This window comes from Jannaschia maritima (genome assembly GCF_030973515.1).
Taxonomy (GTDB): Bacteria; Pseudomonadota; Alphaproteobacteria; order Rhodobacterales; family Rhodobacteraceae; genus Jannaschia; species Jannaschia maritima.
Genome location: NZ_JARGZA010000014.1, coordinates 1 through 55,188, shown reverse-complemented (window position 1 = coordinate 55,188; position 55,188 = coordinate 1). Strand labels below are relative to the sequence as shown.

The 55,188-nt window shown below is 69.4% G+C and carries 55 protein-coding genes, 1 tRNA gene, 2 pseudogenes and 1 riboswitch (1 of these 59 only partly in view); of the genes and pseudogenes, 31 read left to right on the top strand and 27 right to left on the bottom strand.

Annotated features, from left to right (window positions below; all coding sequences use genetic code 11):
* Positions 1–177 carry the 3' end of an acyl-CoA thioesterase gene (locus tag P0084_RS13775; protein ID WP_308917443.1) on the top strand. It extends 375 nt beyond the left edge of the window, so only the last 177 of its 552 coding nucleotides appear in the window; the start codon falls outside the window, past its left edge; it ends in the stop codon at positions 175–177.
* Here the strand turns inward: P0084_RS13775 and P0084_RS13770 are convergent.
* The gene (locus P0084_RS13770; RefSeq protein ID WP_308917442.1) at positions 174–509 is read right to left on the bottom strand and encodes a hypothetical protein; all 336 of its coding nucleotides are present in this window, start codon (positions 507–509) and stop codon (positions 174–176) included. The two genes, P0084_RS13775 and P0084_RS13770, sit on opposite strands and share 4 nt — an antisense overlap.
* Positions 510–1,464: 955 nt before the next feature.
* Here P0084_RS13770 and P0084_RS13765 point away from each other — a divergent pair.
* Positions 1,465–4,095: a hypothetical protein gene (locus P0084_RS13765; protein WP_308917441.1), complete on the top strand. Its 2,631-nt coding sequence runs from the start codon at positions 1,465–1,467 to the stop codon at positions 4,093–4,095.
* A gap of 432 nt (positions 4,096–4,527) precedes the next feature.
* On the opposite strand, the gene P0084_RS13760 is transcribed toward P0084_RS13765, so the two are convergent.
* Entirely contained in the window at positions 4,528–4,974 is a 447-nt protein-coding gene (locus tag P0084_RS13760; protein WP_308917440.1) for a hypothetical protein, read from the bottom strand.
* A complete protein-coding gene (locus tag P0084_RS13755) occupies positions 4,971–5,207 on the bottom strand; it encodes a hypothetical protein (RefSeq protein ID WP_308917439.1) in 237 nt (78 codons plus the stop codon). Before P0084_RS13755 ends, P0084_RS13760 begins: the two co-directional genes overlap by 4 nt.
* Before the next feature lie 212 nt (positions 5,208–5,419).
* Between P0084_RS13755 and P0084_RS13750 the strand changes: the two genes are divergently transcribed.
* On the top strand, positions 5,420–6,103 hold the full coding sequence (locus tag P0084_RS13750; RefSeq protein WP_308917438.1) for a hypothetical protein: 684 nt from the start codon (positions 5,420–5,422) through the stop codon (positions 6,101–6,103).
* Positions 6,104–6,146: 43 nt separating this feature from the next.
* Here the strand turns inward: P0084_RS13750 and P0084_RS13745 are convergent, their stop codons facing one another.
* The 11 genes from P0084_RS13745 to P0084_RS13695 form a co-directional block, all read right to left on the bottom strand.
* Entirely contained in the window at positions 6,147–6,497 is a 351-nt protein-coding gene (locus tag P0084_RS13745) for a pilus assembly protein N-terminal domain-containing protein (RefSeq protein ID WP_308917437.1), read from the bottom strand.
* Positions 6,494–8,623 (bottom strand): type III secretion system export apparatus subunit SctV, encoded by a 2,130-nt coding sequence (gene sctV, locus P0084_RS13740; protein ID WP_308917436.1) that lies wholly within the window; start codon positions 8,621–8,623, stop codon positions 6,494–6,496. Before sctV ends, P0084_RS13745 begins: the two co-directional genes overlap by 4 nt.
* Entirely contained in the window at positions 8,620–9,015 is a 396-nt protein-coding gene (locus tag P0084_RS13735) for a tetratricopeptide repeat protein (RefSeq protein ID WP_308917435.1), read from the bottom strand. Before P0084_RS13735 ends, sctV begins: the two co-directional genes overlap by 4 nt.
* 2 nt (positions 9,016–9,017) lie before the next feature.
* The gene (locus P0084_RS13730; RefSeq protein ID WP_308917434.1) at positions 9,018–9,368 is read right to left on the bottom strand and encodes a hypothetical protein; all 351 of its coding nucleotides are present in this window, start codon (positions 9,366–9,368) and stop codon (positions 9,018–9,020) included.
* A gap of 12 nt (positions 9,369–9,380) precedes the next feature.
* The gene (locus P0084_RS13725) at positions 9,381–10,337 is read right to left on the bottom strand and encodes an FHA domain-containing protein (RefSeq protein WP_308917433.1); all 957 of its coding nucleotides are present in this window, start codon (positions 10,335–10,337) and stop codon (positions 9,381–9,383) included.
* A gap of 64 nt (positions 10,338–10,401) precedes the next feature.
* Positions 10,402–10,611, bottom strand: a complete 210-nt coding sequence (locus P0084_RS13720; RefSeq protein WP_308917432.1) for a hypothetical protein — start codon at positions 10,609–10,611, stop codon at positions 10,402–10,404.
* Between the two features lie 48 nt (positions 10,612–10,659).
* Positions 10,660–12,519, bottom strand: a complete 1,860-nt coding sequence (locus tag P0084_RS13715) for a hypothetical protein (RefSeq protein ID WP_308917431.1) — start codon at positions 12,517–12,519, stop codon at positions 10,660–10,662.
* 61 nt (positions 12,520–12,580) lie between these two features.
* Positions 12,581–12,763, bottom strand: coding sequence for a hypothetical protein (locus tag P0084_RS13710; RefSeq protein ID WP_308917430.1), 183 nt, complete (start codon positions 12,761–12,763; stop codon positions 12,581–12,583).
* The gene (locus P0084_RS13705; RefSeq protein ID WP_308917429.1) at positions 12,760–13,329 is read right to left on the bottom strand and encodes a hypothetical protein; all 570 of its coding nucleotides are present in this window, start codon (positions 13,327–13,329) and stop codon (positions 12,760–12,762) included. Before P0084_RS13705 ends, P0084_RS13710 begins: the two co-directional genes overlap by 4 nt.
* A 49-nt stretch (positions 13,330–13,378) precedes the next feature.
* Complete coding sequence (locus tag P0084_RS13700) at positions 13,379–13,906, bottom strand: hypothetical protein (RefSeq protein ID WP_308917428.1); 528 nt, start codon at positions 13,904–13,906, stop codon at positions 13,379–13,381.
* A 122-nt stretch (positions 13,907–14,028) separates the two neighbouring features.
* Positions 14,029–14,268 (bottom strand): hypothetical protein, encoded by a 240-nt coding sequence (locus P0084_RS13695; protein ID WP_308917427.1) that lies wholly within the window; start codon positions 14,266–14,268, stop codon positions 14,029–14,031.
* 243 nt (positions 14,269–14,511) lie between these two features.
* Here P0084_RS13695 and P0084_RS13690 point away from each other — a divergent pair, with 243 nt between their 5' ends.
* From P0084_RS13690 to P0084_RS13620, 15 genes are all read left to right on the top strand, one after another.
* Entirely contained in the window at positions 14,512–15,183 is a 672-nt protein-coding gene (locus P0084_RS13690; RefSeq protein ID WP_308917426.1) for a response regulator transcription factor, read from the top strand.
* 225 nt (positions 15,184–15,408) lie between these two features.
* Positions 15,409–15,765 carry a hypothetical protein gene (locus P0084_RS13685; protein WP_308917425.1) on the top strand — a complete coding sequence of 119 codons (357 nt, stop codon included), beginning with the start codon at positions 15,409–15,411 and terminating at the stop codon, positions 15,763–15,765.
* A gap of 179 nt (positions 15,766–15,944) precedes the next feature.
* On the top strand, positions 15,945–17,081 hold the full coding sequence (locus tag P0084_RS13680) for a helix-turn-helix transcriptional regulator (protein ID WP_308917424.1): 1,137 nt from the start codon (positions 15,945–15,947) through the stop codon (positions 17,079–17,081).
* 1 nt (position 17,082) lies between these two features.
* The gene (locus P0084_RS13675; RefSeq protein WP_308917423.1) at positions 17,083–17,898 is read left to right on the top strand and encodes a hypothetical protein; all 816 of its coding nucleotides are present in this window, start codon (positions 17,083–17,085) and stop codon (positions 17,896–17,898) included.
* 86 nt (positions 17,899–17,984) lie between these two features.
* Positions 17,985–18,398 (top strand): nodulation protein NolB, encoded by a 414-nt coding sequence (locus P0084_RS13670; RefSeq protein ID WP_308917422.1) that lies wholly within the window; start codon positions 17,985–17,987, stop codon positions 18,396–18,398.
* Positions 18,399–18,426: 28 nt separating this feature from the next.
* On the top strand, positions 18,427–19,143 hold the full coding sequence (sctJ, locus tag P0084_RS13665; protein ID WP_308917421.1) for a type III secretion system inner membrane ring lipoprotein SctJ: 717 nt from the start codon (positions 18,427–18,429) through the stop codon (positions 19,141–19,143).
* The gene (locus P0084_RS13660; RefSeq protein ID WP_308917420.1) at positions 19,140–19,730 is read left to right on the top strand and encodes a hypothetical protein; all 591 of its coding nucleotides are present in this window, start codon (positions 19,140–19,142) and stop codon (positions 19,728–19,730) included. Before sctJ ends, P0084_RS13660 begins: the two co-directional genes overlap by 4 nt.
* Positions 19,717–20,340 carry a hypothetical protein gene (locus P0084_RS13655; RefSeq protein WP_308917419.1) on the top strand — a complete coding sequence of 208 codons (624 nt, stop codon included), beginning with the start codon at positions 19,717–19,719 and terminating at the stop codon, positions 20,338–20,340. Before P0084_RS13660 ends, P0084_RS13655 begins: the two co-directional genes overlap by 14 nt.
* Positions 20,337–21,617: a FliI/YscN family ATPase gene (locus P0084_RS13650; RefSeq protein WP_308917418.1), complete on the top strand. Its 1,281-nt coding sequence runs from the start codon at positions 20,337–20,339 to the stop codon at positions 21,615–21,617. The genes P0084_RS13655 and P0084_RS13650 overlap by 4 nt, the downstream gene beginning before the upstream one ends.
* On the top strand, positions 21,614–22,096 hold the full coding sequence (locus P0084_RS13645) for a hypothetical protein (protein WP_308917417.1): 483 nt from the start codon (positions 21,614–21,616) through the stop codon (positions 22,094–22,096). The genes P0084_RS13650 and P0084_RS13645 overlap by 4 nt, the downstream gene beginning before the upstream one ends.
* Positions 22,093–23,082, top strand: a complete 990-nt coding sequence (locus tag P0084_RS13640) for a FliM/FliN family flagellar motor switch protein (protein ID WP_308917416.1) — start codon at positions 22,093–22,095, stop codon at positions 23,080–23,082. The genes P0084_RS13645 and P0084_RS13640 overlap by 4 nt, the downstream gene beginning before the upstream one ends.
* Positions 23,072–23,725, top strand: a complete 654-nt coding sequence (sctR, locus tag P0084_RS13635; protein WP_308917415.1) for a type III secretion system export apparatus subunit SctR — start codon at positions 23,072–23,074, stop codon at positions 23,723–23,725. Before P0084_RS13640 ends, sctR begins: the two co-directional genes overlap by 11 nt.
* Before the next feature lie 11 nt (positions 23,726–23,736).
* The gene (locus P0084_RS13630; RefSeq protein ID WP_308917414.1) at positions 23,737–24,003 is read left to right on the top strand and encodes a flagellar biosynthetic protein FliQ; all 267 of its coding nucleotides are present in this window, start codon (positions 23,737–23,739) and stop codon (positions 24,001–24,003) included.
* Complete coding sequence (locus P0084_RS13625; protein WP_308917413.1) at positions 24,000–24,824, top strand: EscT/YscT/HrcT family type III secretion system export apparatus protein; 825 nt, start codon at positions 24,000–24,002, stop codon at positions 24,822–24,824. Before P0084_RS13630 ends, P0084_RS13625 begins: the two co-directional genes overlap by 4 nt.
* Entirely contained in the window at positions 24,821–25,897 is a 1,077-nt protein-coding gene (locus tag P0084_RS13620; RefSeq protein ID WP_308917412.1) for an EscU/YscU/HrcU family type III secretion system export apparatus switch protein, read from the top strand. The genes P0084_RS13625 and P0084_RS13620 overlap by 4 nt, the downstream gene beginning before the upstream one ends.
* 12 nt (positions 25,898–25,909) lie before the next feature.
* Here P0084_RS13620 and P0084_RS13615 read toward each other — a convergent pair whose 3' ends face one another.
* A complete protein-coding gene (locus P0084_RS13615; RefSeq protein WP_308917411.1) occupies positions 25,910–28,528 on the bottom strand; it encodes a hypothetical protein in 2,619 nt (872 codons plus the stop codon).
* Between the two features lie 674 nt (positions 28,529–29,202).
* Positions 29,203–30,127: pseudogene (locus P0084_RS13610) on the bottom strand (integrase core domain-containing protein).
* A gap of 125 nt (positions 30,128–30,252) precedes the next feature.
* Between P0084_RS13610 and P0084_RS18545 the strand changes: the two are divergent.
* Positions 30,253–30,459, top strand: a pseudogene (locus tag P0084_RS18545) (transposase); the annotation flags it as partial.
* Positions 30,460–30,570: 111 nt separating this feature from the next.
* Here the strand turns inward: P0084_RS18545 and P0084_RS13600 are convergent.
* Complete coding sequence (locus tag P0084_RS13600; protein ID WP_308917410.1) at positions 30,571–31,662, bottom strand: hypothetical protein; 1,092 nt, start codon at positions 31,660–31,662, stop codon at positions 30,571–30,573.
* A 153-nt stretch (positions 31,663–31,815) separates the two neighbouring features.
* The gene (locus P0084_RS13595; protein WP_308917409.1) at positions 31,816–34,188 is read right to left on the bottom strand and encodes a hypothetical protein; all 2,373 of its coding nucleotides are present in this window, start codon (positions 34,186–34,188) and stop codon (positions 31,816–31,818) included.
* 236 nt (positions 34,189–34,424) lie between these two features.
* Between P0084_RS13595 and P0084_RS13590 the strand changes: the two genes are divergently transcribed.
* Positions 34,425–34,712, top strand: a complete 288-nt coding sequence (locus P0084_RS13590) for a hypothetical protein (protein ID WP_308917408.1) — start codon at positions 34,425–34,427, stop codon at positions 34,710–34,712.
* A gap of 195 nt (positions 34,713–34,907) precedes the next feature.
* Here P0084_RS13590 and P0084_RS13585 read toward each other — a convergent pair.
* A tRNA-Lys gene (locus P0084_RS13585) sits at positions 34,908–34,984 on the bottom strand.
* Positions 34,985–35,077: 93 nt separating this feature from the next.
* On the opposite strand from P0084_RS13585, the gene dapF reads away from it, so the two are divergent.
* Together dapF and mtaB are read left to right on the top strand one after the other, a co-directional pair.
* Complete coding sequence (gene dapF / locus P0084_RS13580; RefSeq protein ID WP_308917407.1) at positions 35,078–35,884, top strand: diaminopimelate epimerase; 807 nt, start codon at positions 35,078–35,080, stop codon at positions 35,882–35,884.
* Positions 35,877–37,157 (top strand): tRNA (N(6)-L-threonylcarbamoyladenosine(37)-C(2))-methylthiotransferase MtaB, encoded by a 1,281-nt coding sequence (gene mtaB / locus P0084_RS13575; RefSeq protein WP_308917406.1) that lies wholly within the window; start codon positions 35,877–35,879, stop codon positions 37,155–37,157. The genes dapF and mtaB overlap by 8 nt, the downstream gene beginning before the upstream one ends.
* Here mtaB and P0084_RS13570 read toward each other — a convergent pair.
* Complete coding sequence (locus tag P0084_RS13570) at positions 37,102–38,031, bottom strand: DMT family transporter (RefSeq protein WP_308917405.1); 930 nt, start codon at positions 38,029–38,031, stop codon at positions 37,102–37,104. The genes mtaB and P0084_RS13570 overlap by 56 nt on opposite strands.
* Positions 38,032–38,149: 118 nt before the next feature.
* On the opposite strand from P0084_RS13570, the gene P0084_RS13565 reads away from it, so the two are divergent.
* The 5 genes from P0084_RS13565 to P0084_RS13545 all read left to right on the top strand — a co-directional run bounded on the left by P0084_RS13565 (position 38,150) and on the right by P0084_RS13545 (position 42,165).
* Positions 38,150–38,746, top strand: coding sequence for a glutathione S-transferase family protein (locus tag P0084_RS13565; RefSeq protein ID WP_308917404.1), 597 nt, complete (start codon positions 38,150–38,152; stop codon positions 38,744–38,746).
* Complete coding sequence (locus P0084_RS13560) at positions 38,743–39,171, top strand: GNAT family N-acetyltransferase (RefSeq protein WP_308917403.1); 429 nt, start codon at positions 38,743–38,745, stop codon at positions 39,169–39,171. The genes P0084_RS13565 and P0084_RS13560 overlap by 4 nt, the downstream gene beginning before the upstream one ends.
* A gap of 167 nt (positions 39,172–39,338) precedes the next feature.
* Positions 39,339–39,920: a ubiquinol-cytochrome c reductase iron-sulfur subunit gene (gene petA / locus P0084_RS13555; RefSeq protein ID WP_308917402.1), complete on the top strand. Its 582-nt coding sequence runs from the start codon at positions 39,339–39,341 to the stop codon at positions 39,918–39,920.
* 11 nt (positions 39,921–39,931) lie between these two features.
* Positions 39,932–41,320, top strand: a complete 1,389-nt coding sequence (locus tag P0084_RS13550) for a cytochrome b (RefSeq protein WP_308917401.1) — start codon at positions 39,932–39,934, stop codon at positions 41,318–41,320.
* An 8-nt stretch (positions 41,321–41,328) separates the two neighbouring features.
* Complete coding sequence (locus P0084_RS13545; protein ID WP_374213657.1) at positions 41,329–42,165, top strand: cytochrome c1; 837 nt, start codon at positions 41,329–41,331, stop codon at positions 42,163–42,165.
* A 179-nt stretch (positions 42,166–42,344) separates the two neighbouring features.
* Here the strand turns inward: P0084_RS13545 and P0084_RS13540 are convergent, their stop codons facing one another.
* The 3 genes from P0084_RS13540 to P0084_RS13530 are packed head-to-tail and all read right to left on the bottom strand — an operon-like array spanning position 42,345 to position 45,554.
* The gene (locus P0084_RS13540) at positions 42,345–43,052 is read right to left on the bottom strand and encodes a thiamine ABC transporter ATP-binding protein (RefSeq protein ID WP_308917400.1); all 708 of its coding nucleotides are present in this window, start codon (positions 43,050–43,052) and stop codon (positions 42,345–42,347) included.
* Positions 43,036–44,520: an ABC transporter permease family protein gene (locus P0084_RS13535; protein WP_308917399.1), complete on the bottom strand. Its 1,485-nt coding sequence runs from the start codon at positions 44,518–44,520 to the stop codon at positions 43,036–43,038. Before P0084_RS13535 ends, P0084_RS13540 begins: the two co-directional genes overlap by 17 nt.
* Positions 44,521–44,576: 56 nt before the next feature.
* Positions 44,577–45,554, bottom strand: a complete 978-nt coding sequence (locus P0084_RS13530) for a thiamine ABC transporter substrate-binding protein (protein WP_308917398.1) — start codon at positions 45,552–45,554, stop codon at positions 44,577–44,579.
* Positions 45,555–45,584: 30 nt separating this feature from the next.
* A riboswitch (TPP riboswitch) is annotated at positions 45,585–45,685 on the bottom strand.
* 46 nt (positions 45,686–45,731) lie between these two features.
* Here P0084_RS13530 and aroC point away from each other — a divergent pair.
* On the top strand, positions 45,732–46,835 hold the full coding sequence (gene aroC, locus P0084_RS13525) for a chorismate synthase (protein ID WP_308917397.1): 1,104 nt from the start codon (positions 45,732–45,734) through the stop codon (positions 46,833–46,835).
* Here the strand turns inward: aroC and P0084_RS13520 are convergent.
* The 4 genes from P0084_RS13520 to P0084_RS13505 all read right to left on the bottom strand — a co-directional run bounded on the left by P0084_RS13520 (position 46,832) and on the right by P0084_RS13505 (position 51,503).
* Positions 46,832–47,704, bottom strand: coding sequence for a DMT family transporter (locus P0084_RS13520; protein WP_308917396.1), 873 nt, complete (start codon positions 47,702–47,704; stop codon positions 46,832–46,834). The genes aroC and P0084_RS13520 overlap by 4 nt on opposite strands.
* A gap of 109 nt (positions 47,705–47,813) precedes the next feature.
* Entirely contained in the window at positions 47,814–48,104 is a 291-nt protein-coding gene (locus tag P0084_RS13515) for an HU family DNA-binding protein (RefSeq protein WP_308917395.1), read from the bottom strand.
* Positions 48,105–48,222: 118 nt separating this feature from the next.
* A complete protein-coding gene (locus P0084_RS13510) occupies positions 48,223–49,710 on the bottom strand; it encodes an AMP nucleosidase (RefSeq protein ID WP_308917394.1) in 1,488 nt (495 codons plus the stop codon).
* A complete protein-coding gene (locus P0084_RS13505; protein ID WP_308917393.1) occupies positions 49,707–51,503 on the bottom strand; it encodes an adenine deaminase in 1,797 nt (598 codons plus the stop codon). The genes P0084_RS13510 and P0084_RS13505 overlap by 4 nt, the downstream gene beginning before the upstream one ends.
* A 63-nt stretch (positions 51,504–51,566) precedes the next feature.
* Here P0084_RS13505 and P0084_RS13500 point away from each other — a divergent pair, with 63 nt between their 5' ends.
* The 3 genes from P0084_RS13500 to P0084_RS13490 form a co-directional block, all read left to right on the top strand.
* A complete protein-coding gene (locus P0084_RS13500; protein ID WP_308917392.1) occupies positions 51,567–52,529 on the top strand; it encodes a DNA topoisomerase IB in 963 nt (320 codons plus the stop codon).
* A gap of 82 nt (positions 52,530–52,611) precedes the next feature.
* A complete protein-coding gene (locus tag P0084_RS13495; RefSeq protein WP_308917391.1) occupies positions 52,612–54,507 on the top strand; it encodes a glycosyltransferase family 2 protein in 1,896 nt (631 codons plus the stop codon).
* A gap of 39 nt (positions 54,508–54,546) precedes the next feature.
* A partial coding sequence (locus tag P0084_RS13490; protein WP_308917390.1) for a DsbA family protein occupies positions 54,547–55,188 on the top strand: 642 nt, incomplete at its 3' end.

Here is a 55,188-nt window from a genome sequence, read left to right as displayed (position 1 = left end):
GTGCTGCGGACCGCGGTGACGGGGGACCGGCGCGCCGTTCCCACCGACCGCGTCCTGGCCGCCCTGGGCCGCACTGCGCCCGCGCCCGTCCTGCCCGACTGGGTCGCTGCCTGGGCGGAGGCCGACGCGCTGCGCCCCTGGCCGCCCGTGGCGACGCGGGACGCGTCCGAGCCCTAGATCGGACGGCGCTCCGGAAGCGGGGCGGCGGGGCGTCCGGCGACGGGCCCTGGTCCGTCTGGTCCGTCCACGGGCACGGCGCGCAGGGCGAGGCCCATCTCCGCCATCGTCGCCATGAGGTCGCGCAGGGTCATCCCGTCCGCGCCCGCCGTCAGCGCGGCCCGCGCCCGGCAGAGCCCGTCGCGCCGCGCGATCGCGCTGGACACGACCACCACCGCGGACGGCCCCTTCCCGAACGCCGCGGTCACGCAGGCCGCATCGGTGCCGCGGGGGCGGGGCGAGGCGGCATCGGCGGGCGCGGTGGTCGATGGATCGGGCGTCGGGGCGGGCATGGTCGTTCCGTAGCGGGCGCAGCCGCCGCCGTACACGGCCGGAATGGACGCTACGTTAACGGGCCCACGGGACCGCGGTCGGTAGGATGTGGGCGAGGGATGGAGGGAGGTGTATGACGTGCCACCGACTTTGTGTATTCAGGTTCAACGTTAACAACGAGTTAGCTGAAGTGTGGTCCTCCACTCTGTGGCTTCGTGCCATGATCTTGCTTTGTTCACGGTCCATCGTTCCATTCGGCCTGCACGTAATCTTGCCGAGTAGGCCGGCATCATACTCGTCGATCAGCCGCCATACTTCGGGACTGGATCGCCACCATATCCGCTCCGTACCCGGAAGGACGACGATGATCGTCGACCTTCCGTTCTCCCGCACCCGTTAGGCAGGTTCCGCTATTCGTTTGATCTTTCCGTAGTCCCATGTCTCGGGCAGATCTCCGGGCCGTTGAGTCTGCCATTGCCGATGCGCAGGCGAGGCCCCATGGGGGCCGTTGCGGGCTCGCCTGTGCCGACCGAGAGAGCGGCGAGGCTCTGCCGCATCGCTCCGACGCCCGCGTTCCCCAACGGCATCATTGGTCGGTCGCTCATGTCGACACGGACCGGGGAACCCTGCGCCGCAAGCAGGCAGTCCTATGACGGCGCTCAGGGCGGGTCGCCCCCCGGGGCGGGCGTCATAGTGCAGCCGCCGCTCCTCGGTCTCCGCCCGGGCGGGTGGGACCATGTCGGGCGCAAGGACCGAGGGGCCGTTCGACAGGATCGATGTGGCGAGGTACGGGGTTCGGCAGGGCGGCAGGGCAGGCTCGGGCGGCGAGGGAAGTCGGGAACGAGAAAGCCCCCAAGACGAGCCCGGGGGCGGATGATCTACGCGCACGGCGTCCCGTCAACGAGGCACGCGATCTCCCGAGGTTCCGATCAAGAACGCGTCGCTCGTCTTCGTCCTGACGAACCCAGGCCGCGCATGCCGGACCGAGCATCGCAGCACGGGTCCTCCAGCATCGATCCCGACGACGCCGGTAAGGCAGCCGAAAGATGCCGGGACAAGACCGAGGCGGCGCAGATCGAGGACCCCCAGATGACACAGCTCCCCACCCTCATTGGTTCCATTCCGTCTACAGGGGAGGATTCGAGCCGCCCCATCACGGAAGACGAAGCTCGCACGACAACCACTTCTCTCACGACAACCGCCGGGACGGTGACCTCGTATCAGATCGCGAATGGCTATACCGTCGACCCGGAGGCTAACGCGTCTGCGTCGCGCAACCCGTACGACGTCTCGGACATCCTCGCGCGGAACACTGCCGTTCTGAACGGCACTCCAGTCGAAGGATGGGGCGAACCTACTTCCTATGTGGAGATCGCGCAGGTCCGGGGGCGGTCGGGGGCGCGGCCCGCGCAGTCCTCCCCAATCGGCGTCCGTGGGGATGTCGAAGAAGTCGGTGATGGCGTCTTCTATCTAAAAGACGCGAATGGCAACGTGTTCCTCGATCCGTTCGACCATAACACCGGATCGCTCGGCATCTCCGTCGTCCGCCTTCAGTCCGGTGTGAACGCCGCCGTTGTGCCGGTCCAGCTTCCTCCGGTGGACAACCCACGCCAATACTACGAACCGCTCGTCAAGCAGAACGCGATCGTCGAGAAGGGGGATCCGATCTTCCGCCTGGTCGACCCCGACCTCGATGCGCGCATCGACAGTACACGCGAGGACCTCTCGGCCAGTCGCCAGGTGATCCAAGCCTCCTTCGCCGACGCGAGGAACCAAGCGGAGCAACTGGACGAACGGATCGCGGGCTCCGAGGAACTGGTCCGGCGTGACCCGGATCGACTCGACGAACAGCGAAAGGCCATCGCCGCGGTGCGAGACAGACTCACGCTGCGGGAACGCTCGAATGCCCTTCAGGTCGCCAACCAGTACGTCGAGATCGCCGACGCGGCCTATGCGGTCTGGAAAGCGGACGGCTTCCGCAGCTTTCGTGAGATCCTGTCGCTCCGTGGGCTAAACGAGGAGGAGATCGAACGCATCTACGAGGCAGGCTCGGCGAAGAACCTAGCGATACGGCTCGGCATCGTGGAGAAGCCGAACAACTTCGAAGGCGTTGTCCCGAAGGACACCCTTCCGGAGGAGTTCCAGTCGGACGATCCCTTCCTCGCAGACCTTTACTACCAGGAGTACATCGAGGACACGCTACAGCCCGACCTCGCGCCGATCGAGGCGCGCTTCACCGACGCCGTCGACCGCCTCGGCACGCTCCTGGCAGAAGATCTCGGCAACGAAGCTCTGATCCGCGCCGAGCTGGACTTCCTCAACCTGGAGAACGAGGCGACGCGGAACAGAACCGAACTGAGGGTCCTGACAGTCGAGAGGTCGCGCATCAGCGCCATCGAGACCACATTGTCGGGCGACGAGATAGACGTAGAGCAGATCCAGGCGCTCCTCGAAAGTGGCAGCGTGGGTGGGCTCACCTCCGAGGTCGCGGACGCGATCGCGCAATATCGCAGCCTCCAGGGGACCCTCGAGACCCTCGAGACGCAAAGGGACGAGAACATCATCCGCGCGCGCGTGTCGGGGCAACTCACCCGCAGCCTGCTGGAGCATATCGCGTACAACTTCTCCCAAGGTGCCGGGAAGCCGTTCCTGTCGAGAAGCGGCCGACCGGAACCGAATACCCCCACCGTCCAAGGCTTGCCGGACGTCAATGACTTTACCCCTGTCATCATACCGAAGGCGAACGTGCGAGACGACACGGAGAACGCGATCGAGGTAGTCGTGGATCAAGTCACCGCCGAACTCTACGAAGACCGGCTGGGCGAGACCTTCCAGTTCCGCACTGCGAGCGGCGAGATGGGAACGGCGAAGCTGGAGGAGGTTACGCAGGTCGCGCAAAACATCGGCTGGCGGCTGACATTCACGGAGCCGGTCGTCGTCCGCAACGGCGCAGCCGTCCCCCTTCAGCCGATCGAGCAGCAGAACCCCGTGACGGTGTTCGCCCTGGAAAATCTCAAGTCCCGCGATACGAAGGTCTCGGAAGTGGTGACATACCTCGGGGAGCCGGTTCAGCAGATCTCGGACTACGCGTTCCCCATCGTCCACCAACGCATCCAGGTGCGCGTTCCTGTCTATCTCAACGAGGGCGACGACAATCCGATCGGGTACATCGTCATCAACGCGATCGGAGAAACCGATGGCCGGTACGCCCGGTTCGTCGAGGACTCCGTGATTGCGACCTTCGAGGTCGAGGGCAACCAAAGCGCTGAAGTCCCCATAAGGGAGCAAACCCTTACATCGTTCGGCGGCTCGATCGGCGGCGAGCAGGCTCTGCCGGGCAGCGGGGGCTCCGTTGAGGTCGCGCTAGTCGCGACGAAGAACAACGACAGCGTCAGTTGGAGCCTCGGCGGGACGCTCGATCTGAAGGAGCTGTTCAAGAAGCTTCCGATCAGCATTCGTGCAGACATAGGAAAGGCGACCATCCCCGATAACCGTTCCCGCGATATCAAGCTGGAGATCGGTGCGGCGTTCGAAGGCGCGACGGATGCGCAAGGCAATCCAGTGTCGTTCGTGGTTCGGGTTGCCGAAGGTGTCGTGCTGAACTAGGCCCCAGGCTTGACCCGCACCGACTTCCCTCCGACGACGCCGGAGCGGTACTTCACTTCCTCGTTCACGCGATCGAGCCGGCCGGTGAAGCTGATCTATGCTCAATGCTCGCAGGGGGGGCCATATAGGGGGACACGTCCTCGTGGCTGTCGTCCATGATTTCGGCCAGGCAGGTTACTTTTCGCGCAGCAGGCCGGCGACGGTGTCTCACTGAGCTTGCTGTCAACCATCACCTCCTGGGCAGAGATGGTCTTGGAGCATGGCTGCGACCGCCGGACGATTTTTGGTCGGGGCATGGATGAGTGCGTCGCGTGGGCGGTAAACGCGGTGTCACCACCGATCGCTGGTGGCCGGGCGGTCGCGGACTTAGGTCCAAGTCCTACTGCCTCGCCGAGGCGGGGATCCGACGTGCGAGTCCGTGACAGGGGGCGCTCAGCGGATGGCGTTCGGGAACTCGAAGGTGGCGCCCGACAGGGAGATGCTGACCTCGTTCTCCTCGGGCGAGACGCGGAGCTCCGCGCCGCGCCAGGCAATGCCGCCGTACCAGGTGACGTTCTTCGTCGCCAGCCCCGTCGCGGTCTCGCCCAAGGCGTCCAGCCCGGTGGCGAGCAGCGCGCCTTTGCCTAAAGGGAACGTTGCCGCGTCGATCACGATCGCCCCTGCCTGCTTAACTCTGACGCCGGCGTTGATCGCGACGCTAACGATTGCGTCGATTGCAGGGTCCGTTACGGCCAGGTTGATGATCTCGAAGTTCGCGGATTGGGCGGCATCGAGTTCGGCATCTGCATAGGTCCTGGTGTTGTAGGAGACGGACGTGCCCGGCGCGATCGGGATCGACCCGCCGAGCCCGACCTCGACCTCCCTGTGGTTGAGGTTCACCGTCGCGACGAGGTCGGTGTTCGGGGTCCCGACGACATCTTCGCCCTGCCGATCGGCATATTGATGACGCCGCCGAAGACCAGCGCGTCGGGAGGCGTGTTCCTGAGGACCTCCCCCGCCGCGCCGAGCAGGCCGGACAGTTGATCGACGACCTTCTCCTTCAGTTCGCTCGCCAAGTGCAGGGCCGGATGGGCGGGCTCTTCCGCGCCGCCAAGCAGGTCCGCCGTCAGCACCTGGTTCCGGTTCCCTGTCCACGGCTAGATGCGAGAGCTGTCCGTCTTGTCGGCCTGCGTCATGGTCTCTCCTTTCGGCCATAGCGACCAAGCAGCACGAACCTGGCCGCAGCCTTTCGGGCTCAGGGCCCTGATAGGCCCGGTGCGCCGTCATCTTGCCGAAAGGCGGGAGTGGCGGGGTGACGGGGCCACAAACAGAGGAGGCATCCCCAATGCCAGAGATCGTCCTGCCCGCGGAGGCGGTGCCCCGCGCGCCACTCGTCGACCTCGTCCGCACGGACCCATCCTCGGACGACCTCTCGTTCGAGAAACTCGAGGCGCCTAACCCCGGCGGGGTCGATCCCAGAGGGTACCCCCGGCCGACGCGCTACGTGGTGCCCGAGCCGGAGGACTCCTGGACGCTGGGCGGGCTTCCCGAGATCGAGCCGCTCGGGCCCTACGTCGCTCCGCTTCCCAAGATTGCGCTCACGAATCTCGAGGACGCGTTCAAGGAAGCCACGGGATTGCTCGCCCCAATCATCGACGACGATGAGCTCGGCATCGCGGTCCCGAACGAGGTGCCCTCCTCGCCTTATGATGATGTAGGCGCGGATCGTCTCGACTTCGCTGAGGAGGCGACAGTCCCGGCCTACGAGGGGACCGTGGCACCCGAGACCGCGGCATCGAACGATACCGACGCGGGTGGAACGACGCGGGACGAGACGGGCGTTCATCTCGCGCGCGGCGCCGAGACGTCGATCGCCACCGAGGCGTCGCTCGGCGTCGGGGCTTCGGAGGTTGACCGCATCGTCGCGCGCCGCCGGCTCCTCGTGGAGGGGCAGGCTGTGTCCAGGCTCGACTGGATCGCGGCTGGCCTGGCGTCCCTGCCGAACTTCGAGCGGCCCGACGAAGAATGAGTCCGGCCGACGGGCCTCGTGCCCGTCGGCCGCCCGCGCAGGCTCAAGAGCCCGCGTGCAACGCCGCCAGCGATCGCGTGACGCTGAGCGTGACGCTGCCGATCACTTCTTCCTCCGCGTCCAGGATGATGAGCTGCGTGCGCCCCGCCGAACTTCCGAGCACGAACATCGTGCGCTCCGAGACGATCTGGACATCCGCGACGGCTGGGTTCGCCAAGAGCACGGTGGCCGCGGGCCGGTCGAGCCGTAGAAGCCGTCCCTCCGACTGCATGATCTGCATCCAGCCTTCGCTCGAAGCAAGCTCGACCTCCCGGGGCTGCTGCGCGCTCGACGGCCAGGCGACGGCCAGGAGCGCCGCGGCGGCGGTCGCGCGCAGGGCGGCACGACCGGTCATGCCGCTCGCTCCGAGGTCGTGACTGCGAGCGCAGTCTGCTCGCGCAGCGGCATCCGCCCGTCGCGGGCGGCGGCCTCGCCCAGCCGGACGGTGGCGCAAGGGACGACCGTGTAGTCGTCGCTGAGTTCTTGGAAAGACAGCACGTCGATCTCCACGAGGTTGCGGTTCAGGAAGGCCTTTACGTGACGCCTGACGTCCATGGAGGTCAGGATCACCGGTCGCGCCTCGATAGGGTCGAGCTGTGAGATTTGCGCGTTCACCACGCGCAGGAGCTCCGCCGACATGTTTTCGGCGAGCACGAGGAACGTACCCTGGTCCGTCCCGCGCAGCCCCGCGCGCAGCAGCTCTTCGGAGGCCCGCTCGATAACGATGGTCGAGATCACGCGGCTGCGGTCGGCGACCTGTTGGCAGAGCTGCTGGCGGAGCGCCACGCGGCAGTGTTCGGCGAGGACGAGTGGATCCTTCTCGGCTGCCGCCCATTCCACCAAAGTCTCGAGGATCTTACGCACATTCGATAGCGAGACGCCTTCGTCGAGGAGCCGGCGGAACACGTTGGCGAGCTTGGGCAGCGGGACCAGACGAGCGCATTCTCCCACGAGGAAGGGGTAGTCCGCCTCGACGCGTGCCAGGACGTTCTTGGCCTCCTGGATGCCGATCAGCATCGGGTAATGGGCGACGACGCCGCGGGCCGCGTCCGCGAAAAGTGTCAAAGGCATGTCGGAATGGGGCACGCCCAGCTCCGAGAGGCGCGGGCCGTGGATCTCGGGAACCTCGAGGTCGCGGCGCCAGGGGCCGACCTTGCGCGGCTCGAAGGGAATGTCGTGGACCTCGAGGACGGTAGGCATGTCGGCCGCGTAGAGATGCGCCGCCCGGACGGTGCCCCAGACATGGGGGGCGCCGTCGATCAAGACCCTGAACTGTGCATCCTCGAGCCCATCGACGGGCCGCAGGCCCATCGTACAAGGCGCGACGCCCGTCGCGTCGCCCACCTGCGCGGCCATCTCGACCAAGCCCTCGGCAGCGCGCGTCGGGCCCAGTGCCTCGAAGAGGGCGGGCGACAACTCCAGGATCGCGCGCGTGTCGTCGTCGGGCGCCAGCGGGTCGGGCACGGCGCCCCGTTCCGAACCCGCGTCCGCCTCGGGCGGGGCATCGGGCGTGGCCGCCGCTTTGCCGCGGTGCATCAGCACCGAGCCGGCTGCGAAGCACCCTGCCAATAGCAACAAGGTCGCCGTGGGAAAGCCTGGGATCAACGCCAGTCCCGCGAGCCCCACGGCGGCGATCCCCGTCGCGCGCGGGTCGGCGCCGATCTGGCCGAAGATATCCGCCCCGAGGTTGCGCGGCCCGTCGCCCTTGACCCGGGTGACGATCACCGCGGCCGTGATCGAAACCAGGAGCGCGGGGATCTGGGAGATGAGCGCGTCGCCCACCGTCAAGAGGACGAACCGGCGCGATGCCTCAGCGAAGGTCATGCCGAACTGGGTTATGCCGATCAGCAGTCCGCCGACCAGGTTGATGAGGATGATGACGATGCCCGCGATGGCGTCGCCCTTCACGAACTTCATCGCCCCGTCCATCGCCCCGAAGAACTGATTCTCACGCTCGAGCACGCTGCGCCGCTCGGCGGCCTCGGCGTTGGTCAGGTCCCCCGAGCGCAGCTCCGCATCGATCGCCATCTGCTTGCCGGGCAACGCATCGAGCGTGAAGCGCGCGCTAACCTCGGCGATGCGCTCCGAGCCCTTGGCGATGACCACGAACTGCACGATCGTGACGATGAAGAAGATCACGAGGCCCACGACCACGTTCCCGGCAATGACCACGCGCCCGAACGTCTCGACGATGCGGCCCGCGTCGCCCTCCGCCAGGATCAGGCGCGTGGTCGAGATCGACAGTGCCAGCCGGAACGTCGTGGCGATCAGGATGATGCCCGGCAGCGACGACAGCGCGAGCGGCGTGACGAGGTAGACTGCCGTCATCAGCAGAAGGAACGCTACGCCGAAGTTCAGCCCTATCAGCGCGTCGACCAAGACCGTCGGCATTGGTAGGATCATCAGCCCGACGATCCCAGCCAGCAGCCCCGCGATCAGCAGGTCGCGCCCCTCGGGCAGGCGTGCGGCGATGGCCCTCATGCGACAGCCGACAGGGGCGTCTCGCCCACGCCCGCGGCGTCGACGAGGCCCTGGTACTCCGCCCAGGCCATGCGGGCGTTATCGCGCCGTCCGAGTTGGGCGAAGGCCCGGCAGCGCGCGCGCAGCGCAAAGGCCAACTCGGCCGTCTCGTATTCATGCTCGAGCAGGACGTCGAGCTGCGCGAGGGCCGCTTCGGCGTCCCCCTCCGAAAGGTGCGCGCGCACGAGGATTCGAGCGGGCAGGGGGTCGGACGGGGCGTGACGCTGGACGAGCTCGGCCAGCACGATCGCGCGGCGCTGGCAGCCCAGCCGGTGGTACACGTCGGCCAGCAGCACGAGGATCTCGCACTGACGTGGCGAGAGCGCGGGGCCGGAGCGTCGCGGGCGGCCCATGCTCATCCCTTCACGACGCCGGACAGGAAGGCGTCCAGCGCCTCGAACTTCTGCAGCTCGCCCTTCAGGACCCAGTGCGCGCGCCGCAGCTCGCGCTCGCAGGTCACCGCACGCGCCGCTCGGTAGAGCGCGGTGATCGCCTCGAGCTCCTGGCGGAACGTACCTGGCCCATAGCGGTGGCGCCCGATCTCGGACCACAAGGCCGCCTCGAGCGGATCGGCCGCCGTCACCGTGATCGCCGCGGGCTTCTCGGGATGGCTGACGGGCTTGTGCGCCTCCACCCGAGCGAGCGCCACCTCGTCGGCGCGCTCGACCCGGTCGATGGGCGGCTTTCGGGCGGTGATCTTGACCATACAGGCGCTCCCTCAGTCCATCCGGACGGTGACGCGGTGATCGTCGAAGCGCAGCGTCAAGTCGTAAGCGCCGATCGCCTCGACGACCCAGCCATCCGCGAGCGTCTCGCCGATCGTGAAACGCTGGCCCTCGATCAGCGCGTAAGGGTCCTTGATATGCCACAGCGCGCTGATGCGGGGCAGGGGTGGGGTCTTCGCGCGCTCGGCGACGGCCACGACGTCCGAGGAGTCGAGGACCAGGCCGGGATGATCCTCGTCGAGCCGGCGCTGCAGCGCGCGGAAGCGTCCCATCGCCTCGAGTCCGAGCTCGCCGGAGAAGCGCACCAGCCCCGGGGCGAGCGTATAGTCGAGCGCGTTCAGATCGTGCCGGGCGATCGCCTGGGCCAACCCGGAGGCGAGCTCGGCCTCTGCGTGGGCCGGGCCCTGCGGGGCGGGCCGCGCGGGCGCGATGGCGGCGTCGAAGAGGATGGGGATCGGGTCGATCGGGGCCCGCTTCGGCGCGTCGAGACTTCGCGCCTCCCGGCGGGGCGCGGTCTCGATCGGGTTCCCGGCGCAGGAGCCGAGCATCCGGCACCCGGCTTCTGGCTCCGTGGGAAAGATGGTCCAGATCGCGGTCGCTGCGGCGAGGCTGGCGGCGAGCCACAGCGCGGGCCCGGTTCTGCGGGGATCGGGCATGCCGGGGTCGAACGCGATGCGGATGCCGCCCGCTTCGAGCACGCAGGGGGTGGTCGTCGAAGCCACGTTGCCCTCGGGTAGCTGGGGCCCGGCCTCGAAGGTGCAGGCCTCGCCCGCGGCCTCGATCCGCATCCCGTCCCCGGCAACGACGACGCGCAGATGGCCGGGTAGGATGCCGTCGTCCAGCAGGACGACGTCGTCCCCGTCCGCGCTGCCCACCATATGCGAGCCGGGCGGCAGGTCGGCGCGGGCACCGGCATGGAGGCCGTCGAGGATGCGGAGATTGGCGGGCATGGCGGGCTTCCGGAATGTCGGGTGGTGCGGCGGCCCCCAGGGAGGAGGGGGCCGCCGCGTGCCGTCACGAGATCGTCGCGTCGGCGACCTTCTTGATGTTCTTGAGCTCGGCAGCGAGCACCTGGAACTGCTGCGCCTGATCGGTGATCTGCGCGTAGGTCAACTCGAACTGATCGAGCTGATCCTGGAACTTCTTGGGATCGACGCTCCCGTCCTCTTCGGTTGGCATGCCGCTGGTCCCGGTCTCTTCGGTCGCTTTGACGCCATCGCTCATCGTCTTCTCTCCTTGGATTCGTGGGACGCGCCCACTGGGTTGTGGCGATCATTCGTCGCCGGGGTCGCCGAGCTGGAGTTCGATCTCCTGCACGGCGTGATTGATGCGGTCCATGATCGCGGCGATCTTGGACGGGTCCGCGTCGACTTGAACGGACGTCCCGTCGCCGCGCATCGCGGCGGCCGTGTCGGCCAACGCCTGCTGCGCGCCGTTGATCTGCACGAGGATCTTCTGAAGCTCTCCGGCGCTGACTTCCCCGCCATCCTCCAGGTTGTCGAGCAGGGCCTCCGAGATAGCCCCCGTGGCCGCGGTGAGCTTGGCAAGCGGGTCGATCTCGCCGATCTCGATCCGCCCGTCCTCCGATAGGTCGAACACGAGCCGATTCGCCTCGTCCATCGCTCGCAGCAGCGGAATCAGCGCGCCCGCGTCGAAGTCCCACAGGTCGGGGACGGGGTCCGGCGACACCTCCGGAGGCGTCTCCGGCCCCTCCCCGACCCGGAACTCGGGGCGCAGGAGGCCGTCGATCTCGGCGGCCGCGGCGCCGATCAGCTCGGCCGCCCGCTCGATCGTCAGGCCGCCCGCCTCGTCGCCCATTTCGCGACCGAGGATGTCCTTCACCTCGTCCACGATCTCGCGCATCGTCATCTGCGAGGGCGGCTCGCCCTCGACGCCTGCCGCCGCGCGCAGGTCCTCGACGAGGTCGAACACCTTCGGCAGGACGAACATCTCGGGTGTCCCGCGGCCGGCATATTCCGAGATCTCGGCCAGCGTGCCTTCGATCGCCTGCTCGAAGAACGTCAAGGCGCCGTCGAGGGCATCGATGTCTCTCCTGACGCTGATGTCGCCGTCCGTCGGCCCTTCGATGCGGTCGAGAAGCTCCGGGAGGCCCTCCTCGATCTTGACGATGGCCGCCTCGATGAGATCGGCCGCGGCCTGCGGGGTAAGGTCGCCTGCCGACTTCTCCAGGGCGTTCTGCGCGTGGGACTGGACCTCCTCGATGAGATCGGACGGGCTCATCTCCTCGATGAAGAGGAAAAGGGCGTCGTCGTCGTAGGACGCGCGCATCTCGCGCACCAGATCCGTGAGGCCAGGGATCGGGAAGTTGCGGGCCGCGTCTCCCTCAAGGACGTCCTCGATCTTGGCAAGCGCGTCGTCGGTCACGGCCGTGAACGCTTCAAGGGCGTCGTCGAGACGTTCCTCCGCGCCTCGGAAGCCGTCGGGCGACGGGGTGACGGGCGCGACGTCGGGGACCTCGACCGCGTCGCCCCCCGACCGACCTTCCAACTCCGCGATCAGAAGGTCGATCCCGGCGCTGAGGAACTCGCTCTTGGCCTCGACCGACTGGCTGCCGAGGGAGCGGTCCAGGAAGTAGCCGGCTTGATCGGCCAGCGAGCCCGTCTCCGGGAAATCCGCCTCAGGCTCCTCGGGGAGCGTCGGCATGGGGTCGATCGGCGCAGGATCGGCGGGGGTGGGTACCGCCTCCGGCACGACCTCCACGGGAGCCGTCGCGCGCCCGTAGGCCGCCATGAAGCTCTCGGCCACGTTCTCGAGGCGCTGCAGCGAGCCGTCCCCGCTAATTCCGTTGTTCTTGAGCTGGAGTAGCTCGTTATTCAGGGCGTAGAGATATTTTTCGCCGTCCTCGTCGAAGAAGTCGTTCTCGCGTTGCTCCCCCCTGATCAGGTCGCGGACCTCTGCGCGCAGGTTGTTGAGCGCGATGTAGGCCGGGTCGCCCTTCTCGAAGAGCGTGTCGCCCTCGGCCTGCTGGCGGTCGACGGCGGCATCGATGGTCTCGAACAACCCGTTGAGCACGCTCGCCTTGCTGATATCGACCTCGAATTGGTCTTTCGCGTCGTTCCTGAACTCGATCGTCAGGGTCGGATCGGCTTCGCCGACGGATTGTATCGTCATCTCCGGGTCTCCTTGTATGTTGCGACGGACGGATTTCTGTAGTCGTTCCAGACCCCGGGGCTTAGTCCTCGAGCCCCTCCTCGAAGGTCGAGACGGCGCCCCGCAGGACCGTGAACATCGCGTTGGTGAGAAGCGAGTTGAACGCCTCCTCCATCAGTTCCTCGGCGGTCTTGGGATCGGTGTCATCGGATGCGTCCGCGGCGGCGGACGGGTCGGTCGGGGCCTGCGCGGGCTCCAGATTCATCGCTCGACCCCCTCGATGCCGGTGGTCGCGTCGGGGACGCGCCACGTCGGGATCGCACGGCCGCCGTCCTCGTCGTCCTCGCGCGTGGGGTCGTAGGCGCGCAGGACCTGGCCTGGCAGGCCGAAGGTCGCGGGCGGCCGGCCGCGGGGAATGTCGGCGATGACGCCGCCCTCGTCGCGCTGGACCGCGACGCGATCCGGCGCGGGGGGCGGCGGCGAGGATGTCTCGGGCCGGTCGTAGCCCGTCGCCTCCTGCCCGTAGGTCGGCAGCGCCACGTCGCGCGCGACCTCGTAGCTGTCGGCCTCCGTGTACTCGGTGGGCGCGTAAGTCGCAGCGCCGAACCCGTAGTCGCCGTCCCGCGAGAAGCCCTCGGTCGCCGATGGAGTCGGCAGGTCGGGCGGGCGCCCAGCCTTCACATTCCCGTATGCGGCGAAGCCGGCGGCGACGGAGTTGGCGACGATGTCGAAGATCTCGCCACCCGAGATGTTGCCGTCTTTCTTCGCATCCTCGAAGGTCTGTCGTCCCCTCTGGACTGCGGCGACGATGCCGGCGGCGATGGCGCTCATGGTCTTGCTCCCGTAGGCTATACTTGGAGGTTCGGGCGTGGGTCTTTCGTCAATCTGTCGAAGTCGAAGTTTCTTCGGCGGCCGCCTCGGGCGCAGAATCTGGCGTGACCTCGGCGGCGCCGCGCCAGACCGAGACGGCCCGGCCGCGCATCACCACGATTCCCGGTACCGTCCGGGAGGTTGGCGGCTCCTCGGGCTCCGCCGTCATCATCGAGAACGCGTTCTCGACCAGGTCCACGTAGCGGGGCGGGCCGGTCAGCATGCCGATGTCGGTCATCTCGGTGCGCACGACCGGATAGCGCGCGTCCCAGACCCCCAGCTCTTCGAGCCCGGCCACCATCGTCTCGAGGTCCATCCCCGACGTATCGACCAGGATCGAGCGCATGGAGGCGGCCGGCGACACATGGATGGAGCTTCCATCGAAGTACCACACCAGACCGTGCCGCGTCGCGAGCGCGTCCAGGAACGCGGACGGCGTGAATGCGCCGCGCAGCGACAGCACCATCCCCTCGACGCCCGGATCGGTCGTCACCGGAAGATCGAAGTTGCCCCCGAAGTCGCGCAGAACGTCGCGCAACGGGGCCTGCGTGATCGCATAGGGGACCGCACCCCGCCCGATCCGCTCGCTCAAGTCGGCGGCTCGCGTCGCCGTCGCAAGTGCCGCCGCCGCCGCTAGCGCCGACAGCCAATGCCCCCCGCTCATTTCTGCGACCCTTCGCCAGCGACCGCGCGACGCTCGTGCGCCGGGGCTGGTTCGCGGGCGGGCCGCTTGGCGAGCACGTAGCCGCGCCCGGGTCGGAAGGTCTTGGCCTGGACGGCCTCACCGGGCGCCTCGAGGAGCGCGCGGTCCCAGTCGGGATCGCGGTCTTGCGCCTTGGGCACCGTCGCTGCCTCGCCCGGACGGCGCCCGACCGGGGCGCCGGCTTCGTCGTTCGTCATGTCCGACCTCCGCCTCGTTCGTCACGACGAGGAAGGGCGAACCTTTCGCGAAACTTACTTTGCGGAAATCCGCTGATGCCGGAGACCATCAGCGAATCTAGGCTTGATTGAATTCGTTCGAGCGGGAACCTTTCCGCTTGCTCGACGCTGGTTCTCTCCCCGGCCGATAGCATGGAATAGCGCGAGGGCTCGACCCATCGTGCGGCCGCCTAACTGCCGGCGGAAGAACTGGGGGAAAGACAGATGAGACTTCTATTCGTGGAGGGACGTCCGTTCAGGGCGTCCGAACGCTTCGGGACGACCTTGCAGAACGACGGCTTCGCCATCGACGTCGCCGATGGCGCGGAGGCGGACGCCGCGATGGCAACGGTCGATTACGATCTCATCTTCGTCCGAGACAAGCTGCCCTGCCGGGATTCGGTTTCCTACATCAAAGATGCGCGGCATCGGCGTCCAGACAAGCCCATCGTCCTGCTCGACGTGCCCGAGGACGCGCGCGAGAGACGGGTTTCCGCGCTCGACGGCGGGGCCGACGACGTGGTCGGCCCTTGCGTTCACGAGCGCGAACTGCTCGCGCGCGTCAGGGCGATCCTGCGGCGCCCGCCCACGCGCGAGCAGGACGTGACGTGGTTCGGCGATCTTGCGTTCGACGCCGTCTATCGGACCGCCAGCGTCAACGGCAGGGACCTACGCCTCGCTCGCCGCGAGCTCGGGATGCTCGAGTGCCTGATGCGCGCGAACGGGCGCGTCGTCGTCCGGCGTCGGTTGGAGGAGGGGCTCTACGGCTTCGGCGATGAGGTGAGCGCCAACGCGATCGACGTGGCCATCCATCGACTGCGCGCCGAGCTCCGGCGCGCGTGCGTACGCACCCGGCTCGTCACGATCCGCGGGGTGGGCTACGCGCTCGAGGCGTGACCGCACGGACAGCCTTCCTTCGGACTGCGCTTTCTCGGTAAGGTAACTGAGAGGTAGGGCGACGATCGCTTCCGGGGATTGGGGTCGCGATCGCCGGGACGGCGGCGCGGACCGCATGCTCCGGGCCTCCGCCCGGGGCCAAGCGAGGAATGGATTCGAAACGTCATGTGTTGCGATGGGTGCGATGGGCCGCAGGGAGACCTTCTGGTCCGGAGCTATACCAGGATGCTGGAGATCACCGAGGCACTCACGGAGGAGGAGGCCGCGCGCGTGGCCGAACTGGTCGCGCGCGAGGACATGGGTCGGCTGGTTGAGGACCTCATGCAGCGCGTTCCCGCCACTCGGCCGGAGCCGGTGACGCAGGCGAGCTTGCACGAGTTCGGGATGGAATGCGATGTCGCGGTCCCCGCGCTCGAGGTGCTGAAGGGATTCCGGTGCGATGGCCTATCACGCGACATGGCGTGGGACGCGCTTTGGGTTGCGCTGGTGGAGGGCGTCCCGGAGGTGCCGGGCAGCGGCCTACGCCATGGCGATGCCGCCGGTGCGCGGCAGGCGATGTGCTATCTGTCCGAAACGCGCTAAACGTAAGGGTCCTAGGATGGCAGACGGTTACGTTGACGGATCGGACGTCTCTCCTCGTCCGATCCGCCAGGACCGCCGGACTGGCAGCTGCGACCCGTGAGACCAGAAGGGACCACCGATGAAACCCGCACTTCTTTTGCATTATGTAAAACTTGGTCTCCCTCCGGTGAATTCTTGCCATGTTTGAGGCGGAGGGCATCGGAAGCCTCGGCCGGGGTGCGATGCCGCCGATCGAGATCGAGCCCAGCGAGGTGTTGCGATCGCTCTTCGACGAGATCGGGACCGTCCTGCCCAATACGATTGCCCACGCGATTGCCGTCGATCCTGTCTTGGACCGCGCCGCCTGGCACCACTTCCCGGGCAACCCCGATCTGCTGCCCCCCGATCATCAGTACCTGCGGAGCTTCCGCGGGTCGGACCGGCGGCTTCTCGCCGCGGCTACGGGCGCGCGGTCCGGTTGGATCGACGATGAGGACGTGTTCGACGAGGAGGCCCGCCGCACGGACCCAATCTACAACGAGTTCCTCCGCCCGCTGGACGCCACGCGGTTCGTCGCTCACGTGCGCTCTCTCGGAGGGGGAGCGCTGCTGCTTACTTACGTAAGCTTCCTGGGCGGCTGGCGGCCATCCGCCGAGGATATGGCGACGCTGCGACGCTTCGAGATCGTCGCGTCCTCGGTCGCGGCGCGGCGACGGGTGCTCGATCTGGTCGGTGCTGACGCGGACCTCTACAGGTCGTCCGACCTGCTCGAGATCGAGGAAGTCAGCGTCTTCGTGACAGATGGGCAAGGCCGTCTGCGGGAAACGAACGAAGCAGCGCGGGCTACTCTTCGGGCCGGCGACGCTTTCGAGACGCGTGGCGGGCACTTGCACGCTCGCGACATCATCTCGGACCGCTTTCTGCAGGCCTTCCTGCATGGGCCGGCCCCACAACCCGCGATGCTAACACGCCCCACCGACCCTCACGCGCCGATCGGCCCGCCGCCCCAACCCGACCTGGTCTTGATCCGGGATGCCGCTGGTCGACCGCGCCATGTCGCGCGCGTCCTGCCCGACCCGAATACCTACGACCGCCGGCAGGTCGTGTCACGTGCACTCGACGCGGCCCGGGCGGGCCCTCGGCCGATCGACCCGTTCGGCCTGACCGCTAAGGAGACGCGCGTTGCCATAGCGATCGCGCAGGGACACGACTCGAACGAGATATGCCTCATGGAGGGCTGTGCGCCCGCGACGCTGCGCGGCACCATCGCTACGATTCGCGAAAAGGCTGCCGCCTGCGGGGCGGACTGGTCCGACGTCGCCGCCATCTTTGGCTGAGATGCCTCCCGAGGTCGAGCGCGAGCTGGCAGCCGCGCTGGGTCAGCTGGTCGGAGCCTTCTCGGTGGAGTGTTTCGCGCCAGGCACGGCCGGGTCCTACCACGTTGCGGTCTACGGCGTGCTCGGTCACGCCGGCGCCGTCGCCGCGCGCCGCGAGGCTCCCGACGGGACGCGGCGGGAGCTGCGCGTTGTACCCGCGTCCGAGAACGTATTAGCGGGGCAGGCGGCCATCCTTGGGGAGGAGCTACTCGATGCTATGGCGGCCCGCGACCTCACTGCACGCCGGCGCCTGGCGGCCGAAGCGCGCCTGATTCAAGGGCTGCGGCCTGGATCGGTCCTTCTTGTCGGACCCGGCGGTCAGCTCGAGGATGCCCATGGCGTTGAGATGATGGAACTGCGCGACCTGGAGCTCCTGCGCCCCGCCGGGCCCCCTGCCATCGCGGCCGGAATGGGTACACTAGCGGCTTGTGTGAACTGGCGCAGGGGGGTAGGCGGGTCCGAGCTGCTGATGCGCGACGGCGCACCGACGGCGCGCGTCACCGTCGTGCCCTGCTTCATACGGGACGCATTAGCCGACACGCCCTGCCGCATAGCGACCCGGATCGAGCTGCTCCCCCTGGGTCGGGCGGGGCGCGACGTGGACCGGCTGACGGCCTTCGCGTCCGATTTCCCCGCGGACGACCGCGCCGCCCTGGCATCGTTGCTGGAGGATGCGCCGCTCGACGCCATCGCGCGCAAGCGGCTGCGCGGCCTCCGGAAGCGGCTGGACGTGCCTTCGAACCTCGCGCTCAGGGCCTTCCTGCGCCGGCTGATCTAACCGCTCCCCGGTAAGCTTCGCGCAAGGTCCCGGCCTCATCGGTATCGGGCGGCCGCGAGGGCCGCGCGGACGGCGAGAAAGCACCCATGATCGACAGCGTCGGACCAATCCCACCCCAGCCCGACCTGATTCCCGCGCAAGCATCCCCAGCGGGGAATGATGCTGGCACCACCGGGTGGGACGCCGAGATTGCACGTGCGCCGTCGGCCGAGCCGTCCCTAAGCGACCGCCTCGCGATGCGTGCCGAGACCCTCGGGCGTAACTCGCTGGGCTACGAGGCGGGCCGGCTGTCCGGCATCGGCGGCGACGTGTCCGTCTTCGAGCGCGGTGCCCCCGAAGACGTCACGGCCATCGAGGAGGAGAAACCGACGCCGCCCTCCTTTTCGGACATGATGAGCAACTTCAACAGTGCCTACTCCCACGCCGTCCAGGTCTCGGTGCTCAGCAGCGGCCTGACCGGGATGACGAAGTCACTTAATAAACTTATGTCGGGGAACTGATATGCGCCCTAGTCCATGTGCGATTGCCATGTTGGCGCTGATGCTGCTCGGCGGCTGCCGGCAGGAGCTCTACGGCGCGCTCGACGAGCAGGAGGCCAACGAGATCGTCGCCGTGCTCTCGCAGGCTAGCATCGACGTCGAGCGCCGCAGCACCGGGGACGCGATCTCGGTCTTGGTTGACCGGACCGACTTCGCCCGTGCGGTCGCGTTGTTGCGGACGCGTGGGCTTCCCAAGGAGCGCTACGACACGCTAGGCGACGTCTTCGGCGGCGGCGGCTTCGTCCCGTCGCAGATGGAACAGCGCGCGCGCTTCGTCTTTGCGATGAGCCAGGAACTGTCGCGCACCCTCTCGGAAATAGACGACGTTGTTTCAGCGCGTGTCCACATCGTCCTGCCGACCTCGGACCCCTTGTCTCGGCGCGCGACGCCGTCCTCCGCCTCCGTGGTGATCCGCCACGTCGCCGATGCCCCAGTAGCGCGGCTGATGTCGCAAATGAAGATGGTCGTCGCCAACAGCATCGAGGGCTTGCGTTACGAGAACGTGTCAGTCGTGTTCCTTCCGGTCGCTGCCGTGTCCGAGGATCGGACCCCGGACCGACCTGCGGAGGCGTCGGCGGAGCCCCCGGCGGCCTACACGCTGGTGGCCGTGCTGGGCTTCCTGCCGATCCTCGCACTCGGCGGCCACAGCCTGGTCAGCCTCGCGCGGCGCAAGGGGTCCGACATCCGCATCACGGCGCCGCAATGAGCGCGGGGATCCCGGCCGATGCGCTGACACTGGGCGCGTTCTTGCGTCACCTGCCAGGCGAGATCTGGGCGTGCGCCGGGCTCGGATTGGACGAGGCTGGGCTCGCCGCCTGCGCGCCGCGCCTGTCGGGCAGCCCGCGCCTGCGGGCGCGTCTGGCGCGCGAGCTTGCCGCGCGGAGCGGATATGCACTCGCGCTGAACGGCCCGGTCCCAACAGTCGTCCTGCCACTCCTGACCGGGGACGCGGAGGCGGCCGAACGGCATCTGCTGCTTTGCTGCGCCGCCGACGCGGCAGATGCGATCCGGGTCCGGATCGGGGCCGAGGCACGGCGCGAGGCCTTCGCGGTGCTGGGTCCCGACGCCTGTCTCATGGCCGTTCGGTCCGTGCCGCCCGGTCGGGGGAGTGGGCCGCTCCCGGTCGATCGGGCTGATGCGCTACGGCGCGGCCTGTCGCTGGTGCACCGTGCCTTGGGGTCGGAAGCCGCCGAATGCGGCTGGCTCGCGCTGCGCTTCGCACCGTTGCCCGAGCCGGCCGAGGACGCGGCCGCGCTGCGTTGGTTGAAGGAGGCGGAGGATGCGACGGATTGAGGTGACACCGGAGATCGCATCGTGGCTGGCGCGCCAAGGAGCGACAACGCTCGAGCCGCACCAGCTCGAAGCCTGCACCGCGGCCGGTGCGGTGATGGATCGCGCGCGCAAGGCTGCCGCGCGCTGGACCGAGCACGCCCGTGGCGAGTTCCGCACCGCCCGCGACGCCGCCCGGCTGGCGGGTCGGGCGGAGGGCATGAGACAGGCCGCGTCGGAGGTCGCCCTGATGCGGGCCTCCCTCGACGCTCATCTCGCCGAGCAGGAGACCTTCGCGCGCGGCGCAGTCGATGCGGCGCTGCGGACGGTCTTCGAGCGGATCGACGACGCAGGCTTCGTCGGTGCGGCGGTCGCCCGGGCCGTCTCGCTCAACGCGCTTCCCGAGCTGCGCGCGATCCGCGTCGCCGACGACGACGCCCGCCACGCCGCAGACGCCGCCCTAGGCTCCGATGCCGTGCCCGCGACCGTCGATGCGCAGCTCGTGTCCGGAACCGCGGAGATCGAAACCGAGCGGGGCCGCATCGTCGTGGACAGGGGCCGGATCGAGGCGGCCGCCATCGAAATCGCATCGGCAGAGGTCGTCGCGGCGCAGCGCGCGAAGGCGGACCTATGACGGTCCTGGCAAGCGAGCTCTACGCGCCATCGGGCCGCCTTCGCGCCGTGTCGGACGCCCGTCTCGTGGCATCCCTGCCGGGCGCCTTCGTGGGCGAGGTCTGCGAGGTGCGCGACCGGGACGCGACGCTGGAGGCGGAGGTCGTCGCGCTGAGACCCGAGGGCGTCGTACTCTCGGTGTTGGGCGATGTGGCCGGCCTCTCGGAATGCGCCGAGATCCGGCGCGCGCGTCGGCGCGCCATGGTTGGCGCGGGCCCGGGCCTCGTGGGGCGCGTAATCGACGGCTGCGGGCGACTGCTCGACGGCGCGGGACCCCTCGAAGGATCGACGGTCCAGGTCCCGCTCAGGCGGAGCGCGCCGCCACCGATGGAGCGGCCGCTTGTCTCGGAGCCCTTCGCCACCGGCATCAGGGTGATCGACGGCTGCTTGACACTTGCGCGTGGCCAGCGGATCGGCATCTTCGGGGAGGCGGGGGCGGGAAAGTCATCTTTGCTAGGCGCACTCGTGCGCGGCAGTTCGGCTGAGATCTGCGTCGTGGCGCTCGTGGGCGAACGGGGCCGCGAGGTCGGGGAGTTCGTTGCTCGGACCCTGGGACCCGAGGCAATGGCCAGCAGCGTTGTCGTCGCGGCCACCTCGGACCGCCCCGCGATGGAGCGCATCCGCGCTGCTGAATGCGCCACCGCCATCGCCGAGCATTTTCGTTCCTGCGGGCATCACGTCCTGCTGGTAGTGGACAGTCTGACGCGGCACGCGCGCGCGCAGCGCGACGTCGGCCTTTCGGCGGGCGAGACGCCCGTCCGCCGCGGCTTCCCGCCCTCAGTCTTCGCCGGGTTGCCCTGCCTTCTGGAACGGGCCGGGCTGTCGGGATCCGGTAGCATAACGGCTATCTACACCGTGCTGACCGAGGGCGACGGGGACGACGATCCGATCGCCGACGAGGTTCGCGGCATCCTCGACGGCCACCTCCAACTCTCGCCCGAACTCGCACGCAGAGGCCACTACCCGGCCATCGACGTGACCCGCTCCAAGAGTCGGCTCATGGCGGAGGTCGCGGCACCGGGGCATGCCGCCGCCGCGGGTGAGATCGCCGCCGATCTCGCCATGCGCGAGGAGCTGGAGTTCCTGCGCCGCGTGGGCGAGCTGCAACCTGGCCGCGACCCCACCGCAGACCGCGCGTTGGAGAGGATGCCCGGTATCGACGCCTTCCTACGCCAACCGCTCCATGAAGCGTCGGACTTCGAAGAGACAGTCGTGGCTCTCGAAGGCCTCGTGAGATGAGAGCGGAGCAGGATCGCGTTGACCGGCTCTTGCGGCTACGGCTGACCCGGTTGCAGGGCGCGGAGGCCGATCTCGGGGCGGCCGTACGTGCGGAGCGCGCGGCGACCATGCGTGTCGCGGCCGCAGAAGGATCCGTCGGCGCGTTCGAGATGCGCATGGCGGAGCTAAACCGCCGCATCTATGCGCGCTTACTGACGGGGGGCGGGAGGGGGGCGGCACGCTTCGAGGTTGCCGACCAGGCCTTCGACACCGCCATGTCGGATGTGCAAGGCGCTCGGGCAGCCGTCGAACAGGCATGCCAGGCCCGCGACGCAGCCGCCAACCGCCTCGTGCAGGAGGCGGCACGCCACCGCGCGACGGCGGCGAAGGCGGAGGCCGCGCGGGAGGTAGCGGAGGCCGAGGCGAAGTGTGCGCGCCGAGCCTGCGCGCGCCGCGAGTCCGCTGCCTTCGAGGAGCTTGCGCCGCGGGGGCCGCGATGATCGCGCCTCGGCCCTTCGTGCCCCCGCCCGCCGACGGGCCGGTGACCGACGAGGGCGGCGTCGCGGCGCTGAACGCGGCGCTCGTTCCCGTCGCTCCGGCTGGGCTGACGCTCGGCGGACGGGAGGTGACCGTGCGGCCGGTGCGCGCGGGCGGGGTCCCGGCCCGGGATCGCGTCGCGGTCGCGGTCCTGCGCGACGGGGTGGCGGCAGGCCTGCGCATCGAGATGCCCGCGGCGCTCGCCGTGGATGTCCCAGGCGCGGTCCTTCCGGGCGTAGCGGCGTCGGGCGCAGACCCGGTGGCGCTCGCGCTCGAGCTGCTCTTCGAGGCGGCCCTAACGAAGCTCGACGAGGGCGTGCCGGGGCGGCTGGAGCTCGTCGTCGCACTGTCCCCGGTAGGAGACGCCAGGCAGGCGACGCGCGCCTTCGAGGTCCGCGAGGGCCCGCTCGTCCACCGGGTCGAGGTCTACGCGGAGGCGGAAGGCTTGCCGCTCCTGGCGAAGGCCATGGCGATGCTGCCCCGAGCCGCGATGACGGGGCCGACGGTCCGCCCCACCGTCCGAATTGGCGCGATCCGCGTACCGGCGGCGCGCCTGGTCCGGCTGGGCGCGGGCAGCGTCCTGCTTCCTGCATCAGGTTCGCTCGAGATGCGGCGCGGTCAGCTCACGCTGGGGCGACGCGCAGGCGTCGTCACGATCGAAGGAGACCTAGCAACAATGGAGGACGTCATGACCGAACTGTCGGAGCCGTCGCGGCCGCCGTCCGCGACGGGCGGCGCTCTCGACTTCGAGTTCCACTTGCCGGGACGGCCCGCGACGCTCGCGGAGCTGTCCGCCCTGGGACCCGGGTGCGTCGTGCCGCTAGAGATCGACGTAGCGCGGCCGCGTGTCGAGATTCGCGTGGCTGGCGTGCCGTGGGGCGTGGGCGAGATCGTCGCAGTTGGCGACCGGCTCGCGGTCCAGATCCTCGAGCGGGCCGATGGGAACTGAAGCGCCGCTGCTGCCGACGCTGACGGTGATGCTAGGTCTCGGCCTCGTCACCTTCGCGGTGGTGATGAGCACGTCCTTCATTAAGATCGCGGTCGTGCTCTTCATCGTGCGCAACGCCATCGGCGTGCAGCAGACGCCGCCCAACATCGTACTCTACGGCATATCGCTTGCACTTACGGTGTTCGTGATGACGCCCGTGGCCAGCGAGATGGCCGACCGCCTGGCGGCGATCCGGCTCGACATGGCGACCGTCGAGGGCATCCGGCGTGCGATCGAGGTCGGCATCGAGCCCGTGCGCGAGTTCCTCGTGCGGTTGACGACCCCAGAGAAGCGGGTGTTTTTCCTGGAGGCGTCGGTGGCGATGTGGCCCGAACCACCCGAAGCCGCGCCCGCCGACGACGCGGTGCATCTGCTGATCCCCGCCTTTCTGACCTCCGAGTTGCAGCGCGCCTTCGAGATCGGCTTCCTGCTCTACCTGCCGTTCATCGTGATCGACCTCGTGGTCACGACGATCCTGATGGCGATGGGCATGTCGATGGTGACGCCGACAATCATCGCGACGCCGATGAAGCTGTTCCTGTTCGTGACCGTCGACGGGTGGACGCGCCTCGTCGAGGGTCTGATCCTGAGCTATGCGGGCTGAGGGGCGATCGGATGCAGCTTTCCGTCGCCGAGGCCCTGTCGGGCGCGCTGCAGATCTTCCTGCTGATCTCACTTCCCGTGCTGCTGGCGGCGATGGTCGCGGGGCTGTCGGTCGCGATGCTTCAGGCCGCCACGCAGATTCAGGACCAGACCTTGCCCCAGACCCTGAAGCTGATCGTCGTGGTCGGTCTCTTCGCCGGGCTCTTCGGAGCGCTGGTTGGTCCACTCGTGGGCTACACCGAGACGATCTTCGGCGGGTTCCACTTGCTTGTGCGATGAGCGACGATGCCATCCTCATGATTCAGGGTTTGTTCACGCTGATGGGCCCGGTCAAGAGCGTGCTCGTGGTGTTCGGGCTGTCGAGCGCGCGGATGGCCGGGATGATCCTCGTGATGCCTCTGTTCCAGCGCGCCGAGCTGGGCCTGCTGCTGTCGGCAGCCTTCTCCTTCGGACTAGGCTTGCCGATCGCGGTCGGCGCGGCGCCGTCGATTGCCGCGCTCGACCTGACCGATACACGGCTGCTCGCGGCGCTGGCGGTCAAGGAAGTAGCGATCGGGGCGGTGATCGGCGGCCTCGTCGCGTTGCCGTTCTGGGCCATCGCGGCCGGTGGGGAACTCATCGACAACCAACGGTCCATCGCGGCGGCGGGGCTCGAGGATCCGGCAACGAAGTCGCAGGCTTCCGTCACGGCATCGCTGCTGTCCTTCGCGGCTTTCGTGGTGTTCCTGCGCCAGGACGGGCTCGCAACGGTCAGTGGGACAATCTACGACAGCTATGCGGCCTGGCCGCTCGCCCAGCTCGTGCCACGCCTCGACATCGCCGCGCGCGATGCGCTGGTGGCCGCGCTCGGTGGCATCCTGATGGCGGCGCTGCTGCTTGCGGCGCCCTTCGTCATCCTGTTCCTCGTAATCGATGTCGCGCTGGCCGGCATCGGCCGGCTCGCCGGGCGCATCCCACTCGACAGCCTCCTGCCGCTCGTCAAGAACCTCGCCTTCTGCGGCTTCGCGCTGCTCTACGTAGGCCCGCTGTCGCACTTCATGGGCGCAGCGATCGCCGAGATCGGCCTCGTCGGCGCGACTTTGCGGGGTGCAACGCCATGAGTGCCGAGGAGAAGGACATCGCGCCGAGCCAGCGCAAGCTGCGCCAGGCGCGTCAGAAGGGGCAGGCCAAACAGCTCCGGGACCTGACCACGGTGGCGGCCTTCATCGCAGGGATCGGCGGCACCGCCATGGCCGTGCCCGCGACCGTCGCCGCCTTCGGACGCGGCCTGGACCTAGGCCTGGCCCATCTCGCCACGCCCCTGTCGGAGCGTGATTCGCTGGTCGCCGCAGCATCGGGCATCGTGAACCTGGCGCGCGCCGAGATTGCCTCGACTCTTTCGCTCGCCCTCGGCGGCATCATCCTGACCATCGTCGCGGTCTGCATCGTGGCCCATGGCGGGGTAATCTTCTCGCTCGCCCCGCTCGCGCCGAAGCTCTCGCCTCTCGATCCCGTAGCGGGCTTCAAACGCATCTTCGGCTTGCGTTCGGCCATCGAGTTCGCGAAAGCCTTCGTCAAGCTCGTGGCGGCGGCCGCGGCCTTCGCCTACGTTGCTGCGACCTTCCCCGCCGCGCTCGTCCGGCTGCCCGATTGTGGGCTCGGCTGCGCGCTCGAGTTGGGCGTGCTTCTAGTCCAGATCGTACTGGGCGCCGTGCTAGCGCTGGCGCTGGCCTTCGCGGTGCCCGACCTGCGCCTGCAGGCTTGGCTCTTCGAGCGCGACATGCGGATGACGAAGACGGAGCAGAAGCAGGAAATGAAGGATACCGGCGGCAACCCTCAGATCAAATCCGCGCAGAAGCGCCTCCGGCAGGAGGCCGCGCGGAGCGAAGGAAAGCGAGGCCCCCAGGCAGCGACGGTGATGGTGTTCGGCCGCGGCTGCGCCGCCGGCATCCGCTACGTGAAGGGCGAGACGCCGGTCCCGATCGTCGTGGCCAAGTCGCGAGACGCCGACCACGCACGCGCGCTGCTCGACCAGGCGATGGCCGGCGGCGTCCGGCTCTACGACAGCGAGAAGCTCACCCGGCGGCTTGTGCGCAACGGCGTCGTCGGCCGACAGGTGCCGCAGGACGCTTTCGCCGACGTGGCTGCCGCGCTGAGTGCGTCAGGTGCGCTGACTGCCGGCGCGGCGGCCTGAACGCGGGGCCGCTCAGCGGTCCCCCTCCGCCCATAGCGGGGAGCGGGCCTGCCGCTCCGGCGGCGTGGGCGGCTTCGGCTCGCGCCGGGTGGTCCCCAGCCCCTCAACGACGCCGGTGATCCCTAGGAGCGCCTCGGCGACCGATCCGGTCTCGAGGCCTGACACGATCCGCGCGATCGACGTGGTGACGGGCGCGATCCGCCCCGCCTCGGTCTCGTCCACCGCTACGCCGCGGATCTCCGCCTCGAGCGCTGGCGCGGAGGCCAGCACGCCCGACAGGACGGAGCGCCAGTCGCCGCCCGCCTGGACCGTCGCGAGGACCGAGCCCAGCCCCTGGGCCAGCTCGGGTGAGATCACCTCCTCCTCGCTGGCCGCCCGCAACGCCGTGAACACCGCCCTCTCGAGTGAGAAGCCGGTCTCGGTCGCGTCCACGAGGCCGCGGCCGATCGTGGCCACGCCGTCGGACAGGTCACCCGTGTCCACGCCAACCTGGATCGCCGTCCGCAGCGCGCCCTGCAAGGACAGCTCGCCCGCAGCGACGTCGCGCGTGACGTTGGACACCACGGTTTGCATCGGCGCGGACAGGCCCGCGAGACTGGCCACCAGCCCCGCAGCCGACCCGAGATCCCCCTCGGTCGCCGCGACCCTGATCGCCGTCGTCACCGCGGTCGACGCGCCGTAGGCCCCCGCCACCTCGGCCGCAGTCAGCAGCGCGTTGCGCACCGAGAGCTGGCCGTTCGAGGCGTCGTACCAAGCCCGCATCGCGGCGCCCGCGATCGCGGCGGGCGGGAACACGACGCCGGCCGCGAGCAGAACGGTGCTGACGATCCCCATCCAGGCGTTCTTGTAGCGGACCTCGGGGGCAATCTCCTGCAGGACCGTCCCGGTCCCGTCGGTGCGCATGGTCCGGATCGATTCCAGTTGGTCGGCATCGCCGAGGAGGTCGATCCGGCTCAGGACCGCCCCGTCGGCGCCGCGCGCGACGAGCGACGCGCCGTCGTCGGTATCCACGAGGTCCCAGCCGGCGGTCCTGAGGCCCTCGTGCAGGATCACGCGGTCGTATTCGCGGACCTTACCCTTCTTGATGTCCGCCGCCCACATCCAGGCGGATGCCGCATCGTCGAGCGCGAGCTCGCCGGTGAACGTCTCGAGCACCTCCAAACCGTCGTTGCCGCGGCCGAGGTCCAGCGTCGTGTCGACCGCGTGGCCGGCCAGCGCGAAGCTGTCCTCTCCGTCGCCGCCCTCGATCCGGGTCGAGGACAACAGCGACCCCTCGCGTGCGAACAGCTTGGCGTCGGCGTCGTCGAAGTCGATGAGCCCGCCCTCTAGCCGTGCCCTCGCCCCGATGTCGACCCTGGCGCCGCCGCGCCCACGCAACTCGACATCCCGCGCCGTGCCCGGCGCGAAGACGACGGTGGTGTCCTCGCCCTCGTCGGTCTCGATCTCGGCCGACGCGGTCTCGCCCATCAACGCGATCAGGGTGGCGTTGCTGGCGGCGGCTTGGAAGTCTTGGATGAACAGGTCGAACGTGTCGCGCGCCTGGATCTCGACGGCGCCGCGCCCCGCGCCGATGCTGGTGCCCCGTGACGCAGCCGTCACCACCTGCGCGTCGCCCGCGTCGATGTCGATGCGCGTGCCGGCCGTGCCCACGTCGGCAATGCGTAGGTTGCCCACGTCCGAAACGTTGTCGACGACGGCGCCCTCGACGTTGAAGACCAGCACGTCCGACCCGCCGGCCACCAGTTCGGGGCGCAGCGCCTCCAGCGCGCCGCGCAGCATGCCGCTACCATGCCCGTTGAAGTACCCTTCCTTCTTCGCTTCGCCATGGTCGAAGTTGTCGTCCATATCGAACGTGCGCGCCTTGCGACCGTCAAGCCAAACCATCTCTTTGCCCGGATGTCGCGGCATGTCCTCGTCCACGCGCCCATCCTTACCGAGGCCGACGACCTCCGCGATTAGTTGGGTCCGTTCGAGAGTCGCGTTATGCCCAACCCATTCCATCCCGAAGGTGACCGCGACCTTCGCCTCGGCCTCGTCAGGCGCCCGTCTACCCCCGCGCTGACGGTTCGCGTTCGTACCCCTACGCAACTCCATCTTGCGGCCCATGTCGCCCGGCTTGATGAACGACGCCATCCAGTCGAGATAGTCCGAGTCCTCGGCGGGCCCGCCGTCCAGGCTAAACTCGACCGCGCCTCGCTTTCCTTTCGACGGATCGAAAAGCAACTCCAGTCCGCTATGCTTCGACAGTGTCCAGTTTAGAAGGATCTCCATGAACTGCGCGTCGTTACCGCTCGCGAGGATGTTGATTGCGGCGAACTGCTCGGCGCTCGGGCCGGTGGACAGGTCGAATCCCTCGGCCAGGACGGCGCGGATCTCCGCCTCGCTCTGCGACGTGATCTCGCGCAGGCGCAGCTCCTCGATGCTGTTGACCTCGAGCTTGCCGCCGCCGTCCCGCGCGAGCGCGCGCACGCCTTGCAGCACCATCGGGTCGGACAGGTAGCGGTCGTGCGCCTCCTGCGAGATGACCCCCGTCGCCAGCCAGTCGGCCAGTAGCGCCAAGGCTTCGGGGAAGTCTTCGGCCGTCATCCCCTCGAGCCCCTCCTCCGACAGCGCGCGCCCGTTGAGCACCACGCGCGCCCAAGCCGGATCCGCGTCGGTCGTTGCGATGGCGGGCGGAGGCGTACGGGCGACGCGGGGCGGCGGCGGGGCCGTCTCTGCAGACGATTCGCCTTCAGACGCAGCGTAACTCCCGGATGCGGCGTAGCCCTCCGCCGGGACGTAGCTTGCCGAGCGGCCGGGCTGCGGAGTGTTCGTCGCGATCCGGTCGTCGTCAGGCGGCATGGCGATCCCGGCGGCGTCGAGACCGCGCTCCTCAATCCGCATTTGCAAGCCCTCCACGTCGTGGGCGGCATGGACCACGCTGGTACCCGCAACCTCCGTCACCCGCCTTGCGCTTACCTTTCGGACCGACCGGACGGCCGCAGTTATGTCTGGGTAAGGAAGAACGCTCGGCCTTCTCGCGGCAGGAGGGCCTCCCGTGAACGGAACGATGGACTTGCGAGCAATCCCGGCGAGCGCCGTCGCCCGGGTCGAGCTCGGCGAGCGCCCCCCTGTCGATCAGTTTTCGGATCACCGTGAGCAGGAGGCGGTCCGAGGGCATTCCAGAATACGAGACACGATCGACCCACTCCGTCGCATGAGCGGACGGGTACGGGTCCGGTGAGAAGAGCCCGGCCGTAACCTCGGAGGTGGTCCTGCTCATCTGAACAGCTTGGGGCCCGTCGCCAAGTGGATCTCGGCGTTGGTCATGCCGCGGCCGGGATTGGTCTTGGCGGGTTGAAGTATGCCTGGTCGGGCGACCGCCCGCCTTGCGTCGAATGCGGGCGCGTCTCGTTGTAGAAGGTTAGGTGTCGCCCAATCGACGTCTTGGCCTCCGAGACGCTGTCGTAGGCGTGCAGGTAGACCTCCTCGTACTTCATCGACCGCAAGAGCCGCTCGACGAAGACGTCGTCGCGCCACGCGCCCTTGCCGTCCATGTTGATCTGGACACGGGCCTCGTGGAGCGCGGCGGTGGAGACCGTGCCGGTGAACTGGCTGCCCTGGTCGGTGTCGAAGGTGTCCGGCTTGCGCGAGTCGGGTAGGGGTGGACCTTGTGCCCCGGCGCGCGCGCCGATGTGTTCGGGCGCCGGTACAGCGCCTTGATTCCCATCCGCTTCGTCAGCGCGGCGACATGGCGACGGCCCACCTCGTGGCCTTTGGCGTTCAACAGGCCCTTCGGCACTCGGCTGCCTGCGGAGGGATACTCGAGGTGCAGCTCGTCCATCCCATGCAGGCCGCGCCTGGTAGCACACGCTGCCCCGGCTGATCCCGAGCGCCTTCGCCTGCCGGACGACGCTCGGCTCATGGTCACGGTCGATCATCACTCTGCAGCTTCCGCAACAGACCGGCCCTCCCGAGCGCGCCTTCCAAGAAATCGTTCGCAAGCGTCAGCTCTCCGATCTTCGCGTGCAGCTCCTTCACGTCCACGACCGGCTCGGTCGCCTTCTCCGCCCCCTTCTCGAACCCCTCGCTCGCGCTCTCCAGGAGCCGCGCCCACCATGTCGTGATCTGGTTGGGGTGCACGTCATATTGCTGCGCTAGGTCGGCCAGCGTCCGCTCGCCCTTCACCGCCTCCAGCGCCACGCGCGCCTCGAACGCCGCGCTGTGGTTGCGTCTCGGTCGTCTCGTCATGCTCACTCCCCGCTCCCGGCATCATGCCGATCCCGCGCGAAGCATCCAATCGACAAACCCGTCCAGATTTCCCAAGCCGCCCCTCAAGCCGCGCTTACCAATCAGTGAACGCAGATCGAGTCCAAAACCCCCTTGAGCGCGTAAACTAGGAGATCGAGCGCCGCTCCCACGTCGTCGGCATATTCCCGAACGACGATGCCAACGTGCGCCTCGTCGGCGCCCTGATGATCGAGCAGAACGACGGGTGGGCCATCGCGCGCCGCTACATGGTACTGGAAGCGCTCGCCCGCATCGCCGATACGCAGAACATCAGGCTGCCCGCCGTGGCGTCCCGAAGAGCCCAGGCCTTCCCGAAGGCCCAAACTCCTACACCACGCAATGGGGCACTACCGGAGGGGCGGACGGCGATGCGGGATCGAACGTCCTTGGGTGCCACGTCGCCTTCAGATCATAGACTGTCCGAGACCTTCGTCGTCGAGATCGTGATAGCTCTTGACCGTGAAATTCTCGGGTAAGGACGGGATCTCTCGATCCGAAGAGCCTCCGGTGTTGTCCTCGATGGCAACGCGCGTGCGCCCGATCACTTCCTTCGGGTCCGTCACGATCGTCTTATCGGTGATCTCGATCCCCCTGCCGGTGACTACGAACCCCGCGTCGAACGCGGCCCTCCACGGTTCGCTGGGATGCGGCACCGGGATAGCGAAGGCGACCTTCGCCTCGATGGTCTGCTCCTCCAGCACGGCGAAGTGGAAGGACGATGCCTGACCTGCATTCGCCAGCGCGTGCAGTTCCCGGTCCTTCAGGGGAATCACCCTTCCGTCCTTGAGCCGGAATTCCGCCCCGAGCTTCGTATCGCCCTGCCAGTCGTAGTAGTCGACGGTGAGATGCGACACCTCGGCCGCGACGTCGTACCCCTTCTGGGTACGCGTAACCTCGATCCGCGCGTGCGAGTTCGTAACGAAGGACCCGAACGCATAGGCGAGGTCGAGATTTCTCCTGCCGCCATCGGTTCGGACATCCCATCGATCCTTGATGACGAAGGTCTCGCCGGCCTTCAGCTTCTCGATCTCGCTCCTGTGGGCATTCAACGATTCCGTCACGAAGCGTTCGTTGTTCTCGTCCTGCGCGGCGTTCACTTCGCCGGTCTCCGCAACGCGCGCATCCCCGATCAGGATCACGTCGTCCTCGTTCAAAAGGAACTGGATCATGTTCGCGGTGGCGATGGGGAAGCGCGCACGCACCTCGTCGACGTTCTCGCCAAGGATCCCGATCCTCTCATAGATCGACTCGAGGTCGACCGGCGGGGGTTTCCTCTGCAGGAGTGAGGCCAGCGAAACCGTCGATCTAGGTTCGAAGCCCCACTTCGGCGCGGCGGGTTCGTAGCCCGATGCCGTTTCCAGCTGTGGGACGAAGTATCCCTGGTCGGACCCTCCGGCCGACGGCAGCGAACTCGCGTCCTGGACATCAGGACGGCGAATGGGCTCGTCCGATGGCGGCCGGTTCTCGGTCGCGTCCCGGCCGTCGATGCCCTGCATGCTCGATGTTTCCATAGTGAACCCTCCTGATGGGATTCATCGAAGGAGTTTCTGTTCGCACCCTTACGAAAGCATTTCGTGCAGGTTTCGTTGAACTCAGGCGTTTCGCCGCGGTGCTCGGCCTAGACCCGGCACCGGCGCTCGATTCCCTGTCTAGCTGCTCGGGATGGCGATCTCGGTTTCGGCCTCGCTCGGGGCGATGATGTCGATGATCGGGGCGTTCGGGCTCTTCAGGGGCAGTTGGCCATTCACCACGAAGTTGACGAGCACCTCCTGCTGATTGTTCCCCGAGTTGTTGAAGGAGCCCACGCTACGGCCAACGCCGGCGTTGACGCCGACGTCCACCGATGGACTGATCCCCAGCCAACCGAGGCCGGGAATCTTGATCGGCAAGGTCCCCTTGCCACCGATGTTGCCGCCTCCGCTGACGGACGTATTGTCCGTCACCGACTCGTTGAGTGGGTTGATGTCCAGCTTCACGCTCAACTGCGCCCCGCTGTTCATCACGCCGACGCGGCCCGCGATGTTGGAGCCCGTTGGGAGCAACTGCTTCAAGACCGACGAATCGAGTACGAGCGACTGGCCGTCTCCCGCGTCCAGGACGGCCTTCACGTCGTCGCCGAAGCCCAGGATCGTTCGGCCATCGGTGATGATCGACCCCGATATCCTGAGTTTGCCGACGTAGACGTCCTTCTTCGTCTTGTGATCGAAGAAGAGGAGGGTCTTCTGGACCTGCTCGGCTTCCACGATGATGTCGGTCTCGGTCTCGAACTGAATCGTCTGCACGGGGTAGCCCGTGGCCTCGTCGATGCTGGACACCACCGAGCGGAACGTGACGTTGTCCGTCGAGCCGCCAGTGCGTTCGGTGGGTCCAGAGTTGAGATCGGTGTAGACCAGCAAGCGCTCGCGATCCTGAGGGTTGAAATCCCCAGGCCGCAGCACGCTCGATGGCTGGCCGGTCGAGCCGGCGGCGGGCTGGAGATCGCCGATGATGATGCGCACGTACCCGTCGTCGCGACCCAGGATCTTCGACTTGACGACGCCCTGTCCCTCGCCGCCATCGTTGTCGCGCACCTTCACGGTCTCGCCGACGAAGTATTCGTCCGCGAGCGACGCTGGAACCTTGATCGCGGTGCCGGTCCCCTCGCTCCTCGACGGGGTCATGTAGAACGCGCTGATGTAGTTCTCCGCCTCGCCGGGGTCGTTGAACCGGATGAAGGCACCGGCGCGCGCATCGATTTGGCCGTTCGGATCGTAATAGTTGACGTAGCCGGTGATGGGCGCGCGGATAGCCCGTCTTTCGCGCTCGATCTCGAACTGCTCGATCTTGGATTTGGCCGAGGCGACGGCGTTGATCAGCTGGGTGATCGCCGGGGGCATCGCACCGAGGGTTTCCTCTTCTCGCCGACGGCGGAGCTCGTCGTAGTCGAACGTCTGCGTCTCAGGATCGTAGATCGTGTCGAGTGCCTCGAGCAGCTGACGATCGGAGCTGCCGGTCCGGCGGAGCGAATCCACGGCGCTGCGGGCCGCCGCAAGATCAGCTTGCAGGTCCGAGAGCTTCTGCTCCGCCTGGAGCAAGGCGATCTCGGCATCGTTCACGTCCGTCTGCCGACGCTCGCGGAGTTCCCGCGTGGTGATAGCCAGCCAGTCCTCGTAGGAAATCCTGTTGCCATAGAGGTCCGTCGCGACCTCCAGACCGAGGTTTGCCGCGCTTTCGGCGATGATCTTCTTTTGGAGCTCGATGTTGTGGAGCAGGCCGTATCCCGGCTCGTCGCCCGTCTCCAGTCTTCCGATGTCCGCCTCGATCTCACCGATCCGTTGCGCGAGACGTTCGCCCTCGTCGATCAGCCTGCCGCGCTCCTGGATCGCCGATCCCTCGAAGATGACCCGCGCATTCTCCAAGTCGGTTCTGGCCTCGGCCAGCGCCTGATCCATGTCGGTGCTGCCGGCATATCCGATGATCTCGCCCTTCTCGTAGAACTTTCCCACCTCGATGTCGTCGACGAAGTCGAGGTAGTCGATGTCCAGGCCCGGCGGCAGAGAGAGCGTCGTCGTGAAGAGGCGGTTCCCGAACTCGTCGAGCTCTCCGACCACGCCGAAGAAGCCCGAGACGATGTCGGTATAGTCGAAGAACTCGACCGTCGGATCGGAATAGAGTCCATCGACCTCCGGCCAGGGCTGCCTGGAGACCGGAGCCCCGCCACGCCGGAAGAGGTTCAGGGGATTGAGGCTGCCGGCCAGCAGTATTTCACCGCCCTCATCCGATGGCGAGACGTCGGCCGAATCCGTCACATCGTCCGGTAGGGGGTATGTTTCCGTGCTGCCCAACCCCAACAGCGTGCCGTAGGTACCGGCCGTGTAGGTGGAACTCACCTGATAGGGATCTTGGCGTTCGCCACCCGGCTCTGGCTCCGGCTCCGGCTTTTGCGTCGTCGCGGCGTTCGTCGTCTCGTCCTGGGACCCGAACCCGAACGTTCGTCGATCGGGGACGCTCGTGTCGAACGGCTCGAAAAAACTTCCGGACATCGGCTGACTCCTTTCTTTGTAGCGGAATGGGGCGTCGCCCTCCTTTCGGCAGCCTTACCGGCTGCGAACCAAGGGAATGTCTCGCGTGCCTCGACACGCGGGCGCCGTGGCATGTGGCGCGACCGAAGGTGCCCCGTCACCTGCTCGTAAGGTGGGCCGCCGATCCTGCGACTGCGACGCTAAGGGAGGACGGGCCATGAGCACGATCGAGCGCGCCCTCCCTGGAGGGCGGCGTCATGGGCCTCGGCGATGGCGAGACGGCGCTGCGCTCGCCGCAGACCTTCACGCCCGATGGCGATGGGCCCCGCGGTACGGCGGCGGGATACCTCCCCGCATCGACCTACCTCGCGCCGAAGCCGTTGATCGCCGGCGCCATACGGACCAATCCGGCCGTTCTTCCGCCGATTCCGTTCGAGGAGGAACTGCAGAAGAAGATCGACACGGCCAAGGAGCACTTGAACGAGGTACTCAGAGGTGGCCCCGCTCATCTGAGGTCTGCGGTACGTTCGATAAGCCGAGTCTAGAATCTACCAGAACCGAACGCATTGCTAAGATTCCAGAAGAGCAGCAATCCCGCCATCTTCGCGAGCCGAAGAACAAGGCGCAGCTGACGAAGGTGTCTGTCAGCAACTCTTACGTTCTGAATGAACGCCGATCGCTTCTGACAATAAACCACGATCTCGCGGCTTCTCACCACAATTTGGATGGCACGTTATAAGTGGTGAGCCGGCTCGGATTCGAACCGAGGACCTACTGATTAAAAGTCAGTTGCTCTAACCAACTGAGCTACCGGCCCACGCAGGGCGCACCTAGACCCGGTCGCCAGATGCGTCAAGCGCATCCGGGGCCGGGTTCCAACCGGCGGGACGCGGCGCTATAGGGCGCGGCCATGCCGTGGACCCGCCATACCGGCCTGCCGTTCATGAAGATGCACGGGCTGGGCAACGACTTCGCCGTGATCGACGGACGCGAGGGCGCGACCGTGGATGCGGGACTGGCGCGCGCGATGGGCGACCGGCACCGGGGCGTGGGCTTCGACCAACTGGCCCTGATCGGGGCGCGCGGCGACGACCTGACGCTGCGGTTCTGGAACGCCGACGGATCGACCGCGGGGGCGTGCGGCAACGCGACCCGCTGCGTCGCCGCATGGGAGATGGCGCGCCGGGGCGTGGATGCGATCGTGCTGCACACCGAACGCGGCGCGTTGCGGGCCGTGCGGGACGGGGGCGCGGTGTCGGTCAACATGGGCGCGCCGTTGCTGGACTGGACGGACGTGCCGTTGTCGGAACCGTGCGACACGCTGCACCTGCCCATCGCGGGCGATCCCGTCGCCACCGGCATGGGCAACCCCCACTGCACGTTCTTCGTCGCCGACGCGGAGGCGGCGTATATGGGCTACCTGAACGCCGTGGCCGAAGCGCACCCGCTGTTTCCCGAACGGACCAACGTGCAGGTCGCCAGCCTGACCGCGCCCGACCGGTTGCGGGTCAAGGTATGGGAACGGGGCGTCGGCCCGACGCTGGCGTCGGGTTCGTCGTCCTGCGCCGTGGCGGTGGCCGCCGCGCGGCGCGGGCTGACGGGGCGGGCGGTGCGGATCGACCTGGACGGGGGCACGTTGACGATCGACTGGCGCGACGACGGGGTGTGGATGGCGGGTCCCACGGCGCACGTCTTCGACGGGGTGTGGCATGGCTGACGGCGCCGCCGGGGGACGGGCCCCCATCCTGTCGAACCACGGCTGCCGCCTGAACGCCTTCGAGGCGCACGCGATGGAGGCGATGGCGACCGACGCCGGGTCGGACGCGGTGATCGTCAACACATGCGCCGTCACGGCCGAAGCGGTGCGCAAGGCCCGCCAGGACATCCGCCGCCTGCGCCGCGACCATCCCGACCGGCGCATCGTCGTCACGGGCTGCGCCGCGCAGATCGACCCCGACGCCTTCGCCGCCATGGTGGAGGTCGATGCCGTGCTGGGCAACGCCGACAAGATGCGCCCCGCCACCTGGACCGGCCTGTCTACCGGGGGGACGGAGCCCGTGCAGGTGGACGACATCATGTCCGTGCGCGAAACCGCCGGCCACCTGATCGACGGGTTCGGGACGCGGTCGCGGGCCTATGTCCAGGTGCAGAACGGATGCGACCACCGCTGCACGTTCTGCATCATCCCCTATGGCCGGGGGAACAGCCGGTCGGTGCCCGCGGGCGTCGTCGTCGATCAGGTGAACCGCCTGGTGGACCGCGGCTTCCGGGAGGTGGTGCTGACGGGCGTGGACCTGACCTCCTGGGGGGCGGACCTGCCGGGCGCGCCGCGGCTGGGGGACCTGGTGGCCCGCATCCTGCGGCTGACGGACGTGGCGCGCCTGCGCATCAGCAGCATCGACAGCATCGAGGTGGACGACGCCTTGCTGGCGGCGATCGCGGACCAGCCCCGGCTCATGCCGCACCTGCACCTGTCGCTGCAGCACGGGTCGGACCTGATCCTGAAGCGCATGAAGCGGCGCCACGGCCGGGACGACGCGGTCCGCTTCTGCGAGACCGCCCGCGCGCTGCGCCCCGACATGACGTTCGGCGCCGACATCATCGCGGGGTTTCCCACGGAAACGGACGCCCATTTCGCCGACAGCCTGTCGCTGGTGGAGGCGTGCGGGCTGACCTGGCTGCACGTCTTCCCGTTCTCGCCGCGCGAGGGCACGCCCGCGGCCCGGATGCCGCAGGTGGACGGGCGGGTGGCGAAGGATCGCGCGGCGCGGCTGCGCGCCGCGGGCGACGCGGCGGTCGCCCGGCACCTGGCGGCACAGGTGGGATGCGCGCACCCGGTCCTGCTGGAGGACCCGCGCATGGGGCGGACGCCGCATTTCGCGCCCGTGCGCTTCGACGCCGATCAGCCCGTGGGGCGGGTGGTGGACGCGCGGATCACTTCAGCCGGAGGAACGTTCCTTCGGGCCGAGGCGTGCGCCACGCCGTCATGAGGCCCGCGGCGGCGATCAGGACGATCCCCAGCCACGCGAACGGCCCCGGCACGTGGCGGAAGAGGACGAAGTCCAGCGCGACCGCGAAGGCCAGCCCGGTATAGTCGTAGGCCGCGAGCGTGCTGACCGGCGCGCGGGCCGCCGCCTCCGTGGCGGCGACGTGGGTGATGGCGCCGAACAGGCCCGCCCCCAGCAGCCACGACCACAGCACCGGCGTCATCGGGGTCCAGCCCGTGACGGCGGTCGCCCCAAGCCCCACGCAGGACGCGATCACCGCGAAGCTCAGCGCGATGGAGGCCGTCGTCTCGGTCGCGGTCATGGCGCGGATGATGACCCGCAGGAGCGCCATCAGAACGGCGGACGCGATGCCCGCGGCCATGCCCGACAGCTCGACCCAGCCCCATTCGGGGTTCGCGGCCGTGGTCCACAGCATCGAAAGCATCCCGCAGAAGCCCAAGGCCACGCCCAGGACGGTGCGGGTGGACAGGCGTTCGCCCAGCAGCACGACGGCGGCAGGCACGGCGAGGACGGGCGTCAGGTAGGACAGCGTCTGGGCGTGCGCCACGGGCAGCACGCCCAGCGCGTAGAAGTTCAGTATCATCACGGTGCCGCCGATCAGGCCGCGCAGCACGTGCTTGGATGGTGCCCGAGGCAGCATGTCGCGCGCGGGGCCGGCCACGGCGGCCCAGAGCAGCAGGACGGGGATCGACAGGCAGGCCCGCATCAGCACGACCTGCCCCGTGGTGGCCCCCGCCTTCGACGCGCCGTGGATGCAGATGCCGATGCCCGTGGCGAAGGCGGCCGCCAGGATTCGCAGGGCGATCGCGGACCCGATCCGGTCGGGCCGGGGGCGGACGTCGGACAGGGGCGCCATGGGCGGGACCATGCGCGCGCCGGACTTTCGCTGGCAAGCGCGGGGGCGGGTTTGCGCTCCGCCCCCGTCCGGTCCAGGGTCCGGGCGGAGTCCCGTCACCGCCCCCGGAGCGTCCGCCATGCACCTTCTGTCCTCTCCCGCCTCGCCCTTCGCGCGCAAGTGCCGCGTCGTCCTGATCGAGACGGCGCAGACGGACGTGACGGTGCGCGGGGTCCACGCCTCGCCCGCGGGGTCGGACGACACGCTCCGCGCGGCCAACCCGGTGGGCAAGATCCCCGTCCTGATCCGCGACGACGCGCCCGCCCTGTTCGACAGCCGCGTGATCTGCCGGTTCCTCGACGACCGGGCGAAGGGCGGGCTGTACCCGCCCGGCGGCTGGGACGTGCTGACCCTGGAGGCCGGGGCCGACGCGGTGATGGAGGCCGCGCTGCTGATGGTGTACGAGCGTCGGCTGCGGCCCGACGACATGGTGTTCGAGCCCTGGCTCGACGCGCAATGGGGCCGGGTGGAGCGGACGCTCGACTCCTGGGACGCGCGGGCCATGCCGATCCTCCAGGGCCGGACGTCGATCGCGTCCATCGCGGTGGGCTGCGCCCTGGGCTATCTGGACTTCCGCCTGGGCGACCGCGACTGGCGCGGCGCGCGGCCCGCCCTGGCCGCTTGGGAGGCGGCGTTCGCGATGCGCGACGCGATGGCGGAGACCCGTCCGGCATGACGGACCCGGTGGTCGAGGTGTTCGACGTCCTGCCCCCGGCGGCCGAGGCGATCCGGCGGGCCGTCTTCATCGAGGAGCAGAGTGTCCCGGAGGCGTTGGAGCTGGACGGGACCGACGACGGTTATCTGCACTGGGTTCTGTCGGAGGGTGGCAGGCCCGCCGCGACCCTGCGCAGCCGGGTGCGGGACGGCGTGCTGAAGGTCGGGCGCGTCGCCACGCTGGCCGATCACCGGGGCCGGGGCCACGCCCGACGGCTGATGGCGGAGGCCATGGCGCGCGGCCGGGCGGAGGGGGCGCGGCGGGCGTACCTGTCGGCGCAGGAGGCGGTGATCCCATGGTACGAGGGGCTGGGCTTCGTCGCGGAAGGACCGGCCTACGATGACGCGGGGATCCCGCACCGGGACATGTGGGCCGCGCTGGCGTGACGGCGGGCGATTTGCCGCGGCGGGACGGTCGCGCTAGGTCCCCCAGGGCTGCGCCGTATTGTCCGCTGGCGCCCCGGCGGTCCGGCGCGCTATAGCCACGCGAATCCCGTGGGCGGAACCATTCCGTGCATGGGCCATTCGCATCGGAAGCTCGGGAGAGAATTGCCGTGTCGCACGCAGACGACCATTCCTCGGCCACCCGCCGCGATTTCCTTTACTACGCGACCGCCGGCGCGGGCGTGGTGGTGGCGGGCGCGGCGGTCTGGCCCCTCGTCAACCAGATGAACCCGTCCGCCGACGTGCTGGCGCTGGCCTCCGTCCCGGTCGACGTTTCCGGGTTGGAGCCGGGGACGCAGATCACCGCCATGTGGCTGGGCAAGCCCGTGTTCCTGCGCCGCCGCACGGAGGAGGAGATCGCCGCCGCGCAGGACGTCGACGTGTCCTCGCTGCCCGATCCGCTGGCCAACAACGAGAACCTGGACGCGAACATCGCCGCCGACGACGGCAACCGGTCGCTGGCCAACTTCGAGGGCGAGAACTCGGGCGAGTGGCTGGTGATGATGGGCGTGTGCACCCATCTGGGCTGCGTGCCCCTGGGCGACGGCGCGGGCGATTTCGGCGGCTGGTTCTGTCCCTGCCACGGCTCGCACTACGACACGTCGGGGCGCATCCGCCGCGGCCCCGCCCCCCGCAACCTGCCGGTCCCCCCCGCGCAGTTCACTGACCCCACCACGATCCTGCTAGGCTGAGGAGGACGACGATGGCCGGAATTCCCCACGACCACTACGAGCCGAAGACGACGGCCGAGAAGTGGGTCGAGCGCCGCATCCCCGTGATCGGCCTGCTCTACGACACCCTGATGATCCCCACGCCCAAGAACCTGAACTGGATGTGGATCTGGGGCATCATCCTGACCTTCACGCTGGTCCTGCAGATCGTGACGGGCATCATCCTGGCGATGCACTACACCCCGCATGTCGACAACGCCTTCGCGAGCGTCGAGCACATCATGCGCGACGTGAACGGCGGCTGGGCCATGCGCTACATCCACCAGAACGGCGCGTCGCTGTTCTTCGTGGCCGTCTATGCCCACATCTTCCGCAACCTCTACTACGGGTCCTACAAGGCCCCGCGCGAGATCACGTGGATCCTGGGCATCCTGATCTACCTGCTGATGATGGGCACCGCCTTCATGGGCTACGTGCTGCCCTGGGGTCAGATGTCCTTCTGGGGCGCCACGGTGATCACCGGCCTGTTCGGCGCGATCCCCTTCGTCGGCGAGCCGATCCAGACCTGGCTGCTGGGCGGACCGGCGGTGGACAACGCCACGCTGAACCGCTTCTTCAGCCTGCACTACCTGATGCCGTTCATGATCCTCGGCCTGTCGATCGTGAAGATCTGGTCGTTCCATTCCACGGGCAACAACAACCCGACGGGCGTGGAGGTGCGGCGCACGTCGAAGGAGGAGGCGCAGCGCGACACGCTGCCGTTCTGGCCCTACTTCGTCATCAAGGACCTGTTCGCCCTGGCGATCATCCTCTTGGTGTTCTTCGCCATCGTCGGCTTCATGCCCAACTACCTGGGCCACCCCGACAACTACATCGAGGCGAACCCCCTGGCGACGCCGGCCCACATCGTCCCCGAATGGTACTTCCTGCCGTTCTACGCGATCCTGCGGGCCTTCACGTCGGACGTCTGGCTGGTCATCGCGCTGAACTGGGTGTCGGGCGGCATCATCGACGCGGCCTTCTTCGGCGTCGTCGCGATGTTCGCGGCCATCGCCGTCATGGCGCTGGCGCCCTGGCTGGACACCTCGTCCGTCCGGTCGGGCCGCTACCGCCCCATGTTCAAGTGGTGGTTCTGGGGTCTGGTGTTCACGTTCTTCATGCTGATGTGGTTCGGCGCGATGGCTGCGGACGCCACCATCCTTGGGGTCGAGGCGGGCACCTGGTCGCTGATCTTCACGACCTATTGGTTCGCCTACTTCCTGGTGATCCTGCCGCTGCTGGGCGTCATCGAGAAGCCGCTGGCCCGTCCGGCGACGATCGAGGCTGACTTCGCGGCGCATTACGGTCCCGGCGACGACGGTTCCTCCGGCACGGGCATGCGCCTGCCGGGCGAGCGCGGCGCCACCACGCCTGCCGAATGAGGTCCGCCATGATGATGAAGACCCTACGACGGGCCGCGACCATCCTGGCCCTGTCCACCCCCGCGGCGTTCGCCGCGGGTGCCGCGGGCTACGTCACCGACTACGACTTCCCGTTCGAGGGCGTGTTCGGGACGTACGATCAGAACCAGTTGCAGCGGGGCCTGAAGGTCTATACGGAGGTCTGCTCCGCCTGCCACGGCATCCGGTACGTGGCGTTCCGGAACCTGACCGATCCGGGCGGCGTCGGCTTCACCGAAGCGCAGGCCCAGGCCTATACCGAGCAGTTCGAGGTGTTCGACACCACCCTGAACGACGGAATGGGCGACTTCCGCGAGGCGGCGCTGAACGACAAGTTCCCGGCGAACAACAGCGTCGGCGCCCCCGACCTGTCGTTGATGGCGAAGGCCCGGGCAGGGTTCCATGGACCGTACAGCACCGGGATCAGCCAGCTGATCAACGGGATGGGCGGTCCCGAGTACATCGCGTCGCTGCTGGCCGGCTATACCGGCGAGGAGCAGGAGGTGGCGGGCACCGTCCTTTACGAGAACACGGCCTTCCCCGGCGGCTGGATCAGCATGGCGCCGGTGCTGTATGGCGACGACGTCGTGTTCGACGACGGGGCGCCCACGGACATCGAGTCGACGGCCCAGGACGTCGCGGCCTTCCTGATGTGGACCGCCGAGCCGAAGCTGGCGAACCGCAAGCAGATGGGCCTGGTCGCGGTGCTGATGCTCGGCATCCTGGCGGTGCTGCTGTACTTCACGAACAAGCGCCTGTGGGCCGGGGTGAAGGGCCATCAGCGGTACGGGACGAACGTCAAGCCGGTGAAGGGGCCGGCCGAGTGACGGTCCCCCATCGGTGAGACAGGCGAAGGGCGTCCCCGCGGGGCGCCCTTTTCCGTTCGGGGTCCGGGATGTCCCCGGCGAGATCACCATGGCGCACGTCCCCGTCCCCGGACATGCGACCATCCGGTCGGCATCCCCACGCGATCCCCGATCGCCCGGATCGCGGAGGGCAGTGCTCGTCAGGTCCCCGCGCGTGGTCCCAGATAGGCTTTCAGCGCCTCCGGCGGGTCGGCGAACAGGGCTTCCGTCCGCACGGGCGGGTGGGCCACCCCATCGGCCACGAGGATGGTCCGCCCGGCCGCGCGGCGGACGTCGTTCGGATCGTGCGTCACCATCAAGGCCGACAAACCGGCCTCCGCCGCCGTTTCGGACAGCAGGTCGAGCATCTCGTGCCGCAGGGCGGGTCCCAGCGCCCCGAACGCCTCGTCCAGCAGCAGCCAGGGACGGCGGCGTAGCAGGGCACGGGCCAGGGCGGCACGGCTCTGCTGACCGCCCGACAGGTCGGCGGGGCGGCGATCGCCGGTGCCCTCCAGGCCGACCCGCGCCAGGACCGCGTCCACCGAGTCGCGTTCCTCCGGCGTCGGGCGACCGCGCGTCCGCAGGCCCAGACCCACGTTGCGCGCGACCGTCAGGTGGGGGAACAGGTTCTGGTCCTGGAAGATGATCGACACGGGCCGCGCGCCGGGCGCCGCATCGGTGACGTCCCGCCCCGCGATGGACACCCGTCCCGCGGACAGGGCCACGAAGCCCGCGATCGCGTTCAGGACCGTGGACTTCCCCGATCCGCTGGGCCCGATCACCGCGGTGATGCCGCCCGGCGGCACGTCGAGATCGGCGCGCAGGGTGAACCCCCCCAGCCGCACGGTCACGTCAGCCAGCGTCAGCATCGCGCCCCGCCCGTTCGAACGCCCAGAACAGCCCCAGCGCAATGACGACCAGCAGGACGCCCGCGGCCTGCGCGTCCGCCATGCGATAGGCCCCCATCAACTGGTACAGCTTCAACGGCAGAGTCGCGTCCTCCGGCCGGGCGAACAGGGCGATGACGCCCAGGTCCCCGGCCGACAGCGCCGCGGTCAACCCCATCGCATAGCCCAGCGGCCCCCGCAGGCGGGGCAGGGCGACCACGCGCAGCCACGCCGCGCCCGTCAGCCCCAGCGAGGCCGACAGCCGTCCGTAATCCGCGGTCAGGTCGCGCAGGGCGGGCACCAGGGCGCGCATCGCGAAGGGCAGGGCCAGCAGCACGTTCACCGCCGCCGTGACGGGCAGCGCCCAAACCAAGGGGTTCGTCACCGGAAGCAGCAGCACGTAGGTCCCGATCCCCAGCACCAGGGGCGACGCCGTGATCGTCAGCACCGCCACCACGTCCACCCAGCGACGCCCGGACGCCACGGCCAGGGCCATCGGGAAGGCCACCGCCGCCGTCGCCAGTGCCGCACCCACGGCGATGACCAGCGACCGAAGCGCGGCCCGCCAGACCGATGCCTCGATATCGGGCAGATGGGTCGCGCCGCCCGCCAGGACCATCGTCAGGGGCGTCAGCAGGAACAGGCAGGCGGCCGCGATGCAGGCCACGTCCTGCAGGCGCAGGATCGCGCCCTGCGAATCCCACCGCCGCACCGGCCGGTCCAGCCCCGCCCCGAACCCCGACGGCAGCGACAACCGCAGCGTGGCCGTGGCCGCGACGACGCCGATGGCCAGTTGCATCCCCGCAAGCGCCGCCGCGCGGCCCAGGTCGAAGTCGAACCGGAACGCCGCGTATATCGCCAATTCCACCGTCGTGGCCCGCGGTCCCCCACCCAGGGCCAGCGCGATCGCGAAGGAGGTCGTGCAGATCAGGAACACGACCAGGAACACGCCGGGGACCACCGCCCGCAGCATCGGCCATTCCAGCACGCGGAACGTATCGCCCGGACCGAACCCCAACGAGGCCGCGAGACGCAGACGCTCCCCCGGCACGGTGGCCCAGCCCTGCACGATCAATCGGACGGCCAGCGGCATGTTGAAGAACACATGCGCCAGGATCACCCCTTGTGGACCGTAGAGCGGCGGCGACCAACCGGTCAGGTCCGCGACCAGGCCGGACCGTCCGAACACCGCCACCAGCCCTAGCACGGCCACGATGGTGGGCAGGATGAACGGCGCCCCCAGGACCAGGACCACCGCACCCCGCCCCGGGAACCGCCGCCGCGCCAGCGCACGCGCGACCGGGATGGCCAGCAGGACCGACAGCGCCGCCGACACGGCCGCCTGCCACAGCGTGAACCACAGGGCCGATCCGTCCGATGGCCGCAATCCCGTCCACCCCTCCGCCCGCGTCAGGGTGGCGATCAGCGGCGCCAGCAGCAAGACCGCCACCAGGGCGGCGGCAGCGACTCCGATGCGGATCCCGGGACCCGGGCCGGCGGAGCGGGTCAGCGGCGCATCCCGGCCTCGAACGCGGCCACGACGGCCCGGCGCTTCGCGTCCGCCTCCTCCGGGGAGTAGGCGATGGCCTTGTCCGGCAGGGCCAGCGCGTCGAATCCGTCCGGCAGGTCGCCCGCCCGGCGCGCGGGAAAGGACCAGTTGCCCTCCGGCACGATCGACTGGAACGCCGGCGTCAGCACGAAGTCCATGAACGCCTGCGCAAGGTCCGGCTGGTCCGTGCCCGCCAGCTGTGCCGCCGTCTCGACCATCACGTAATGGCCTTCCGGGAAGATCGCCGCCCGCTTTGTGTCGTCGCCTTCGGCCACGATGTGATAGGCGGGACTGGTCGTGTAGGACAGGACCATGTCGACCTCGCCCTCGGTGAACATGCCATAGGATTCGGACCAGCCGGCGGTCACGGTCACGATGTTGTCGGCCAGGTCGGCCCAGACCTCCTCCGCGGCGTCGCCGTAGATCGCGTCGATCCACAGGGCCAGGGCCAGTCCGCTGACGCTGCTGCGCGGGTCCTGCACCACCAGCGTCAGGTCGTCCGGGGCGCGGCGCAGCGCGTCGAAGCTGGCCGGCGGGTCCGCCAGGCGCGTCGCGTCGTAGACGAACGCCGTGTGCGACCAGTTGAACGGCAGGAATGTGTCGTCGGTCCACGCCATCGGCAGGGACAGGTCCGTCGTGTCCACCCCGTGCGGCGCGAAGAGCCCCGTGTCCCGTGCGGGCTGGGCCGTGTCGGTGTTCAGCCCGATCACCACGTCCGCGTTCGTGCGCGCCCCTTCCAGCCGCAGGCGGGGCAGGACGTCGCCGGTGACGTATTCCATCTCGCAGCCGCACTGTGCCTCGAAGGCGGCCTCGATGGCCGGGCCCGGACCCCATTCGGACGCGAAGTAGTCGGGGGCATAGACCGTCAACGGCTCGGCCCAGGCGGGGCCCGTGGCGATCAGTCCCGCGGCGATGGTGATCGAGGTGGTCTTCATCACAAGGCTCCCATTGCGACGGGCGGGGGCGGGGTGATGGTTCACCTTCCCTCCGCCGGTGCTAACCGGTTCAGGTTCGACGGGTCCGCTTTCGCATCTCAGCCTGTCGCCAGGCCCCCCGAGGTGACATCGGACCTAGCCTTGCCGGGGGCGGGGGGCAAGGCTATGCCGCCGGCCATGTCCATGAACACGTTCGGCCACCTGTTCCGCGTCACCACCTGGGGCGAATCCCACGGCCCGGCCCTGGGCGCCACGGTGGACGGCTGCCCCCCCGGCGTGCCCGTGGACGCGGCCGCGATCCAGCGCTGGCTGGACAAGCGCAGGCCGGGGCAATCCAAGCACACGACCCAGCGCCGGGAACCCGACGCGGTCGAGATCCTGTCGGGCACGTTCGAAGGCCGCAGCACCGGCACGCCGATCCAGCTGCTGATCCGAAACACCGACCAGCGGTCCAAGGATTACGGCGACATCGCGCAGAAGTTCCGTCCGGGCCATGCCGACATCACGTACTGGCGGAAATACGGCATCCGCGACCATCGCGGCGGCGGCCGGTCCAGCGCCCGGGAAACCGCGGCGCGGGTGGCGGCGGGCGGCGTGGCGCGGGCAGCCCTTACCGCTTTGGCACCGGACCTGACGATCACCGGGTACATGACGGCGATGGGCCCGCTCGACATCGACCGCGCCCGGTTCGACTGGGACGAGATCGGGCGCAACGACTTCTGGTGCCCCGACCCGGTCGCGGCCGAACGGTTCGCGGACCACCTGGACTGGCTCAGGAAGGACGACCACAACTCCGTCGGTGCGGTCGTGGAATGCACGGCGCGCGGCGTGCCTCCGGGCCTGGGCGCCCCCATCTATGCGAAGCTCGACACCGACCTGGCCGCGGCCATGATGTCGATCAACGCGGTCAAGGGCGTGGAGGTGGGCGAGGGCATGGCCGCCGCGCGGCTGACGGGGCGCGACAACGCCGACGAGATCGCGATGGGCCCGGACGGCCCCGTCTATTCGTCGAACCATGCGGGTGGGATCCTTGGCGGCATCAGCACGGGGCAGGACGTCGTGGTGCGCTTCGCGGTGAAGCCCACCAGCTCGATCCTGTCGGAACGCCGCACGATCACGAAGGACGGGCAGGACGCGACCCTGGTGACGAAGGGCCGCCACGACCCCTGCGTGGGCATCCGCGCCGTGCCCGTGGCCGAAGCGATGATGGCCTGCGTGATCCTGGACCACCTGCTGTTGGACCGGGGCCAGACGGGCGGCGCGCGGGGCGCGATCGGCTAGAACGCGCCCCGCACCTTCGACACCTGCACGGCCAGGATCCCCGCACCGATGACCGCGACGCCCAGCAGGTCCACGGCGCCCAGGCGTTCGCCCAGCAGCGCCCAGGCCACGAGGACGCCGAAGAAGGGGTTCAGGAAGTGGAACGTGGCCGCCGGGGTCGCGCCGATGCGGCCGACCAGGGCGAACCAGACCCACGTGGCCAGCAACCCCGGCACCAGCGTCGTATAGGCCAGGGCCGCGACCAGGCGGGGCGACCAGGTGACGTCCCACGTCTCCACCGCCAGGCCCACGGGCAGCAGCGCGGCCGCGCCCACCAGCATCTGCAGCCCCACCACGGCCCACAGGTTCGACCCCGTGCCGGTGCCGCGCATGGACAGGGTGGCGACCGTCAGCGCGACGACGCCCAGGACGCACAGCGCGATGCCCGTGGGGTCGGTGCCCGCGCCCAGGCGGCTGCCCATGATCAGAAGGACGCCGACGCTGCCCGCGATCAGTCCCGCGACGCCCAGGGGGCGGATGCGCAGGCCGAACAGGCCGCGGTTCGCCAGGGCCACCAGCAGCGGCAGGGCCGACGCGATGATCGACGCGACGCTGGCCTGGACCGACTGCATCGCCACGAAGTTCAGCCCCAGGTACAGGGCGTTCTGACACAGGCCGAACACGATCACCGCGCGCCATTGCGACCCCGTCAGGCGCAGCGACTGCCCCAGCAGGACGGCCAGTCCCACCCCGAGCGCGCCCGACAGGGCGAAGCGCAGGGCCAGCGACAGGATGGGCGGCGCCTCCGCCACGATGATCCGCGCCGACGTGAAGGCCGACGACCACATCAGCGCGAAGGCGAGGCCCATCAGGACGGCGCGGAGATCCATGGCGGGGGCCATCCTCGATGGAGAAGGGGGCCGCCCCTTATGGACGACCCCCTCGAACGTGCCGCGATCGAGCCCGCGGCATCCGGTATCGGGTCGCCCCGATCCCCGGTTATTCGTTGACGCTTTCCTTCAGGGCCTTGGCGATGGTCATCTTGACCACCTTGTCGGCGTCCTTCTTCAGCTGCTCGCCCGTGGCGGGGTTGCGCACCATCCGCTCCGGCCGCTCGCGGCACATGATCTTGCCGATGTTGGGCAGGGTCACCGCGCCGCCGTTCGACACCTCCTCGGTGATGACGTCGGTGATCGCGTCCAGCGCGGCGGTTGCGGTCTTCTTGTCCGCATCCATCTTCTCGGCGATCGCGGCGATCAGCTGCGTCTTGGTCATCGGTTTCTGCGCCATCTGGCCCCTCCGTGATGCCGCGAGTGCTTTCGCGGGATTCGACGGATGCTAACCCGACGGTTTCCAACAAAACAACACCCTCCGTGCCCGAATCGAAGGCAGAAGGGGGTGTTTTCCCCTACAGGAAGGCCGTCTCCTCGAAGGAACGCAACTTGCGGCTGTGCAACCGCTCCAACGGCATCTCCCGCAGGGCCTCCATGGCGCGGACGCCGATCAGCAGGTGGCGCGCGACCTGGGTGCGATAGAATTCCGACGCCATGCCGGGCAGCTTCAGCTCGCCGTGCAGCGGCTTGTCGCTGACGCAGAGCAGCGTGCCGTAGGGCACGCGGAACCGAAAGCCGTTCGCGGCGATGGTCGCCGATTCCATGTCGAGCGCCACGGCGCGGGACTGCGACAGGCGCTGAACGGGGCCCGTATGCTCCCGCAATTCCCAGTTGCGGTTGTCGATCGTGGCGACGGTGCCGGTGCGCATGATGCGCTTCAGCTCGAACCCGTCCAGTTCCGTGACCTCGGCCACTGCGCGCTCCAACGAGGTCTGGACCTCCGCCAGGGCGGGGATGGGGACCCAGACCGGCAGGTCGTCGTCCAGCACGTGGTCCTCGCGCAGATAGGCGTGGGCCAGCACGAAGTCGCCCAGCGACTGGCTGTTGCGCAGCCCCGCGCAGTGCCCGACCATCAGCCAGGCATGGGGGCGCAGGACCGCGATGTGGTCGGTCGCGGTCTTCGCGTTGCTGGGGCCCACCCCGATGTTGACCAGCGTGATCCCCCCGTTGCCCGGCCGTGTCAGGTGATAGGTCGGCATCTGCGGCAGCTTCGCGGGTTCGACGATGGGGGCGTCGGGATCCTCCGGCGTCACGGTCTGGTTCAAGGGACCGATCAGCGCGTCGTACCCCGAATCCGGGTCGGCCAGGGCCTGCCGCCCATAGGCCACGAACTCGTCCACGTAGAACTGGTAGTTGGTGAACAGCACGTGGTTCTGGAAGTGCGACGGGTCCGTCGCGGTATAGTGCGCCAGCCGCGCCAGCGAATAATCCACCCGCTGCGCCGTGAACGGCGCCAGGGGGCGCGCGCCGTCGTCGAAGGTGAACCCGGTGCCGTTGACGATGTCGTCGTTGGTCGATGCCAGGTCGGGCACGTCGAACACGTCGCGCATCAGGAAGGGCAGTACGCCGTCCTGCGGCACGGTCAGGTCCGTATCGTTCAGGACCGCGAAGTGTATGGGCATCGGCGTTGTCGACCAGCCCACCGTGACGGGCACGTCGTGGCTGCGGATCAGCAGGTCGATCTGCTGCGTCAGGTAGTCCCGGAACAGGTCGGGCCGCGTGATCGTCGCGGCATAGCGCCCGGGCTCGGGCACGTGGCCGAAGGACAGGCGGCTGTCGTTGCGCCCGAAGCTGGTGGGGGCGATGCGCAGCTCCGGATAGAAGGCGCGGAACCGGACGTCCGGCGTGCCGCCGTCCGCGATGGCCGCCTGGAACCGTTCCCGCAGGAAGTCGGTGGCGATGGCGTACAGCCGCTGCAGGTCCGCCACGGCGGACGCGCCGTCGCCGTGCGGCGCGGGCGTGACGGGATCCGGGGTGCGGACGGGGGTGGGGGTGGCGTTCATGAGGGTATCAGAAGGTCCGTCAGTTCGAAGCGCGTCACGTCCACCAGCCCCCTGTCGCCGATCCGCAGTTCGGGGATCACCACCAGGGCCAGGAGCGAGTGCTGCATGTAGGCGTTGTTCAGCGTGCAGCCCGCGTCGCGCATGGCCCGCATCAGGTCGCCCGCGCGGGCCGCGACCTCCGCCGGGGGGGCGTCCGACATCAGGCCCGCGATCGGCAGAGGCACGGTCGCCACCTCCGCCCCGTCCGCCCAGAAGGTCACGCCGCCCCCGATCGCGCGCAGGTGGTTGGCCGCCCGCGCCATGGCGTCCCCGTCGGTGCCCACCACGATCATGTGGTGGCTGTCATGCGCCACGGTGGAGGCCATCGCGACCCGCCCGCGATACCCGAAGCCCGCGACGAAGCCGTTGACGACGCCGCCGGTCGCGCGGTGACGCTCCACCAGGGCGATGCGGCAGGTGTCGCCCTCGATTCCGACACGGCCGTCCGCGACCGGCAGGGTGCGGCGCAGCGCCTTCGTCGGGGCCTGGTTCTCGATCACGCCGATGACGCGGGCCGTGACGTGGCTCGCGCCCGCGGGGGCGGGCACCGCGAAGTCCGCCGCCCGCAGGTCGCGCGCCATCCGGATGCTGCCCCGCGCCGCGTCGGGCCAGTCCAGCCGTGGGCAATCCACCGTCATCGCCCCGTCCCGCGCGACCGTCCGGCCCAGGGCCACGACGCGCAGGGCCTCGAACGCCTCGATCGACGGCGTCAGCACGCAGTCCGCGCGCCGCCCGGGCGCGATCGAGCCCAGCTCCCGCTCCAGCCCGAAATGGGTGGCGGTGTTGATCGTGCACATCTGCAGCGCGACCATCGGGTCGCAGCCGCAGGCGACCGCGTGCCGGAGGACCCGGTCCATGTGCCCGTCCTCCACCAAGGTGCCCGCCATGCAGTCGTCGGTGCACAGCACGAAGTTGCGCGGATCGAGGCCGCGTTCCGTGATGGCGGTGATCTGGGACTCGACGTCGTACCACGCGCTGCCCAGCCGCATCATCGCGCGCATCCCCTGGCGCACGCGGGCCACCGCGTCGGCCTCACCCGTGCCCTCGTGGTCGTCGGCGGGCCCGCCGGCGGCATAGGCATGGAACGGGGGGCCCAGGTCGGGGCTGGCGTAATGCCCGCCGATCGTGCGGCCCGCCCCCGCGGTGGCCGCCATCTCGGCCAGCATCTTCGGGTCGCCGGCGATCACGCCGGGGAAGTTCATCATCTCGCCCAGGCCCACGATGCCGGGCCAGCCCATCGCCTCCGTCACGTCGTCCGGCCCGATCTCGTGGCCCGTCGTTTCCAGCCCCGGGGCGGACGGGGCGCAGGACGGCATCTGGGTGAACAGGCTGCAGGGCAGGCCGCGGGCCTCGTCGTGCATCATCCGCACGCCGGGCAGGCCCAGGACGTTGGCGATCTCGTGCGGGTCGGCGAACATCGCCGTCGTTCCGTGGGGGATCACGGCCTCGGCGAACCGCGCCGGGGTCAGCATGCCCGATTCCACGTGCATGTGCGCGTCGCACAGGCCGGGGACCAGCATCGCCCCCCCGCCGTCGATCACCTCCGTGTCCGGGCCCGTGCAATGGGACGCGTCCGGCCCGACATAGGCGAACCGCCCGCGGGCGACGGCGACCTGCCAGTCCAGCACCTCGCGCGTGTGGACGTTGGCCAGGCGGACGTTGCGGATGACGGTGTCGGCGGGGGCGCGGCCCGCCGCGACGGCGATCAGGTCGGCGGCGCACGCGGCCCAGGCGGGAAGGTCTCGGGGCGTCATGGCGCAAGGTGTCACGGGCCGGGGGAGGGTGCAACCACCGCGGACGCCACGTCGTTGGGCGGCATGGAGCGGCCCGACCTGATCTACTACGCCGACGACAGGCCCGGCATCACCCGCCGCCGCGCGGGCCGGGGCTGGTCGTACCGCGCACCCGACGGGACCACGATCGACGACATCGCGGAACGCCGCCGGATCGAGGCGCTGGCCGTGCCCCCCGCCTATGCCGACGTCTGGATCAGCCCGGAGCGCCGGGGCCACCTGCAGGCAACGGGCGTGGACGATCGGTCGCGCAAGCAGTACCGCTACCACCCCGACTGGTCCGCCTGGCGGGACGCGAAGAAGTACGACGCCCTGCCCGCCTTCGGCGAGGCCCTGCCCCGCATCCGCCGCCGCATCCACGCCGCCCTGGGGGGCGAAGCGGGCGAGCGGGACTTCGCCATCGCCGCCGTCTTGCGCCTGATCGACCGGACCAGCCTGCGCGTCGGGTCGGAGGATTACCGCCGCGAGAACGGGACCGAGGGCGCCACCACCCTGCGCAACCGCAACCTCCGCCTGGACCGCGACCGGCTGCGCCTGGACGTGCGCGCCAAGGGCGGCAAGCGCGTGCGGCGGCAGGTGTCCGACCGGACGCTGGCCCGCGCGCTGCACGCCCTGGCGGATCTGCCGGGCGCGCCCGTCTTCACCTGGCGCGACGGGGACGAGGCGCATGCCGTGCAGGCCGATCACGTCAACGACTGGCTGCGCGATGCGGCCGGCCTGGCGGGGGCGACCGCCAAGACGTTCCGAACCTGGAACGGGTCGGTGGCCGCCCTGGACGCGGCGCGGAGGGCCGGCGCGGGCGTGACGATCAAGGTCATGGCGGAGGCGGCGGCGGACCGCCTGCACAACACCCCCGCCATCGCGCGGGGCAGCTACATCCACCCCGCCGTGATCGCCTTGGCGGAGGAATGGCGCGACGTCGCCGCCCCCGACGGACCCGACGGCCTGCGCCTGGGCGAGCGCGCGCTCCTCGCCCTGATCGGGTGACGCCCCTCCCATCGACGCCCCGTTAAGGCTTCCTTAAGGCCCGCGGACCAACCCTCGCCCGGTCACGGAATCGGAGGGTGGCGTGGTTCGACACGATCGGGAACTGTCCTGGCCCGACGGCGGTACCGGGGCGGGCGCGCGACCGGGCCACCGGCGCCTGGGCGGCCTGCTGCTGGCCGAGGGCGCCATTGACCGCCACGTCCTGTCCCGCGCCCTGGCCGAGCAGAAACGCCTCGGCGTCCGCCTGGGCGAGGTCCTGCGCGACGCGGGCCGCCTGCCGCAGGACGTCCTGGGCCGCGCGCTGGCCGCGCAGCTGGGCTCCGAATGGCTCCACCCCCTGCCGCCCGGCGACGGCGACCTGGCGGGGGCCCTGCCCGCGGAGGTCGCGCTGCGCCTGCGCGCGGTACCGGTGCGCCGCACGGGCGGTGGCGTCCTCCTGATCGCGACCGACACGCCCGAACGGATCGACGCCGTGGCCGCGGGCCTGCCCGACGACATCGGCCCCCATCGCCTGGTGCTGACCGCGCGCACCGAACTGGAAGCGCGCATGGCGCGGACCTACGGCCCGGACCTGGCCCGCAGGGCGCAGCGCCGCGTGGCGTTCCACAGCAGTTGCCGTCGCTGGAACGGACGGCGCGTGACGGCGGGCGTCCTGGTCGCGGTGGCGGTGGTGGCCCTGGCGGCCTGGGCCTGGCCCGTGGCCGTCCTGCGCGCGGGCCTGGCCGCCGGCCTGCTGTGCATCCTGACGGGCCTCGTCCTGCGCCTGGCGGCCCGGCGCGCCGTGGGCGCCCGCCGCGCGGCCCGCCCCGTGCTGCGGGATGCCGCGCTGCCCCGCATGTCCATCCTGGTCCCGCTGAACGACGAGCCCGCGATCGTGCCGCGCCTGGTCGAACGCATGTCCGACCTGGACTATCCCGGCCCCCTGCTGGAGGTCATGCTGATCCTGGAGGCGGGCGACGCGCGCACGCTGGCCGCGCTGGACGCGATCGACCTGCCGCACCGCATGCGCGTGATCCGCGTCCCCCCGGGCCGGCCGCGCACGAAGCCGCGCGCCATGAACTACGCGCTCGACTTCGCGCGCGGCGACGTCGTCGGCATCTACGACGCGGAGGACGCGCCCGACGCCGACCAGCTGCGCCGCGTGGCCGAACGCTTCGCCGCGGCCGACGACCGCCTGGCCTGCCTGCAGGGGCGGCTGGACTTCTACAACGCCGACCGCAACGTCCTGTCCCGCTGCTTCGCGATCGAGTACGCGAACTGGTTCCGCACGCTGCTGCCCGGCCTGGAACGCATGGGCCTCGTCATCCCCCTGGGCGGCACGACCCTGTTCTTCCGCCGCGCCGCGTTGGAGGACGTGGGCGCCTGGGACGCCTGGAACGTGACGGAGGACGCCGACCTCGGCGTGCGCCTGGCGCGCGCCGGATACCGGGTGGAGGTCATCGAAACCACCACGCGCGAGGAGGCGAACGCCGCCATCGGTCCCTGGATCGCGCAGCGGGCGCGCTGGGCGAAGGGCTACGTCATGACCTGGGCCGTCCACGCCGCCCGCCCCGGCGCGCTGCTGGCCGATCTGGGGTGGCGGCGGACGATCGGGTTCCACGCGCTGTTCCTGACCGCGATCCTGGGACCGCTGCTGCTGCCGCTGACCTGGTCGCTGGCCGTGGTGCCCTTCGGCGTGCCCCATCCGGCCCTGTCGGGCCTGCCGCCCTGGGGCGGCTGGGCCCTGGGCGCGGGGCTGGTCGCGATGACCCTGACCGACATGGGCCTGAACGCGGCCGGGTGCCGCGGCCGCGCGCATCGCCGGTTGCGGCTGTGGGTCGTCGTCATGCCGTTCTACTACGTTCTGGGGGCCCTGGCCGCGTACCGGGCCGCTTGGGACTTGCTGACCCGGCCGTTCCATTGGAACAAGACCGCGCACGGCGCCTTCGGTGGCGCGGACCGGCTGACCCCGGTCGAACCGTTGCCGGGCGGGGGCTGAACCCCGCGCCGTGCCGCGCCCGGGGAAAGGGGTCCGACCATGCCCACGCGCCGCCGCGACCTCCTGGCCGCCGTTCTGGCCGTGGGCGGGGGCTATGCCGTCCTGCGCGGCGCGTCGGACTGGATCGCGGGCGAGGACGGGGGGCCGCGGTTCGAGCCGATGGACGCGCCCGCGGGCTTCCGGCGGTTGCGGGGCGGGGCCCTGACGGCGGCCGCGTTCGATCCGTTCGTGGGCATCGCCGACGATGGCGCCCCGCGCCCGGACCCGACCCTGGTGGACGCCCTGCGCCGCGACCCCTGCGCCGCGCTCTTCGACCCCGGACCGGCACCGGGCCGCGTGCCGGTGGCGATCTTCACCGACTACAACTGCGCCGTCTGCCGGGTGGAGACGCGGGAGCTGGCCGCCCGGGCGGAGGGGCCCGACGCCGCCATCGACGCCACGTGGCACGAACTGCCGCTCCTGGGCGAATCGTCGGTCCTGGCCGCCCGCGCCGCCCTGGCTGCGGCCCTGCAGGGCGCGTACCTGCCGTTCCATCGCCGCGTGATGGGATCGGCCTTCCGGCCCACGCCCGCCCACCTGGCGCAGGTGGCCCGCGACCTGGGACTGGACGGGGACCGTCTGGCCCGCGACATGGACGGTCCCGCGGTCGGGCGGCGCCTGGCGGCGACGCGGGCCCTGGCG

Coding starts and splice junctions, on each gene's coding strand:
- P0084_RS13680 (WP_308917424.1), top strand. CDS start 15,945: ATGTTTGAGGCGGAGGGCATCGGAAGCCTCGGCCGGGGTGCGATGCCG.
- P0084_RS13560 (WP_308917403.1), top strand. CDS start 38,743: ATGACGGACCCGGTGGTCGAGGTGTTCGACGTCCTGCCCCCGGCGGCC.
- P0084_RS13735 (WP_308917435.1), bottom strand. CDS start 9,015: ATGGGCCGCCCGCGACGCTCCGGCCCCGCGCTCTCGCCACGTCAGTGC.
- P0084_RS13715 (WP_308917431.1), bottom strand. CDS start 12,519: ATGACGATACAATCCGTCGGCGAAGCCGATCCGACCCTGACGATCGAG.
- P0084_RS13745 (WP_308917437.1), bottom strand. CDS start 6,497: ATGACCGGTCGTGCCGCCCTGCGCGCGACCGCCGCCGCGGCGCTCCTG.
- P0084_RS13710 (WP_308917430.1), bottom strand. CDS start 12,763: ATGAATCTGGAGCCCGCGCAGGCCCCGACCGACCCGTCCGCCGCCGCG.
- P0084_RS13640 (WP_308917416.1), top strand. CDS start 22,093: ATGATCGCGCCTCGGCCCTTCGTGCCCCCGCCCGCCGACGGGCCGGTG.
- sctV (WP_308917436.1), bottom strand. CDS start 8,623: ATGAGGGCCATCGCCGCACGCCTGCCCGAGGGGCGCGACCTGCTGATC.
- P0084_RS13545 (WP_374213657.1), top strand. CDS start 41,329: ATGATGATGAAGACCCTACGACGGGCCGCGACCATCCTGGCCCTGTCC.
- P0084_RS13670 (WP_308917422.1), top strand. CDS start 17,985: ATGATCGACAGCGTCGGACCAATCCCACCCCAGCCCGACCTGATTCCC.
- P0084_RS13595 (WP_308917409.1), bottom strand. CDS start 34,188: ATGTCCGGAAGTTTTTTCGAGCCGTTCGACACGAGCGTCCCCGATCGA.
- P0084_RS13590 (WP_308917408.1), top strand. CDS start 34,425: ATGGGCCTCGGCGATGGCGAGACGGCGCTGCGCTCGCCGCAGACCTTC.
- P0084_RS13570 (WP_308917405.1), bottom strand. CDS start 38,031: ATGGCGCCCCTGTCCGACGTCCGCCCCCGGCCCGACCGGATCGGGTCC.
- P0084_RS13750 (WP_308917438.1), top strand. CDS start 5,420: ATGCCAGAGATCGTCCTGCCCGCGGAGGCGGTGCCCCGCGCGCCACTC.
- P0084_RS13730 (WP_308917434.1), bottom strand. CDS start 9,368: ATGGTCAAGATCACCGCCCGAAAGCCGCCCATCGACCGGGTCGAGCGC.
- P0084_RS13550 (WP_308917401.1), top strand. CDS start 39,932: ATGGCCGGAATTCCCCACGACCACTACGAGCCGAAGACGACGGCCGAG.
- sctR (WP_308917415.1), top strand. CDS start 23,072: ATGGGAACTGAAGCGCCGCTGCTGCCGACGCTGACGGTGATGCTAGGT.
- P0084_RS13565 (WP_308917404.1), top strand. CDS start 38,150: ATGCACCTTCTGTCCTCTCCCGCCTCGCCCTTCGCGCGCAAGTGCCGC.
- P0084_RS13685 (WP_308917425.1), top strand. CDS start 15,409: ATGCTGGAGATCACCGAGGCACTCACGGAGGAGGAGGCCGCGCGCGTG.
- mtaB (WP_308917406.1), top strand. CDS start 35,877: ATGGCTGACGGCGCCGCCGGGGGACGGGCCCCCATCCTGTCGAACCAC.
- P0084_RS13600 (WP_308917410.1), bottom strand. CDS start 31,662: ATGCAGGGCATCGACGGCCGGGACGCGACCGAGAACCGGCCGCCATCG.
- P0084_RS13520 (WP_308917396.1), bottom strand. CDS start 47,704: ATGGATCTCCGCGCCGTCCTGATGGGCCTCGCCTTCGCGCTGATGTGG.
- dapF (WP_308917407.1), top strand. CDS start 35,078: ATGCCGTGGACCCGCCATACCGGCCTGCCGTTCATGAAGATGCACGGG.
- P0084_RS13765 (WP_308917441.1), top strand. CDS start 1,465: ATGCCGGACCGAGCATCGCAGCACGGGTCCTCCAGCATCGATCCCGAC.
- P0084_RS13720 (WP_308917432.1), bottom strand. CDS start 10,611: ATGAGCGATGGCGTCAAAGCGACCGAAGAGACCGGGACCAGCGGCATG.
- P0084_RS13650 (WP_308917418.1), top strand. CDS start 20,337: ATGACGGTCCTGGCAAGCGAGCTCTACGCGCCATCGGGCCGCCTTCGC.
- P0084_RS13695 (WP_308917427.1), bottom strand. CDS start 14,268: ATGACGAACGACGAAGCCGGCGCCCCGGTCGGGCGCCGTCCGGGCGAG.
- P0084_RS13660 (WP_308917420.1), top strand. CDS start 19,140: ATGAGCGCGGGGATCCCGGCCGATGCGCTGACACTGGGCGCGTTCTTG.
- P0084_RS13510 (WP_308917394.1), bottom strand. CDS start 49,710: ATGAACGCCACCCCCACCCCCGTCCGCACCCCGGATCCCGTCACGCCC.
- P0084_RS13705 (WP_308917429.1), bottom strand. CDS start 13,329: ATGAGCGCCATCGCCGCCGGCATCGTCGCCGCAGTCCAGAGGGGACGA.
- P0084_RS13625 (WP_308917413.1), top strand. CDS start 24,000: ATGAGCGACGATGCCATCCTCATGATTCAGGGTTTGTTCACGCTGATG.
- P0084_RS13770 (WP_308917442.1), bottom strand. CDS start 509: ATGCCCGCCCCGACGCCCGATCCATCGACCACCGCGCCCGCCGATGCC.
- P0084_RS13515 (WP_308917395.1), bottom strand. CDS start 48,104: ATGGCGCAGAAACCGATGACCAAGACGCAGCTGATCGCCGCGATCGCC.
- aroC (WP_308917397.1), top strand. CDS start 45,732: ATGTCCATGAACACGTTCGGCCACCTGTTCCGCGTCACCACCTGGGGC.
- P0084_RS13540 (WP_308917400.1), bottom strand. CDS start 43,052: ATGCTGACGCTGGCTGACGTGACCGTGCGGCTGGGGGGGTTCACCCTG.
- P0084_RS13500 (WP_308917392.1), top strand. CDS start 51,567: ATGGAGCGGCCCGACCTGATCTACTACGCCGACGACAGGCCCGGCATC.
- P0084_RS13530 (WP_308917398.1), bottom strand. CDS start 45,554: ATGAAGACCACCTCGATCACCATCGCCGCGGGACTGATCGCCACGGGC.
- P0084_RS13505 (WP_308917393.1), bottom strand. CDS start 51,503: ATGACGCCCCGAGACCTTCCCGCCTGGGCCGCGTGCGCCGCCGACCTG.
- P0084_RS13620 (WP_308917412.1), top strand. CDS start 24,821: ATGAGTGCCGAGGAGAAGGACATCGCGCCGAGCCAGCGCAAGCTGCGC.
- P0084_RS13645 (WP_308917417.1), top strand. CDS start 21,614: ATGAGAGCGGAGCAGGATCGCGTTGACCGGCTCTTGCGGCTACGGCTG.
- sctJ (WP_308917421.1), top strand. CDS start 18,427: ATGTTGGCGCTGATGCTGCTCGGCGGCTGCCGGCAGGAGCTCTACGGC.
- P0084_RS13655 (WP_308917419.1), top strand. CDS start 19,717: ATGCGACGGATTGAGGTGACACCGGAGATCGCATCGTGGCTGGCGCGC.
- P0084_RS13690 (WP_308917426.1), top strand. CDS start 14,512: ATGAGACTTCTATTCGTGGAGGGACGTCCGTTCAGGGCGTCCGAACGC.
- P0084_RS13630 (WP_308917414.1), top strand. CDS start 23,737: ATGCAGCTTTCCGTCGCCGAGGCCCTGTCGGGCGCGCTGCAGATCTTC.
- P0084_RS13675 (WP_308917423.1), top strand. CDS start 17,083: ATGCCTCCCGAGGTCGAGCGCGAGCTGGCAGCCGCGCTGGGTCAGCTG.
- P0084_RS13725 (WP_308917433.1), bottom strand. CDS start 10,337: ATGCCCGCCAATCTCCGCATCCTCGACGGCCTCCATGCCGGTGCCCGC.